Annotated in this window: 39 protein-coding genes, 1 tRNA gene and 1 pseudogene; 31 read left to right on the forward strand and 10 right to left on the reverse strand. The window is 66.9% G+C overall.

Annotated features, from left to right (window positions below; translation table 11 throughout):
* From AC1DJN_RS04400 to AC1DJN_RS04420, 5 genes are all read left to right on the forward strand, one after another.
* Positions 1-1,654: isoleucine--tRNA ligase (locus tag AC1DJN_RS04400; RefSeq protein ID WP_478038914.1), on the forward strand; the 1,654-nt coding region annotated here is incomplete at its 5' end.
* Positions 1,654-2,178 (forward strand): signal peptidase II, encoded by a 525-nt coding sequence (lspA, locus tag AC1DJN_RS04405; RefSeq protein ID WP_032975973.1) that lies wholly within the window; start codon positions 1,654-1,656, stop codon positions 2,176-2,178. The genes AC1DJN_RS04400 and lspA, both read left to right, overlap by 1 nt.
* Before the next feature lie 27 nt (positions 2,179-2,205).
* Complete coding sequence (gene ispH, locus AC1DJN_RS04410) at positions 2,206-3,156, forward strand: 4-hydroxy-3-methylbut-2-enyl diphosphate reductase (protein WP_032975974.1); 951 nt, start codon at positions 2,206-2,208, stop codon at positions 3,154-3,156.
* 257 nt (positions 3,157-3,413) lie between these two features.
* A complete protein-coding gene (locus tag AC1DJN_RS04415) occupies positions 3,414-5,297 on the forward strand; it encodes a M61 family metallopeptidase (RefSeq protein ID WP_478038915.1) in 1,884 nt (627 codons plus the stop codon).
* Positions 5,294-5,959 (forward strand): lysoplasmalogenase, encoded by a 666-nt coding sequence (locus AC1DJN_RS04420; RefSeq protein ID WP_442251339.1) that lies wholly within the window; start codon positions 5,294-5,296, stop codon positions 5,957-5,959. Before AC1DJN_RS04415 ends, AC1DJN_RS04420 begins: the two co-directional genes overlap by 4 nt.
* An 8-nt stretch (positions 5,960-5,967) precedes the next feature.
* On the opposite strand, the gene AC1DJN_RS04425 is transcribed toward AC1DJN_RS04420, so the two are convergent.
* The 5 genes from AC1DJN_RS04425 to AC1DJN_RS04445 form a co-directional block, all read right to left on the reverse strand.
* Positions 5,968-6,672 carry a hypothetical protein gene (locus AC1DJN_RS04425; RefSeq protein WP_478038916.1) on the reverse strand — a complete coding sequence of 235 codons (705 nt, stop codon included), beginning with the start codon at positions 6,670-6,672 and terminating at the stop codon, positions 5,968-5,970.
* Positions 6,669-7,637, reverse strand: coding sequence for a hypothetical protein (locus AC1DJN_RS04430; RefSeq protein ID WP_478038917.1), 969 nt, complete (start codon positions 7,635-7,637; stop codon positions 6,669-6,671). The genes AC1DJN_RS04425 and AC1DJN_RS04430 overlap by 4 nt, the downstream gene beginning before the upstream one ends.
* A gap of 45 nt (positions 7,638-7,682) precedes the next feature.
* On the reverse strand, positions 7,683-10,190 hold the full coding sequence (locus tag AC1DJN_RS04435) for a TonB-dependent receptor plug domain-containing protein (protein ID WP_478038927.1): 2,508 nt from the start codon (positions 10,188-10,190) through the stop codon (positions 7,683-7,685).
* 332 nt (positions 10,191-10,522) lie between these two features.
* Positions 10,523-11,491: a FecR family protein gene (locus tag AC1DJN_RS04440; RefSeq protein WP_032975982.1), complete on the reverse strand. Its 969-nt coding sequence runs from the start codon at positions 11,489-11,491 to the stop codon at positions 10,523-10,525.
* The gene (locus AC1DJN_RS04445; protein WP_478038918.1) at positions 11,488-11,988 is read right to left on the reverse strand and encodes an RNA polymerase sigma factor; all 501 of its coding nucleotides are present in this window, start codon (positions 11,986-11,988) and stop codon (positions 11,488-11,490) included. Before AC1DJN_RS04445 ends, AC1DJN_RS04440 begins: the two co-directional genes overlap by 4 nt.
* A gap of 267 nt (positions 11,989-12,255) precedes the next feature.
* Here AC1DJN_RS04445 and AC1DJN_RS04450 point away from each other — a divergent pair, with 267 nt between their 5' ends.
* The 7 genes from AC1DJN_RS04450 to AC1DJN_RS04480 all read left to right on the forward strand — a co-directional run bounded on the left by AC1DJN_RS04450 (position 12,256) and on the right by AC1DJN_RS04480 (position 21,398).
* Complete coding sequence (locus AC1DJN_RS04450; RefSeq protein WP_442251343.1) at positions 12,256-15,144, forward strand: autotransporter domain-containing protein; 2,889 nt, start codon at positions 12,256-12,258, stop codon at positions 15,142-15,144.
* A gap of 97 nt (positions 15,145-15,241) precedes the next feature.
* Positions 15,242-16,246: a 2-hydroxyacid dehydrogenase gene (locus AC1DJN_RS04455; RefSeq protein ID WP_442251344.1), complete on the forward strand. Its 1,005-nt coding sequence runs from the start codon at positions 15,242-15,244 to the stop codon at positions 16,244-16,246.
* An 84-nt stretch (positions 16,247-16,330) separates the two neighbouring features.
* A tRNA-Thr gene (locus tag AC1DJN_RS04460) sits at positions 16,331-16,406 on the forward strand.
* Positions 16,407-16,554: 148 nt separating this feature from the next.
* A complete protein-coding gene (locus AC1DJN_RS04465; protein WP_051584968.1) occupies positions 16,555-17,235 on the forward strand; it encodes a vWA domain-containing protein in 681 nt (226 codons plus the stop codon).
* A 2-nt stretch (positions 17,236-17,237) separates the two neighbouring features.
* Positions 17,238-17,993, forward strand: a complete 756-nt coding sequence (locus tag AC1DJN_RS04470) for a PP2C family serine/threonine-protein phosphatase (protein ID WP_309909943.1) — start codon at positions 17,238-17,240, stop codon at positions 17,991-17,993.
* A gap of 4 nt (positions 17,994-17,997) precedes the next feature.
* Entirely contained in the window at positions 17,998-19,383 is a 1,386-nt protein-coding gene (locus AC1DJN_RS04475; RefSeq protein WP_478038919.1) for a hypothetical protein, read from the forward strand.
* On the forward strand, positions 19,380-21,398 hold the full coding sequence (locus AC1DJN_RS04480) for an energy transducer TonB family protein (protein ID WP_442251346.1): 2,019 nt from the start codon (positions 19,380-19,382) through the stop codon (positions 21,396-21,398). Before AC1DJN_RS04475 ends, AC1DJN_RS04480 begins: the two co-directional genes overlap by 4 nt.
* A 23-nt stretch (positions 21,399-21,421) precedes the next feature.
* On the opposite strand, the gene AC1DJN_RS04485 is transcribed toward AC1DJN_RS04480, so the two are convergent.
* Together AC1DJN_RS04485 and AC1DJN_RS04490 are read right to left on the reverse strand one after the other, a co-directional pair.
* On the reverse strand, positions 21,422-22,054 hold the full coding sequence (locus tag AC1DJN_RS04485) for a GyrI-like domain-containing protein (RefSeq protein WP_032975988.1): 633 nt from the start codon (positions 22,052-22,054) through the stop codon (positions 21,422-21,424).
* A complete protein-coding gene (locus AC1DJN_RS04490; protein WP_032975989.1) occupies positions 22,051-22,479 on the reverse strand; it encodes a VOC family protein in 429 nt (142 codons plus the stop codon). Before AC1DJN_RS04490 ends, AC1DJN_RS04485 begins: the two co-directional genes overlap by 4 nt.
* A gap of 338 nt (positions 22,480-22,817) precedes the next feature.
* On the opposite strand from AC1DJN_RS04490, the gene cyoA reads away from it, so the two are divergent.
* The 4 genes from cyoA to cyoD are packed head-to-tail and all read left to right on the forward strand — an operon-like array spanning position 22,818 to position 26,837.
* Complete coding sequence (gene cyoA / locus AC1DJN_RS04495; RefSeq protein WP_025873834.1) at positions 22,818-23,861, forward strand: ubiquinol oxidase subunit II; 1,044 nt, start codon at positions 22,818-22,820, stop codon at positions 23,859-23,861.
* Positions 23,862-23,863: 2 nt separating this feature from the next.
* Positions 23,864-25,861 carry a cytochrome o ubiquinol oxidase subunit I gene (gene cyoB / locus AC1DJN_RS04500; protein WP_478038920.1) on the forward strand — a complete coding sequence of 666 codons (1,998 nt, stop codon included), beginning with the start codon at positions 23,864-23,866 and terminating at the stop codon, positions 25,859-25,861.
* On the forward strand, positions 25,858-26,496 hold the full coding sequence (cyoC, locus tag AC1DJN_RS04505; protein ID WP_025873832.1) for a cytochrome o ubiquinol oxidase subunit III: 639 nt from the start codon (positions 25,858-25,860) through the stop codon (positions 26,494-26,496). The genes cyoB and cyoC overlap by 4 nt, the downstream gene beginning before the upstream one ends.
* On the forward strand, positions 26,496-26,837 hold the full coding sequence (gene cyoD, locus AC1DJN_RS04510) for a cytochrome o ubiquinol oxidase subunit IV (protein ID WP_025873831.1): 342 nt from the start codon (positions 26,496-26,498) through the stop codon (positions 26,835-26,837). The genes cyoC and cyoD overlap by 1 nt, the downstream gene beginning before the upstream one ends.
* A gap of 322 nt (positions 26,838-27,159) precedes the next feature.
* Here the strand turns inward: cyoD and AC1DJN_RS04515 are convergent, their stop codons facing one another.
* Positions 27,160-29,217, reverse strand: coding sequence for a putative bifunctional diguanylate cyclase/phosphodiesterase (locus AC1DJN_RS04515; RefSeq protein ID WP_478038921.1), 2,058 nt, complete (start codon positions 29,215-29,217; stop codon positions 27,160-27,162).
* A 148-nt stretch (positions 29,218-29,365) separates the two neighbouring features.
* Between AC1DJN_RS04515 and radA the strand changes: the two genes are divergently transcribed.
* The 4 genes from radA (at position 29,366) to AC1DJN_RS04535 (ending at position 35,623) form a co-directional block, all read left to right on the forward strand.
* Positions 29,366-30,742: a DNA repair protein RadA gene (gene radA, locus AC1DJN_RS04520; protein WP_025873829.1), complete on the forward strand. Its 1,377-nt coding sequence runs from the start codon at positions 29,366-29,368 to the stop codon at positions 30,740-30,742.
* 133 nt (positions 30,743-30,875) lie between these two features.
* Positions 30,876-32,732, forward strand: coding sequence for an ATP-binding protein (locus tag AC1DJN_RS04525; RefSeq protein WP_478038922.1), 1,857 nt, complete (start codon positions 30,876-30,878; stop codon positions 32,730-32,732).
* A 51-nt stretch (positions 32,733-32,783) separates the two neighbouring features.
* Positions 32,784-35,090 carry a tetratricopeptide repeat protein gene (locus AC1DJN_RS04530; RefSeq protein ID WP_442251351.1) on the forward strand — a complete coding sequence of 769 codons (2,307 nt, stop codon included), beginning with the start codon at positions 32,784-32,786 and terminating at the stop codon, positions 35,088-35,090.
* A gap of 68 nt (positions 35,091-35,158) precedes the next feature.
* Entirely contained in the window at positions 35,159-35,623 is a 465-nt protein-coding gene (locus AC1DJN_RS04535; protein WP_032975994.1) for a YqhG/Tai3 family protein, read from the forward strand.
* A gap of 69 nt (positions 35,624-35,692) precedes the next feature.
* Here the strand turns inward: AC1DJN_RS04535 and AC1DJN_RS04540 are convergent, their stop codons facing one another.
* Complete coding sequence (locus tag AC1DJN_RS04540) at positions 35,693-36,487, reverse strand: cytochrome C assembly family protein (protein ID WP_025873825.1); 795 nt, start codon at positions 36,485-36,487, stop codon at positions 35,693-35,695.
* A 122-nt stretch (positions 36,488-36,609) separates the two neighbouring features.
* Between AC1DJN_RS04540 and ffh the strand changes: the two genes are divergently transcribed.
* The 11 genes from ffh to AC1DJN_RS04595 all read left to right on the forward strand — a co-directional run bounded on the left by ffh (position 36,610) and on the right by AC1DJN_RS04595 (position 44,116).
* A complete protein-coding gene (gene ffh / locus AC1DJN_RS04545; RefSeq protein WP_478038923.1) occupies positions 36,610-37,986 on the forward strand; it encodes a signal recognition particle protein in 1,377 nt (458 codons plus the stop codon).
* Between the two features lie 55 nt (positions 37,987-38,041).
* Positions 38,042-38,476, forward strand: a complete 435-nt coding sequence (locus AC1DJN_RS04550; protein ID WP_025873823.1) for a hypothetical protein — start codon at positions 38,042-38,044, stop codon at positions 38,474-38,476.
* Between the two features lie 88 nt (positions 38,477-38,564).
* Positions 38,565-39,641 carry an NAD(P)H-dependent flavin oxidoreductase gene (locus tag AC1DJN_RS04555; protein WP_478038924.1) on the forward strand — a complete coding sequence of 359 codons (1,077 nt, stop codon included), beginning with the start codon at positions 38,565-38,567 and terminating at the stop codon, positions 39,639-39,641.
* Positions 39,638-40,420 (forward strand): aminotransferase class IV family protein, encoded by a 783-nt coding sequence (locus AC1DJN_RS04560; RefSeq protein WP_442251354.1) that lies wholly within the window; start codon positions 39,638-39,640, stop codon positions 40,418-40,420. The genes AC1DJN_RS04555 and AC1DJN_RS04560 overlap by 4 nt, the downstream gene beginning before the upstream one ends.
* Before the next feature lie 148 nt (positions 40,421-40,568).
* A complete protein-coding gene (gene rpsP / locus AC1DJN_RS04565; RefSeq protein WP_478038925.1) occupies positions 40,569-40,829 on the forward strand; it encodes a 30S ribosomal protein S16 in 261 nt (86 codons plus the stop codon).
* Positions 40,830-40,874: 45 nt separating this feature from the next.
* A complete protein-coding gene (gene rimM, locus AC1DJN_RS04570; protein ID WP_025873820.1) occupies positions 40,875-41,387 on the forward strand; it encodes a ribosome maturation factor RimM in 513 nt (170 codons plus the stop codon).
* Between the two features lie 8 nt (positions 41,388-41,395).
* Positions 41,396-42,154 (forward strand): tRNA (guanosine(37)-N1)-methyltransferase TrmD, encoded by a 759-nt coding sequence (gene trmD, locus AC1DJN_RS04575; RefSeq protein WP_032976069.1) that lies wholly within the window; start codon positions 41,396-41,398, stop codon positions 42,152-42,154.
* A 151-nt stretch (positions 42,155-42,305) separates the two neighbouring features.
* Positions 42,306-42,707: a 50S ribosomal protein L19 gene (rplS, locus tag AC1DJN_RS04580; RefSeq protein WP_025873818.1), complete on the forward strand. Its 402-nt coding sequence runs from the start codon at positions 42,306-42,308 to the stop codon at positions 42,705-42,707.
* A gap of 81 nt (positions 42,708-42,788) precedes the next feature.
* The gene (locus AC1DJN_RS04585; protein ID WP_032976001.1) at positions 42,789-43,163 is read left to right on the forward strand and encodes a DUF6404 family protein; all 375 of its coding nucleotides are present in this window, start codon (positions 42,789-42,791) and stop codon (positions 43,161-43,163) included.
* A 76-nt stretch (positions 43,164-43,239) separates the two neighbouring features.
* On the forward strand, positions 43,240-43,674 hold the full coding sequence (locus AC1DJN_RS04590; RefSeq protein WP_032976003.1) for a DUF1801 domain-containing protein: 435 nt from the start codon (positions 43,240-43,242) through the stop codon (positions 43,672-43,674).
* Between the two features lie 34 nt (positions 43,675-43,708).
* The gene (locus AC1DJN_RS04595; RefSeq protein WP_478038926.1) at positions 43,709-44,116 is read left to right on the forward strand and encodes a DUF1801 domain-containing protein; all 408 of its coding nucleotides are present in this window, start codon (positions 43,709-43,711) and stop codon (positions 44,114-44,116) included.
* A gap of 28 nt (positions 44,117-44,144) precedes the next feature.
* Here the strand turns inward: AC1DJN_RS04595 and AC1DJN_RS04600 are convergent.
* Positions 44,145-45,160, reverse strand: a pseudogene (locus AC1DJN_RS04600) (MATE family efflux transporter); the annotation flags it as partial.

Here is a 45,160-nt window from a genome sequence, read left to right on the forward strand (position 1 = left end):
CCTGTGGAAGGCGCAGGAGGCGATCGTGCAGGTGCTGCGCGACAGCGGCGCGCTGCTGGCCTTCGTCGAGATCCGCCACAGCTACCCGCACTGCTGGCGGCACAAGACGCCGGTGGTGTTCCGCGCCACCCCGCAGTGGTTCATCTCGATGGACAAGGCCAACCTGCGCAGCGATGCGCTGGCCGCCATCGATACCGTCGGCTGGTTCCCGACGTGGGGCAAGGCGCGCATCCAGAGCATGGTCGACGGCCGCCCGGACTGGACCATCTCGCGCCAGCGCACGTGGGGCGTTCCGATTGCACTGTTCACCCATCGCCAGACCGGCGAGATCCACCCGCGTTCGGTGGAGCTGATGCAGCAGGTGGCCGACCGCGTGCAGGCTGAAGGCATCGACGTGTGGTATTCGCTGGACGCGGCCGAACTGCTGGGCGCTGAAGCGGCCGACTACGAGAAGGTCACCGACATCCTTGATGTCTGGTTCGACTCGGGCGTGACCCACGAAGCGGTGCTGGCTGCCCGTGGCTTCGGCAAGCCGGCCGACCTGTACCTGGAAGGTTCGGACCAGCATCGCGGCTGGTTCCAGTCCTCGCTGCTGACCGGCGTGGCCATCGACAAGCGCGCGCCGTACAAGCAGTGCCTCACCCACGGGTTCACCGTGGACGAGCACGGCCGCAAGATGTCCAAGTCGCTGGGCAACGGCATCGAGCCGCAGGAAATCATGAACAAGCTGGGCGCGGACATCCTGCGCCTGTGGATCGCCTCGGCCGACTACAGCAACGAGATGTCGCTGTCGCAGGAAATCCTCAAGCGCACCGCCGACGCCTACCGTCGCCTGCGCAACACCGCACGCTTCCTGCTGGGCAACCTGGACGGTTTCGATCCCGCCCAGCACCTGCGCCCGCTCGACGAGATGGTCGCGCTGGACCGCTGGATCGTGCATCGCGCCTGGGAACTGCAGGAGAAGATCAAGGCCGCGTATGACAACTACGACATGGCCGAGATCGTGCAGCTGCTGCTGAACTTCTGCAGCGTGGACCTGGGCTCGCTGTACCTGGACGTGACCAAGGACCGCCTGTACACGATGCCGACCGATTCGGATGGCCGTCGTTCGGCGCAGAGCGCGATGTACCACATCGCCGAAGCGTTCACCCGCTGGGTGGCGCCGATCCTGACCTTCACCGCCGATGAGCTGTGGGGGTATCTGCCGGGCGACCGTGCCGGCCACGTGCTGTTCACCACCTGGTACGAGGGACTGGCTCCGCTGCCGGCCGACGCACAGCTCAACGCGGCCGACTTCGACCAGCTGCTGGCCCTGCGCGAGCAGGTGGCCAAGGTGCTGGAGCCGATGCGCGCCAATGGTGCGATCGGCGCCGCTCTGGAAGCGGAGATCACCATCGCCGCCAGCGAAGAGCAGGCGACCCGCTGGCAGCCGCTGGCCGATGAACTGCGCTTCCTGTTCATCAGCGGTGACGTGCAGGTGCGTCCGGCGACCACCGACGAGGTGTTCGTCAGCGCGCAGCCGACGCAGAAAGCCAAGTGCGTGCGCTGCTGGCACCACCGTGCCGACGTCGGCAGCAATGCCGACCACCCGGAACTGTGCGGCCGCTGCGTGACCAACATCGCCGGTGCCGGCGAAGTGCGGAGCTGGTTCTGATGGCCGCCGCGCGCCCGCATCCCAATGCGCTGATCTGGCTGCTGCTGTCGGCAGTCATCATCGGCCTGGACCAGTGGTCGAAGGCCTGGGTGCTGTCGAGCCTGCCGGAGTTCCAGCCGGTGGTGGTCATCGACGGCTTCTGGAACTGGTACCGCACCTACAACACCGGGGCAGCGTTCAGCTTCCTGAGCGATGCCGGTGGCTGGCAGAAGCATTTCTTCACCGTGCTGGCGATCGCCATCAGCGGCCTGATGGCCTGGTGGCTGCGCGCGACCGCCCGTGGCAACTGGAAGGCCGCCGTGCCGTACGCGCTGATCATCGGCGGTGCGATCGGCAACGTGATCGACCGCCAGGTGCATGGTCACGTGGTCGATTTCATCCAGTGGTACGTCGGCGAGCATGTCTGGCCGTCGTTCAACATCGCCGATTCGGCCATCGTGGTGGGTGCCGTAGGCATCGCCCTGTTTGGCCTGTTCGACGGCAAGTCCGCCAAAAAGGCGGATAATGCCAACCCGAAACCGTAAGCCGGCCGCTGCCGGGAGACTGAACTGATGGATGTGCTGCTCGCCAACCCGCGTGGATTCTGTGCCGGTGTCGATCGTGCGATCGAGATCGTCAAGCGCGCGATCGAAACGCTGGGCGCGCCCATCTATGTCCGCCATGAAGTGGTGCACAACCGCTTCGTGGTCGACGACCTGAAGCAGCGCGGCGCGATCTTCGTCGAGGAGCTCGACGAAGTGCCGGACAACAACACCGTCATCTTCAGCGCCCATGGCGTTTCCCAGGCCGTGCGCCAGGAAGCCGAGCGGCGTGGCCTGAAAGTGTTCGACGCGACCTGTCCGCTGGTGACCAAGGTCCACTTCGAAGTCGCCCGCCACTGCCGTGCCGGCCGTGACGTCGTGCTGATCGGCCACGCCGGTCACCCGGAAGTGGAAGGCACCATGGGCCAGTGGAACCGCGAAGCGGGCACCGGCCAGATCTACCTGGTCGAGGACGTGGAGCAGGTGGCCACGTTGCAGATCAACCAGCCGGAAAACTTCGCCTACACCACCCAGACCACGCTGTCGGTGGATGACACGCGCGGCATCATCGATGCGCTGCGCGAGCGCTTCCCGGCGATGCAGGGGCCGAAGAACGACGACATCTGCTACGCCACGCAGAACCGCCAGGACGCCGTGCGCGACCTGGCCAAGCGCTGCGACCTGGTGCTGGTGGTCGGTTCGCCGAACAGCTCCAATTCCAACCGCCTGAGCGAGCTGGCCCGCCGTGAAGGCGTGGAGAGCTACCTGATCGACGGTGCACACGAGATCGACCCGGCCTGGGTGGTGGGCAAGCAACATATCGGCGTGACCGCTGGTGCTTCGGCACCGCAGGTGCTGGTCGATGGCGTGCTGGCGCGTCTGGCCGAGCTGGGCGCCAGCGGCGTGGGCGAGCTGGAAGGCGAGCCGGAATCGATGGTGTTCGCGCTGCCGAAGGAACTGCGCCTGCGCCTGGTCGACTGACCGGCAGCGCTGCCGGTGGGTGCGAACCCTGGTTCGCACTGTCGGCTGTACGTCATCCACGCATGGCGTGGATCTACCCGGTACTGCTCTGCTTTCCAGCAGATCCACGCCATGCGTGGATGCTGTCAGTCTTCGCCAACGCTCCGATGAGGCTTTGCCGCATCTGGTCGATGCGCCACTGACCATGACCTTCGGCCATGGGGCTCGGCACCTCACAGGCCTAGCATCGGGGAATCCTTCGCTGCTGGAAGTTGCCGATGAATACCCGTGCCCTGGTGATGTCCGTGCTGTTCGCGCTGGCGGCTACGCCCGCGCTGGCGCAGACTCAGCTACCGGGTGATGYCGCCGCCCCCGGCCTGCTGCGCATCGACGTCGATGCACGCGACCTGGCCCGGCGCATCTTCAAGGTGACCGCCACCGTGCCGGCCAAGCCCGGCCCGCTGACCCTGCTGTACCCGCAGTGGATTCCCGGCAACCATTCGCCCACCGGCCCGATCGACAAGCTGGCCGGCCTGCGTGTGACTGCCAACGGCAAGCCGCTGGCCTGGCAGCGTGACCAGTACAACGTCTATGCATTCAAGGTGAACGTGCCCGAGGGCGTGAGCGAGATCGTCGCCCACTTCGACTTCCTGTCCTCGCAGGGCGGCAGCCAGGGCCGGGTGGTGATGACCCCGGAAATGCTCAACCTGCAGTGGAACGCCAACTCGCTGTATCCGGCCGGCGTGGACGCGCGCAACCTGCAGGCGCAGGCCAGCGTGACCCTGCCCAAGGGCTGGGCCTACGCGACCGCACTGGAAACCGCACGCCGCGATGGCGACACCGTGGTGTTCAAGCCGATTTCCTATGACCACCTGGTCGATTCGCCRCTGTTTGCCGGTGAGCATCACCAGCGCATCGACCTCGACCCGGGCGCGAAGGCGCCGGTACATCTGAATGTGTTCGCCGACGATGCCAAATCGCTGAAGCCGACCGACGCGCAGCTGAAGGTGCACCGTGCGCTGGTGCAGCAGGCGGACAAGCTGTACGGCGCGCGCCACTACGACCACTACGAATTCCTGCTTGCCCTGACCGATCGCCTCGGCGGCATCGGTCTGGAGCACCATCGTTCCAGCGAGAACAGCGCCGACCCGGGCTACTTCACCGAGTGGGACAGCAACGCGTGGATGCGCGACCTGCTGCCGCATGAGTACACCCACTCGTGGAACGGCAAGTACCGTCGTGGTGCCGACCTGGCCACGGCCAACTTCAATACGCCGATGGGCGACAGCCTGTTGTGGGTGTACGAAGGGCAGACCCAGTTCTGGGGCCAGGTACTGGCCGCACGTTCGGGGCTGTGGTCCAGCGAGCAGGCGCGCGACATGCTGGCCAACGTGGCCGCCACCTATGATCGTGGTCGCCCGGGCCTGGCCTGGCGACCGCTGCAGGACACCACCAACGACCCGACCATCGCCCAGCGTCGCACCCTGCCGTACCGCAACTACCAGATGAGCGAGGACTACTACTCCGGCGGGCAGATGTTGTGGCTGGAGGTGGAGGGCAAGCTGCGTGGGCTGACCGGCAACCGGCGCAGCCTGGATGACTTCGCGCGTGCCTTCTTCGGCGTCGGCAACGGCGATTGGGACGTCAATCCCTACACCTTCGATGACGTAGTGGCGACCCTCAACGGCATCGCGCCGTACGACTGGGCGAGCTTCCTGCGCCAGCGCCTGGACGGGCACGGATCGCTGACCGGTGGCCTGGAACTGGCGGGCTGGAAGCTGGTCTACCGCGATGCGCCTAACGAGGCCTACAAGGCGCAGGAAAAGCGCGCGAAGGCAGCGCTGCTGGCCTACTCGCTGGGAGCGACGGTGCTCGACAGTGGCGTGGTCGGTGATGTGGTCTGGGACAGCCCGGCGTTCAATGCCGGCCTGGCACCGGGCATGAAGGTGATCGCCGTTGGTGGCCGCGAATACAGCAGCCAGCGCTTGAAGGATGCAGTAGCCACGGCGGCGAAGGACAAGGCGCCGGTCACGCTGCTGGTCAAGCAGTTCGACCGCATCGATACGATGAAGATCGACTACCACGGTGGCCTGCAGTATCCGGTGCTGGAGCGCATCGCCGGCCGCCCGGATCGCCTTGCAGAGCTGTGGAAGGCACGATGAAGTTGCGCACGCGCGATGGGTTGATCCTGGTGGTGGCCGTGCTGGCCATCATCGGCGCCTACCTGGACGGCGATGGGCGCTGGCTGCACTGGTTGGCCAAACCGGCGACCACACTGCTGATCGCCGCCATCGCCTGGCAGGCGCGGCCGCTGACGGATGCGTTCTACCGGCGTGCGGTGCTGGCCGGCATGCTGTTGTCCTGTGCAGGTGATATCGCGCTGATGCTGCCGATCGACGCGTTCGTGCCAGGCCTGGTGGCCTTCCTGCTGGCGCACCTGTGCTACATCGCCGCGTTCCGTGCCGGCCTGCGCGCGGGCCGCGGATTGCTCGCTGCCTTCGTGCTGCTTGCCGCATTCGCTTCGATCAACGTCACCGGCCTGTGGCCGCATCTACCGCTGCCGATGCGCGTTCCGGTGCTGGCCTATGTCGTGGTGCTGGCGCTGATGGCAGTGCTGGCACTGGCCCGCTACTGGAAGCGGCCACACGTCGACGCACTGGAAGCGGGCAGCGCGCGTTGGGCTGCCGCTGGCGCACTGCTGTTCGTGGCCAGTGATTCATTGCTGGCGTGGGATCGCTTCGGCGGTGGCCTGCCGATGGCCAGCCTGCTGGTGCTGTCCACCTACTACGCTGCGCAGTACGCCATCGCCCGCTCGGTGAGATAGCCCTTTTTCTACTGCAGGTTGCCCTTGGCGTCGTAGCGCAGGCGCACGGTCTGGCGGTCGCCGGCTACTTCATCCGGCAACCACGCCAGCTTGCCGCCCTTGCGGATGACCACATAGACATGGCCGACGTCGGCCGGCGAACGCATCAGGGCATTGCGCTGTTGCTGCAGGGCCTGCGTCACCCGTGGCACGGCATCGAAATCGATGTTGGCCAATGCAGTGCTGCTGCGGCGCAGGGTGATGGTCGGCGCGAACTGCTGCGGATTCACCGCATCGCCCTTGCGCCATTGTCCACGTTGGTAGTGATAACTATCCACGTGGCCCGGCTGCTGTGGAWCGACCAGGTCGATGTCGATGCGGCCGTCGTCATGGAAGTGGATGCTGTGGAAAACGACCAGGCGTTCGCCGGCCAGTCCGGGCATCGCCTCCAGCGCCTGCCGTGCCACCTGCAGGCGCTCGCTGTCGAGCAGCAGGTTCGGCCGCGCGCGCCTTGGCAGCGGCATCGGTTCGGGCGCCGCCCGTGGCGTTGCGATGGCCGCCGTTCGCAACGGTTGTTCCCATGGGTCTTGTTGCAACGCATCCGCAGGCACGGTCGATGCGGCGCCACGCAGGGTCGCGTTGACGGTCTGCAATGCGCCGCCTGCCGTGGCGGCACCGGCCAGGGCCAGCACCACCCCGGCGAACACCAGCGGCGTGGACACGGGCCGCTTCACGCGTGCTCCATGCGCACGCTGCGGCGATCATCCGGGTCGTAGAGGATGTCGACCTGCCCGCGTGGAATGTTGGCCAGTTCGAGCAGCGCAACGAAGCGGCGCACGCTGGCCTGCTGCACGTTGCCCTCGCGGTCGAGATATTCCAGCTTGAACTCGACCTGCGGTTGTTCGTTGACGTAGGTGCYGGTCTGGCGCACGTCGAGCACCTGCGCTTCGGCGCCGATACCACGGTACTTGAGCGCTTCGCCGCGCGCGTCGATCTGCAGTGTGCCGGCCAGCAGGCGCGCCAGCAGACGCAGGCCGATCAGGTAGCCGCACAGCACCAGCGGGCAGACCAGCAGCGGATGGCCGAAGCCCAGGAACGTCCAGCCCAGTCCATCGCTCTGCAGGCGATAGGCCATGACGTACGCGGCAGCGACCACGACAATGCCGATCAGGCCGCCGATGCCGCGGCGCCACAGGCTGGCGCGGTCCAGTTCCGGTTGCGATCCTGCCAGCATCAGGTTGGGCGCGGGGCCGGGTGTGGGGCTGAGCAGCACCTCGAGCTGGCTGCCCACGGTGAAGCGCTGCAGCTGTGGCTTGCTGTCGACCACGACCAGCGTTTCGGTGATCGGGGTGCCGGACAGATTGTCGAAGGCCAGCTGCAGCCGCCACTGCGCGAAGCCGCGCACCTGCACGCCGGTCTTTTCGGCCTGCTCGATGCGTGCGTTGCGGGGCGTGCCGTCGGCCAGGATGCCGCGCACACGTTGTAACGCACGGGGTGGCGCCAGCAGCAGGTAATGCAGGAAGGCGTACAGCAGCACCAGCCATAGCGTCAGCGACGTCGCCAGCAGGGCCAGTGCCAGCCAGGGCGCGCTGCGGTCGCCCGCTTCCAGCGGCCAGCTGGTGCCGAAGTAGAGCAGGCAGGGGAAGGGCAGCGCGAAGAACAGCATGAGCGCGCCCAGGAACCAGAGGTAGGCTTTCATGACTCGCCTTCGACGCCGTGGAACAGGCGGCGTAGGGTACTACGCTCAGCGGAATTGCAGGGTCAGCAGGAAGTAGCGCCCGAGTGGATCGTCCAGCCCGGGCATCTGCCCGCCGCTGCCGACCAGGTGGTTTACCGGCCGCGTATCAAGCAGGTTGTGCACGTCCAGTGCGGCAATCACGCGCGGGCTCAGCCGCCGCGCCAGATGCAGGTTCCAGCGCAGCTGCGCCGGGTTCATGCAACGGCCCTGGTCATGCTGCTCCTGCGCGCACGCTTCACCGGCCAGCCATGCGCGGGTGCGGCCGACGCGGTTGCCTCGCAGGGCGATGTCCCAGGACGGGTTCTGCCACTGTACGTTGAGGATGCCCGCGTTCGCCGGCGTGGCATGCCCGCGCAGGTCCACCGATTCGCCATGGCCGCGATCACGACGCAGCTCCTGCTGTTTCAACGCATCCAGCGAGAACAGCCACTGCCCGTTGCGACCGGTATCCACCCGGTACTCGCCACGCAGTACCCAGTTGCGCGAGGTGGTGCGGCCGATGTTGTCGAATGACAGGCGAAGATTACGCAGGCGGCCCTGCTCATCCAGTTCCCAGGTGCCGGGATTCCACAGTGCATCGCTGGGTTGCAGTGCGAGGATCTCGTTGCGCAGTTCGACGATGTTGTGGGTCAGTGACAGCGAGAACGCATCGTTGGGTGTCCAGCTGGCGGCCAGCGAGTGGCTGCGCGAGGTCTCGGCTTTCAGCCCGTCGTTCTCCGCCACCTCCACTTCCACCGCGCAGCCGCCATCGCGCAGCGGGCGCGCGCACGTCGGCAGGGACTCCGAGGCGGGCAGGCCATACAGGCCGAAGTAGCCCGGTGGCCGCCGGCGCTCGAAGATGCTGGGAGCGCGGTAGCCGCGGCCACTGGCAAGCAGGAACGACCAGTGCGGGCTGGGGCTCCAGCGCAGGCCGGCACGCGGCGAAAACGCAGTGTCACCGCCATCGCGGTCCAGTCGCGCGGCCACGTCCAGGCGCAGTGTCGGCGCCAACGGCAGGCCCACTTCGGCGTAAGCGGCGTTGCTCTGCCGCGACAGCCGGCGTTGCTCCATCGGCAGTCCCAGCGCCAGCTCGCCCTTGCCCAGCAGCGGATCGGGCAGCGAGGTCCAGCGCTCGCGGCGCAGATCGATACCGGTGGCCAGTTGTGCTGCACCGCCGGGCAGTGTCATCAGGGTGCGCTGCATGCCCCACCAGCCCTGCCACTGCTCGGTACGTCCGCGGTTGTGGATGGCCGGGAACAGCTCCTCTGCCAGCCCCGCCGGCAGGGTGGAAAATCCGGGCAGGAAGTCCAGCGTGCGTGCTGCTTCCAGCAGGCGTTCGCTGCGCACGGTGCCTTCGGTGCGCAGGTCCACTTGGCTGCGCTGCGCGCTGAGGCCAGCATCCCAACTGCGGCCGGCGCGCTCACGGCCCATGCCGAAACTGATGTCGCCTTCGGTGGCATGCACGCGCGGGCGCACTTCGCCGCCTTCCTGCAGGACCACGTTGAGGATCGCGCCACGGCTGAAATTGAGGGCGACGGCGGTCGGGCCCAGCTCGAAGCGCTGGCGGTTGTGGCTGGCGCGTGCTTCCACGTAGGCGTAGCGTCCGTCACCGCGCTCGTGGCGATAACGCAGGTAGCCGGACAGCGTTTCCGACGCCGGTTGCAGCGAGCGCGGGCGTGCGTTGTCGAACCAGCAGCCGTCGTCTTCGCTCTGCAATGGCGGATGGCACTGCGTGGCCGGGTAGTAATCACCGTTGGGCATGATCAGCCCGATCGGGTACAGCGAGGTTTCCGCATGCCAGTCGCGCTGGTCACCGGCCACATGCTGCAGGCGATGCAGATCGATGCCGGCGAACCAGCGGTCGCCGCCTTCGCGCACGCCGCCCGTGGCCGCCTGCAGCCGGTACTGATCGCCATCGCCACGGCTGCTGACACCCGATTGCAGCGTCGCTTCCGGTCCCTCGGCCTGGTCACGCAGAATGATGTTGACCACGCCGGACATCGCATCGGCGCCGTAGATGGCCGAAGCACYGCCACGCACCAGCTCGATGCGCTCGACGAAGCTGAGCGGAATGCCTCCCAGATCGGTCAGCCCGCCTTCTTCCAGCGACACCATCGGATAACGCGGCAGGCGCCGGCCGTTGACCAGGAACAGGGTTGCGCGCGGGCCCATGCCGTCCAGGCTGGTGGTGGCGGCCGCGCCGACCGGCAGGTACAGCGAGTCGCCGCTGCGCGAGGTGCTCAATGGCGGATGGCCGTTCATGCCGGGCAGGTGGCGCAACAGGTCGAACAACGTGCCGTAGCCGCTGCGCAGGATGTCCTCGCGATCGATCACCGTTACCGGCAGCGTGGTCTGCACGGAGGTGCGCGGCAAGCGGCTGCCGGTGACATGGATCGGCGCCAGTTCCACCTGCACCGGCTTGGCTGGCGCGGGCGGCGGTGGCCGCCGTACCGGCTGCGCGACCACTGCGGGTGGGGCAGCGTGCCGGCGGACCACGAATCCGCCGCTGGGGGTCTGCAGGATGTTCACCGGCATGCCGGCGACGAGCTGCTTGAGTGCGGCGGCCGGCGCCAGCGAGCCGGCGACGCCACCGGTGCGCAGGCCGGTCAGTTCACGTGCGTCGAACACCAGGGCAATGCCACTCTGGCGTGCCCATTGCTGCAGGGCCGGCGGCAGGGCGCCGGGAGCGATACGGTAGTCGACCTGTCTGACGGCTTCTGCTGACGCCGCCGTTGCCGCCACACCGGGCACCAGCACAACGCACAACAGGGCCTGCAGCAGACCCCAGCGCAGCACGTCCCACCGAAGCACCTCCCAACGAAGCACGTCCCAACGAAGCACACCAGGCGCCGGCATCGGCCGCCGCCTCAGTAGGTGCGGCGCAGTTCCAGCGCGCCATCCGAGCGCGGCTGGCCAGCAATGGACCACCCCAGTTCCAGGGCGGAAAGCAGTTCATGCGCGTCGCCTGCACGGAAGGTGCCGCTGACCGCGAGGTCGGCGATATCCGGGTCGGCGACCACCAGTGGCGTGCTGCCATAGCGGTTCATGCGCTCGACCACAGTGGCCAGGGGCGTGCCGTCGAACACCAGCTTGCCCTGCGGCCAAGCCTCGGCGGCGGCAGTCGAGGACAGCTGCGGGCCGGGTTGGATCTTGCCGGAGGCCAGGACCTGCAGCTGCTGGCCCGGCGAGAGCGTGTGCTGCGCGCTGCCACTGGTGACTTCCACCACGCCTTCCAGCAGCGCGACCTCGACCCGGCCGTCAGCCAGGCGTTCAACCTGGAAGGTGGTGCCGATATCGCGGATCGAGCTGCCGCCGGCCTGCACCCGCAGCGAGCGCGATGACGGTTCGACCTGCAGCTGGATGCGACCGTGTTCCAGCGCCAGTTCGCGCTTGCGCCAGCCGAAGCGTGCGGTCAGCGTGGTGCCTGCGTCGAGCGTGGCGATGCTGCCATCGGCCAGGGTGCGCTGCTGTGGCAGCAGGCCGGCGTTGGCGTAGGTCAGCGGTGTGGGATTGCCATCGGTGTACAGCATCCAGCCCAGGCCAACGGCCAGGCACACGCCTGCAGCGGCGGCGACACCGGGCAGCCAACGCCGCTGCGGCCGGCGTGCCGCACGCGCGGCGGCGGTGCGCAGCCACGGGTCGCTGGCCAGGCCGGCGCTGCGCTGGTGCAGCTTCTCGGCCTGCACCCACGCGCTGACATGTGCCGGATCCTCGGCCAACCAGTCCTCGAAGGACTGCCGTTCTTCGGCGCTGCAGTCGGGGGCGTCCAGCCGGGCTACCCAGGCGCTTGCGTGTTCAAAAAGCAACGTGTCATCCCTGTTGTCGTTGCGGATCATTCGGCATCTCCATCATTGTGGAGAGGATCGGGGCCCAGCTCCTTGCGCAGGCCCTGCAATGCACGGGCAATGTGTTTTTCCACGGTCTTGGCGGTGATGCCGCAATGCCGGGCGATCTGTGTATAGCTCATCCCGGTGATGYGGTTGAGCAGATACACCTCGCGGGCACGTTCGGGCAGCTTGAACAGTGCCTGGCGCAGCAGGGCGAGCATCTGCCCGGATTCTGCCTGACGCAGCGGATCAGGAGAAGCACTGGCGGCTTCTTCGTTGCCGTCGCGTTCGGTCAGCGACAGGTGGTTGCGCGATTGTGGCGAGCGCCCGCGGTCTGCCAGGCGGTTGCGGGCGATGCGGTACAGCAGCAGCCGCAGCTCCTCGGTGCCGTGCGCGCGGTAGCGGATCAGGCGCTCCATGCAGTCCTGGGCGATGTCCTCGGCATCCTCGGGGCCGACACCGCGGGCGCGCAGGAAAGCGCACAGCGGCGCGCGTTCCTCGCGCACGAATGCGATGAAGGCATCCGGAACCCCGGGCAGATCCGGCGCAGGACGGAGCAAAGGGGAGGGCGCGGACAGGGGAGGGCCTCGGACGACGATGACGGACGCGTCACCGAGTTTTACGCGACGGTGACCGGATGGGGAAGCCCACGTTTCTTCCGTATTTCCATTGTGAATGCATTCATGTTTTTTCTCGCCGTCGACTGGGGGCGTCGAGCCCGCTGCTGCGTTCTGCTTTCGACCCGCGTGGTGCGGGCGGAGAGAGAGAACGCAATGAAGCATTCGAAGTTGAGCATCGCCCTGGCAGGCCTGGTGGGTATCGCGACCCTGGGCCAGATGGATGACGTCATGGCAATGAATTATCACGTGCAGGGCGATCGCGTCGTGCTGAGTGGCGGTGTCACCGTCGCCGACGTCGTCGCGCTGCCGGCGCTGCTGGCCAAAGCGCAGGCCGAAGGCCGCCCGATCCGCGAAGTCGTGCTGCGCACCTCCAATGGTGGCGCGCTGATCGCGGGTGAGTGGCTGCAGGGCGTGATCCGCACCAACGGCCTGAATACCATCGTGTCCGGCCACTGCATCTCGTCCTGCTCGATCATGCAGTCCGGTGGCGTCGAACGTTACCTGGCCGGCGACCTGCCGCTGGTCGACTCGGTGCAGATCCACGCTGCCAGCAACAGTGGCAAGGTGATCTACACGCCGTCGCCGCGGATGACCGAGATCTACACCGGCAACTACGGCGGCGGCATGGATGCCGGCCTGCTGCACAAGGCCATGTACGAGGTGGTGCAGCCCAACGGCCTGCTGGTGTTCCGCGACCCGGCCCGGACCACCGGCGCTTCGGTCAGCTTCGATCCCGATGGCAGCGGCCGCAGGCTGGAGACCTTCCCCGGCCAGGACATCTACAGCAACAACATCATCACCGCCGCCGGTTACCGCGATCCGGGCGATACCCTGACGGTCACCGGTAATGTCAGCGGCGACATCAATCCAGGCTACCTGCGCACTGCGCGCCAGCTGCAGGCGTTCGTCGATGACGACTTCGCGCGCTGGAACGATACCGACTTCGCCACCACGTACATCAACTATGCGGTGAACATCTACAACCGCTCCAGCGCCGGCCCGAACGGCATCGGCCCGGCTTCGGTGCAGGATTACCTCAACGATCCGGGTACACAGCAGCTCCTTCTGGGCCAGCTGCGCCTGGATGAACTGGACGCTTCCACGCTGGGCAATTCGGCTGGCGTGATCCGCGTCGCCAAGGGCGGCACCTGGCGCACCGCCGAAACCACCGGCGCCGATTTCATGCTGGTGGAGAACGGCACCATCGCCCTGGAAGGCGGCGCGTTGCGCACGCCGGAGCTGCGCGTGCTGGCGGCCGGCATGGTGGTCGGCCACGGCGACATCGCCTCGGTTGCCACCGACTCGAGCGCACTGCTCAATGGCACCGGCCCGTCGTACCGCGAGGATGGCTTCAACCGCCTGCGCGTGTACGGCACCCTGATGCCGCGTGGTGGTGACCTGGTTACCCATGGCTACGTCAACATCATGCCGGGCGGCAAGGTGCTGTTCGACGTGACCGAGGCAGGCGGCGCCAACAGTGGCCGTCTGCGCGTGGGCGACTTCTACGACAGCGGCGCCAACGAGGGGGCGCTGGTCATCTCGCCGGGCGCCCACCTTGAACTGAACGTGGCGCAGGGCTTCTACGCCGGCAACTACCAGCGTGAGCTGGTGAGCGGCCCGATCTACCAGGGCGGTTTCACCGATGCGGTGCGCCTGGGTGACACCGGCTATACGGCCAGCATCACCGACGGCGAGGTGTTCCGGCCACGCCACAATTCGCTGCTGAGCTTCAACATCAACCAGACCGCCGAGGGCCTGTCGCTGACCGCCAACCCCGGCTTCGACCAGCTCGCGCAGCTTACCGGCAACAATGGCAACGATGGACTCGGTCGCGCGCTGGCTACTGCCGGCCAGCGCCAGGATGCCGGGCTGAAGCCGCTGCTGGGGGCGCTGCAGTTCGCTGACCGCGATGTGATCGCCCAGCAGGCCGGTGCACTGCGCGGTGATGGCCATGCCAGCCTGCGCCTGGCCGACAGCGCGCTGGTTGGCAGCATCGGCAGCGTGGTGCAGCAGCACCAGGCCGCACGGCGCAGCGGCAGCGGTGATGCCGGTGGTTTGGCCGCACAGGCCGCGCAGGCGGCGTCGGCGCAGCCGGGCATGGCCAATGGCAGCCTGTTCAACCAGTTGGCGATGCATCTGGTGGAGCCGGCGGGGACGGGCGGTGGCAGCACCAACTTCGGCGGCGAAGCGCCGCGCAGCCACGGCCTCTGGGGCCGGGGCTTCGGCAGCCATGGCCGCATCGATGGCGAGGGCGGCGTGGCCGGCCTGAGCCATACCGTCGGCGGCATCGTGCTCGGTGCCGATACGCAGCTGGCCGATGACCGGGTGACGCTGGGCGTCAGCGTTGCCGCCGCGGACATGTCGACCAAGGGCCGCGATGGTTCCGGTTTCAGCGGCGACGTGCGCGCGCTGGATGTGGGCGGCTACCTGGATGCCACCTACTCGCGTGGCTACCTGTCGGCCTCGGTGCGCTATACCGATCTGCGCCACGACACCCGCCGCAGCATCGATGGCATCGACGGCCTGCAGGGTCCGTTGCGTGCCAAGTACAACAACGATGCGATCTCGGCCCGGCTGGAGCACGGCTTCTCGTTCACCACCGCCAAGGGCGTAGTGATCCAGCCGCTGCTGCCGGTGGTCGATTACGCGCGCACCTCGGCCACCCGTTTCAATGAAGGGCAGGGTGCCGGCGCACTGGTGGGGCGTGGTGACAGCCTGGAAAGCATCCGCGTTGGTGCGGGCCTGCAGGTGTTCAAGACCTTCGAAGGCAACAACGGCGAGCGCATCACCCCGCGCGCGCGCGTTGTCTGGCAGAAGGAACTGGGCGACACCCAGGCCCGTTACAGCACCGGCTTCGCCGCGGCGCCGGACCTGGTGTTCGGTGCCAGCAGCCAGACCGTGGGCGAGCAGGTGCTGGCCTGGAACCTGGGTGTGACCAGCCGCGCCACCGATCGCCTGTCGGTGATGGTCGACTACGTGGGCGAGCGCCGCGACGGCCAGCTGCAGAACGGCGTGATGCTGGGCCTGGGCTATACGTTCTAAGGCAGTACCGGCACCGGCGGCCGTCGCGCCGCCGGTGCCATCCCCATCGGGGTGCGGGTGCGCTATGGTCGTGGCGGATTTCCGCGCAGACCTTGCCATGCAGATCGCCGTTTTCAGTGCCCGTCCCTACGACCGCCGCTTTCTCGAGGAAGCCAACCAGCGCGAGGGGGCAGGGCAGGATTTCCAGTTCGTGTACTTCGACGCGGCGCTGAACGTGCACACCGCCGCGCTGGCACAGGACTGCGCCACCGTCTGCGTGTTCGTCAACGACAGGCTCGATGCACCGGTGCTTCAGACCCTGCATGCACTGGGCGTACGCGCGGTGCTGCTGCGCTGTGCCGGCTTCAACAATGTGGACTTGGCCAGCGCGAATGCGCTCGGCCTGTTCGTCGCCCGCGTGCCGGCCTACTCGCCGGAAGCGGTGGCCGAGCACGCACTGGCGCTGGTGATGACCCTCAACCGGCACACGCATCGCGCCTACAACCGCGTGCGTGAGGGCAACTTCATGCTCGATGGCCTGCTCGGCCGCACCCTGCATGGCAAGACCGTGGGCATCGTCGGTACTGGCAAGATCGGGTTGGCCACCGCGCGCATCTTCCGCGGCATGGGCTGCACCGTGCTGGGGCACGATCCGTATCCCTCGCCGGCGTTCACCGGGATCGGCACAATGGTTGAACTGGACGAGCTGCTCTCGCGCTCGGACATTGTCTCGCTGCATTGCCCGTTGACCCCGGATACCCAGCACCTGATCGACGACGCCTCGCTGGCGCGGATGAAGCCCGGCGCGATGCTGGTCAACACCTCGCGTGGCGGCCTGGTCGATACCCAAGCGGTGATCCGCGCGCTGAAGTCGCGCCGGCTGGGCCACCTGGCCATCGACGTCTACGAGCAGGAAAGCGCGCTGTTCTTCCAGGACCTGTCCGGCGAGATCATCGACGATGAGGCGTTCCAGCGCCTGATGACCTTCCCCAACGTGCTGGTGACCGGCCACCAGGGCTTCTTCACCGTGGAGGCGCTGCAGGAGATCTCGGCGATCACGCTGGGCAACCTGGCCGATTTCGCGGCGGGGCGGGAGTGCGGCAACCGGGTAGCGGCGGGTTGAGGGGCCGGGCGGGTGGGCGTTTGACGGCAATCGTCACGACCGGATTGACCGCAGGGGCAGGGCGACCGTAAAATTGCCAGCTTCGCCGGAATAGCTCAGTTGGTAGAGCGGCGCATTCGTAATGCGTAGGTCGTAGGTTCGATTCCTATTTCCGGCACCAGTTTCAGCAAAAGCCCCGGCCTTGGTCGGGGCTTTTTGTTTGGGCGGCACGGTTCTCCGTCGGCCCTCGCCCCTGGGCCCTTCAGCTCTGCCTATAATCGGCCGCRCAGATCACCTGCACTGGTTCACCCGCACGGAGGCTTCCCATCATGTCCATTGCTGCAATCCCCGATGTTTCGCTGGTCGACAACAGTGAGCAGCGCACGCCGCTGATCCTGGTGCTGGACTGTTCCGGCAGCATGAGTGGTGGCCCCATCGAGCAGTTGAACGCGGGCCTGAAGCTGCTGGAGCAGGAGCTGAAAGCCGATGTGATCGCGGCCAAGCGTGTGCGCGTGCTGCTGGTCGAGTACGGCGGCATGGACAACGCGGCCATCAGCGGTGACTGGTGCGATGCGATGGATTTCACCGCGCCCACGTTGTCGGCCAATGGCACCACGCCGACCGGTGCGGCCGTGGAAGTGGCGCTGCAGGAGATTGAAGACGAGAAGGCGCGCTTCCGCCAGGCCGGTGTTGCCTACACCCGGCCGTGGCTGTTCCTGATGTCCGATGGCCAGCCCACGGACGCCTGGGAGGCGGTGGCCGAGCAGTGCCGCGAGGCCGAGCAGCAGAACAAGGTGGCGGTGTTCCCGATCGCTGTCGGCAATGCTGACATGAGCGTGCTGGGTCAGTTCAGCCGCAATGGCGAGCGCGGCGTGAAGCGCCTGCAGGGCCTGCAGTTCAAGGAACTGTTCCTGTGGCTGAGCGCGAGCATGCGGGTGGTCTCCAATTCGACGCCCGGTGGCCAGGTGCAATTGCCGGCCACCGACAGCTGGTCACAAGTGCCGGTCTGACCATGGCCTGGCGCGTGATGGCCGCATCGGCCACGGGACGGTCCCATCTGGACCGCGGGCAGCCCTGCCAGGACGCCTATGCGTCGGTGCAGGTGGGGCAGACATTGGTCGCGGTGGTCTGCGATGGCGCAGGCTCCGCATCGCACAGCGATGTGGGCGCCCGGCACGTTTCCAGCAGCGTGGCGGCGTCGGTTACCGGGTCCGCGCAGCTCGGCGCCGATCCACTGGCACTGCCGGTGGACACGCTGCGCAGCATCATCGAAACCGCTGTCGACGATGCGCGCGGGCAGCTGGCGATGCTTGCGCTGAGCCAGGGCCTGAAGCTATCCGACCATGCCTGCACGCTGGTAGGGGCGGTCGCTACGCGCGATGGCGGCTGGTTCTTCCATGTCGGCGATGGCGTGGCCGCGTGTGCGTTCAGCAATGAATCGCCCGATGCGGTATCGCTGCCTGCCAATGGCGAGTACGCCAACGAAACCTGGTTCGTGACCGGTGGCAACTGGCGCGAGCAGCTGCGGTTGACCCGCTTCGAAGGGGCCATCGATGCGCTGGTGCTGATGTCCGACGGCGTGCAGCCGTTTGCGATGTCGCGCGCGGGCGACAGCCTGTTCCAACCGTTCATCGCACCGGTGATCCGTTATCTGGCCGGCGTGGACGAGACCCACGGCAGCCAAGCGTTGCATGCGACGCTGGCCGACCCGCGCACCGATCAGATCACCGGCGACGACAAGACGTTGCTGGTCGCGCTGCCGGCCTGAGCACATGCCCGGGCGCAGCGGCGAAAAGGTCTACGACGCGCAGCGCAGGCCGCTCACCCTGGAGCGGCTGCTCAAGAGTGGCGGTGCGGGCAGCGTGTTCACCCTCAAGGAGCGGCCGCGCGAAGTGGCCAAGCTCTACCATACGGACAAGGACGCGCGCGTCTACGAGCGCAAGCTGCAGGCGATGCTGGAGCTGCAGCCGGACCTGCCGCCGATGGAAGGGCAGGGGGCCGACCAGGTACAGATTGCCTGGCCGATGACCCTGCTGCGGGATCGCAGTGGGCGTTTCATCGGCTTCACCATGCCGATCCTGGATCTGTCGGCCACCAGCGATCTGGAACATGTGCTGCAGGAGCGGCAGGCGCGCGCCGAGGGGCTGCCTACCGGATTGGGCGCGAAGATGACCCTGGCCGCCAACCTGGCGGTGATGCTGGCCGCGCTGCACCGGCGGCAGCACTATGTGGTCGACCTCAAGCCGCTGAACGTGCGGTTCTATCGCAGCACCTTGTTCATCGCGATGCTCGATTGCGATGGTTTCAGCATCCAGGGCAAGGGCGAGCGCTTTCCGGCCGGCCAGGTCACCACCGACTATCTGGCGTCCGAGTTCCAGCAGCCGGGGGTGAAGCCGGGCCAGGAGGAGGCGCAGGATCGATTCGCGCTGGCGGTGATGGTGTTCCAGCTGCTCAATTCCGGCCTGCATCCGTATGCGGGCCGGCCGCAGGGGGCGACGGTGCCCAGTGACCTGCCGGCACGCATCGCCGCCAACCTGTACCCCTACGCGCGTGGCAAGCCGCATCCGCGGATGCTGCCCTCGCCGGTCAGCGGCCATGAGATGTTTCCGCCGGCGYTGCGCGACATGTTTGATCGTGCGTTCTCGGYGCAGGCGCGGCGGAGGCCTTCGGCGCAGGAATGGGCCACGCTGCTGCTGGAATACGCACGGCGCAACGCCGGTCAGCTGGTGGCGTGCGGCAAGGATGCGGCCCACCAGCATTTTGTCGGCATGCCCTGTGCCGCCTGCGCCCGCGCCGAACTGCTGGCCGGCAGCRCACGCGCGGCGCAGACCCGCACGCGGCAGAAGCCGAACAAGGCCCGCAAGCAGCGTGCACGCACCGCCGCGCGCGTCGCCCAGGCGCAGCCGGTCGCCGCGCAGGCGTCGGCGGCCAGCGGCGTTCCCGGCGTGATGTCGCGGGTGACGATGGCGGTGATCGGCACGCTGCTGCTGGGCTGGGTGATGGGCTGGGGCATGCCGGCCTACCGCCGCTACAGCGCGCTGGTGGACCCGGGCATCTGGGATGGCGTGGGGCTGGCCGTGCAGATGGCCATGCTGGCGATCGCGATCCTGCTGTTCATCCTGTTCGTGCCGATGCTGATCATGAGCAAGCGCCCATGAAGCTGCTGGGAGTACTGGCCGTGCTGTTGCTGGCACTGATCGGGATGGCGCCGTTCTGGGGCGACCTCGGCGTGCTGGTCTACAGCTCGATCGGCTGGCTCGGACGAGTGCTGTCGAGCGGCGTGTTGAGTGATGGCAGGGCGGCGTTGCGTGCTGCGCTGCTGATCGGCGGAGCGGTGTCGGTGCTGTCATTCCTGCGCGTAGCGGTGCAGGACCGGGCCGTGGACTATCTGATCGCGTCGGTGATGTTCGGCTTCCTCTCTTTCGTCGTCTTCATCGTCACCGGCATTTCTGGGAATGGCGCTACGGGCGCAGGAAGCGGTCAACAGGGGCCGAGCTCGGTACTGATCGGCGAGGATCGCACTACGGTTCCGCGCTGGTACTCGCGCGGTCATTTCGAGCGGGAAATGCTCAACAAGGTGCACGAAACCGCGCGCACTGCTGCCCGTGGCGATCTGCCGCGTACGCAGGCGCTGATGCAGGAGCTGGATCTGTGGGCGCGCAATGGCCCCGTGCTGCGCGAAGACCGCACCGAGTACGAGCGCCTGCGCGCGGCGTACAACGAGACCATCGAGACCCTTGCCGCCCGGTCCGGCCGCCGCACGCAAAGGACGGCGGGGCTGGCCAGCGATGCGGGCGCGATGGTGGACCGGCTGACGGCAGAGGAAGCGCGCGAGCTGGAGCTGAAGCAGGTCGAGCTGCTGCAGCAGATGTGGAAGCTCTCGCCATCGAGCACCTCGGTTGCGATGCGCCTGCTGGCGACGGATCTGCAGGAGCTGGCGATCCGCTCACGGTGGTCGCCCCGCAAGCCGTTCGACCGTGAGGGCGACGCGGCACTGGAAGAGCGCCTGTGGCGCATCCACGGCACGCAGGAGGTGTTGTTTGCCTATGCACCGCTGGAGGAGCGTCTGTGGAATGCCTACGCTTCGACGATGGTCGACACGGACGAAGAGCTGGCGCTGGGCGCGCTGGTGATTGCCGGACTGATCGACCGCAGTGACAAGAACGCTTCGTCCGATCCCGCCCGGTTCGACGTGAACACGCTGCTGCTTGGCAGCGACGTGTTCATGCTCTCGACGCTGCTGGCCAGTGCGTCCGAAGACCGCATGGAGATCCTGACGGCGCGCGCGACACTGCTGCTGGGCGATGACGATCGGCAGGCGAAGGCAGGCAAAGGCAATGCGCCGGACGCCGCCGACACCGCCGCAGACCCCGCTGGCCCGGCGGTGTCGGAGCCTTCGCCGCCGGCGGTCCCGAAAGCGGACACCGCCAGGCAGGCGCAACGCGCGATGCCGCCAGCGGGGATGCTGGTCGATCGCAAGGGCCTGGCGTTGCGTACGTCACCCTCTCTGCCGCCGTCGTCGCCACCAGCAGAGTATGGGCAGGTGCTGGTCGACCTGCCCGCCGCCGGCTTCAAGGACCTGCGCCATGGCATCCCGCTGCGCGCACCTGTGGAGGCCGACACCATGGTGACCCTGCAGGTGGATGTCTGGCAGACCGGCGTGGTTACGGCGGTGCTGGTGGAAGGCAGCAGTGGCAGCGCCCAGCTGGATGAGGCCGCGCGCCGGGGCGCACGCACCTGGCTCAGCGCGTCGAAGGTGCCCACAGGCGGCGAGCGCAGGCAGGTGACGGTCGTGTTCAAAGCGCCTGTCGCCGCCACGCCGCCAGCGGTGACCGTGGACGCACCAGCGCCGACGGCCATGGACCCGCCGCCGCCGCAGCTGGACCCCGAGCAGGCGTTGGGCGCGCAGTTGGCGGCGATGACGCGCCGTCATCCCCCGCGTTATCCGCGTGGTGACGGGGAGACGGTGCTGGAAGGCAGCGTCGAGCTGCTGATCACCATGTCAGCCGAGGGGCGCGTGCTCGATGTGACCGTGGACCGCAGCAGCGGACATCCTGCGCTGGATCGCGCCGCCCGTGAGGCTGCACTGCAATGGCACGTCACCCCCCGGCGGCCGGTGACCACGGTCAAGCAGATAACCCTGCGTCTCCCGGTGCAGTTCCAGGGCGGCTGACGGATCAGCCCGGGACGCGGCCGTCACCGCGCCCGTACCGGTTGCCGCAGCACCGTTTTCAGGCGAGCAGGCTCTACCTTGCGTGGGTCGCCCAGGTAGATCTCATGATGCGGCCCGGCGAAGGTCAGCCCCTGTGCCGGCATGATCCGTTCATGCAGTTCGGCCAGTGTCGGGCCCTCGTCATCGTAGGCGCCTACATGCAGCGTCTGCAGGCACAGGCCTTCCTCGTAAAGCGCCAGGCGCAGGCTCTGCGGCGCGGTACCACGCTTGTCCGATGCCTTGGCAACCGCTTCGCTGAAACGCGGAACGTCGACGTCCAGCGGTGTGCGGATCATCATCGTCCAGCGCCACGCGTGCTTGCGCCGTGCCACGAAGCTGGACGGGTCGTCGGCCCACCACAGTCCCTCCAGCGGCGGCACCACGTAGTCCCGTCCTTCGGCCTTCATCGCGAACTTCAGTGCGTAGCTGACCGAGTACAGCCACTCCACCGCATCGCGATAGGCCGGCGCCTGGTTCGGATCACCCTGGCCATCGACCATCACGAAGGACATCGGCGGCACCTCGATCCGCACGAACGAGCCGACCGGTGGCCGGTACAGCGCCTTGTCCTGCGTCTTGAAGTCGATCTTCGCCGGCGTGGTGGCGGACCGGGTCATTGCGCGGCTCCGTTGGCAGGCCCCTTCAGCTCCACCGTGTTGCCGTCCGGATCCTTGAAGTACAACGACAATCCGTCGCCCTCGGCACCGAAGTTGACTTCGGCCGGCCCCGGTACCGGTACGCCGTGGGCGGCCAGGTGGGCGACCAGCGCGGCTTCGTCGAAGGGGTGCACGCGCAGGCACAGGTGGTCGACATTGCGCCCTTCGCTGCCCGGTCCGCTGCCGCCGTGGCGACCGAGCGTGCCGTCCAGGCTGATCAGGTCGATCATCGATGCACCCGCGCGCAGGTGCACCAGGCCCAGGTGCTCGCGCCGCCGCACCACCGCGCAGCCCAGCACCTGGCCATAGAAGGCTTCGCTGCGGGCCAGATCGCGCACCCTCAGCACCAGGTGGTCGATGCGTTCAACGCTGAAGGGTCTGTCCATGCCGGGTTCCTCGAAGAAAGGGGAGTCACAACTTGCTGAACCTGTTCAGTCGACTGTGCCGAACGAGGGGCCTCGTCGCCCTCGTGGCCGATGCTACGCTGCCGTCCCCGCGCGTTCTGCCTGCCGCAATGGCGCGGTGCGACAACGTGTCGCATCCAGATCCGGGCCTTTCCTGCGCCTGATCATTGTCAATGCCTTTCTTAAATGGTGGGTGACGGCCTAAAATTGAAAGGCTGACTCGACCCCACCTCACCTGCCTGTCTTCTGGACGGGTGGGCCCGGCTTTGGCCGGTGCGGGCAGGACGGGGAACGGCATTCCCTCGCAATTGGATCGACCGATGATTCCGTTGAAAACCCTTGGGCGCTGGTTGCGCCCGGGCCTGCTGCTCGCATTGCTGGTGATGCTCACCGGCTGCGATGCCGTGGCCATCCTCAGTCCGAAGGGCCAGATCGGCCAGGATGAAAAGACACTGCTGATCACGGCCACCGTGCTCATGCTGCTGGTCGTCATCCCGGTCATCATCATGACCCTGACCTTCGCGTGGAAGTATCGCGCCTCCAACACCAAGGCCCGCTACGAGCCGAAGTGGTCCCACTCGACGGCGATCGAGGTGGTGGTTTGGTCGATCCCCTGCATGATCGTGCTGGTCCTGGCGGTGCTGACCTGGCGGTCCTCGCACGCGCTGGATCCGTACAAGCCCCTGGAATCGGACGTCAAGCCGGTCACCATCCAGGCGATCTCGCTGGACTGGAAGTGGCTGTTCATCTATCCGGAAGAGAAGGTCGCGGTCGTCAACGAGATCAAGTTCCCGGTCAACACCCCGCTGAACTTCGAGATCACCTCCGATACGGTGATGAATGCGTTCTTCATCCCGCACCTGGGCAGCATGATCTATTCGATGGCGGCGATGGAGACCAAGCTCCACCTGATCGCCAACGAGACCGGTGAATTCCCGGGCATGTCCTCGCACTACAGCGGTGCAGGCTTCGCCAAGATGCATTTCACTGCCTACTCGGTCACCGATGCGCAGTACCGCCAGTGGCTGGACCAGGTCCGTGCCGGCGAGCAGAGCCTGGACAAGGCCTCGTTCAAGGCGCTGGGTGAAGCGAAGAATTCCGAGTGGTACCCGGTCACCTACTTCGGCAAGGTTGAAGACAACCTGTTCGACTGGGTCATCGCCAAGCACATGGGCGACAACAAGCACTACGGCATGAAGCATTCCCATGCGGGTGCGGCTGCTGCCGATGCGTCCAGCCATGAAGCGCACGAGGGGCACGCCCCGAGCGACGCGCATGATGCCAAGGAATCCGGGAAGAACCTGGATGCCACCGAAGAACACGAACACGCTGGCCATGAAGGCCACATGGGTTCGGGAGAATGAACATGTTGGGAAAACTCTCTCTTGAGTCGATCCCCCACGATCCAATCGTGCTGACCACTCTGGTCGGTGCGGTGCTGGGTGGCTTGGGCGTGATGGCCCTGATCACCAAGTTCAAGCTGTGGGGCTATCTGTGGAAGGAGTGGTTCACCTCGGTGGATCACAAGAAGATCGGCGTGATGTACATCATCGTCGCCTTCGTCATGCTGCTGCGCGGTTTCTCCGACGCGATCATGATGCGTACCCAGCAGGCCATCGCCGTTGGCGGTTCCGAGGGTTACCTGCCGCCGCACCACTACGACCAGATCTTCACCGCCCACGGCGTGATCATGATCTTCTTCGTGGCGATGCCGCTGATCACCGGCCTGATGAACCTGGCCGTGCCGCTGCAGATCGGTGCGCGCGACGTCGCGTTCCCGTTCGTCAACTCGCTCAGCTTCTGGCTGTTCGTGTCCGGTGCGGTGCTGATCATGCTGTCGCTGTGGATCGGTGAATTCGCCGCCACCGGCTGGCTGGCCTTCCCGCCACTGTCGGGCATCGAGTACAGCAACAATGTAGGTATGGACTACTACATATGGGGACTACAGGTGGCGGGTCTGGGTACCACGTTGAGTGGTATCAACTTCTTCATCACCATCCTCAAGATGCGCACCCCGAGCATGAAGCTCATGCAGATGCCGGTCTTCACCTGGACCGCTCTGGTGACCAACGTGCTGATCGTCGCCGCCTTCCCGGTGCTGACCATCACCCTGGTGCTGCTGACCCTGGACCGTTACCTGGGTACGCACTTCTTCACCAATGACGGTGGCGGCAACGCCATGCTGTACATCAACCTGATCTGGATCTGGGGCCACCCGGAAGTCTATATCCTGGTGCTGCCGGCCTTCGGCGTGTTCTCCGAGGTCATCGCGACCTTCTCGCGCAAGGCCCTGTTCGGCTACAAGGGCATGGTCTACGCCACCGCCTGCATCGGCGTGCTGTCGTTCATCGTGTGGCTGCACCACTTCTTCACCATGGGCTCGGGTGCCAACGTCAATGCCTTCTTCGGCATCACGACGATGATCATCTCCATCCCCACCGGCGTGAAGATCTTCAACTGGTTGTTCACCATGTTCCGCGGTCGCGTGCAGTTCACCACGCCCGTGCTGTGGACCATCGGCTTCATGGTCACCTTCACCATCGGCGGCATGACCGGCGTGATGCTGGCGATCCCGGCCATCGACTTCGTGCTGCACAACAGCCTGTTCCTGATCGCCCACTTCCACAACGTSATCATCGGCGGCGTGSTGTTCGGCATGYTSGCCGGCATCACCTACTGGTGGCCGAAGATGTTCGGCTTCCGCCTCAACGAGTTCTGGGGCAAGTGCGCGTTCTGGTGCTGGTTCATCGGCTTCTATGTGACCTTCATGCCGATGTACGTGCTGGGCTTCATGGGCATGACCCGTCGTCTGCAGAGCACCGTCAACCCGGCCTACGAGCCGTTCCTGCTGGTGGCCGCTGTGGGCGCCTTCATCGTGGGTGCCGGCATCCTGTGYCAGATCATCCAGGTGGCCGTGTCGATCCGCGACCGCAAGAAGACCGCCGACCTGACCGGCGACCCGTGGGATGCCCGTACGCTGGAGTGGGAAACCTCTTCGCCGCCGGCCTTCTACAACTTCGGCACCCTGCCGGAAGTCACCGAGCTGGACGATTTCTGGGAGCGCAAGCAGCGTGGTGAAGCCTGGCCGAAGCCGGCCAAGTACACCGACATCCACATGCCGCGCAACACCGGCACCGGCGTTGTCATCGRCGCCTTCAGCCTGGTGTTCGGCTTTGCGATGATCTGGCACATCTGGTGGCTGGCCATCATCGGCTTCGTCGGCATGATCGCCACGTTCATCTACCGCACCTTCGACCAGGACGTGGACTACTGGGTCCCGGCTGCCGAGGTGGAACGCATCGAGAACGAACACCGCAAGCACCTGGAAGCCCAGGGCCTGGTGAAGTCGGAGCTGAAGGCATGAGCACCAATACCTCGACCCTGAGCCACGGGCACGCCGCACACGCGGCGGCCCATGGCCATGACGACCACGAGCACCACGACACCGGCGGCAACACCGTCTTCGGTTTCTGGGTGTACCTGATGAGCGACTGCCTCATCTTCGCCTCGCTGTTTGCCACCTACGTGGTGCTGGCCGGCGGCACTGATGGCGGCCCCGGCGCGAAGGACCTGTTCGAGCTGCCGTTCGTGGCGTGGGAAACCGCGCTGCTGCTGACCTCGTCGCTGACTTTCGGCCTGGGCATGATCTCCATGCACCGCAAGCAGGTCGGCCAGATGTTCCTGTGGCTGGGCATCACCTGGCTGCTGGGCTTCGGCTTCATGTGCATGGAAGTCTATGAATTCCAGCACCTGATCCATCAGGGCTACGGTCCGGACCGCAGTGCGTTCCTGTCGGCGTTCTTCGCCCTGGTCGGTACCCACGGCCTGCACGTCAGCGCCGGCCTGCTGTGGCTGCTGGTGATGTTCGTGCAGCTGAAGAAGTACGGCCTGACCCCGACCAACAAGACCCGCATGGCGTGCCTGAGCCTGTTCTGGCACTTCCTGGACCTGATCTGGATCGGCGTGTTCTCCGTCGTCTACCTCAATGGAGCGCTGTAATGGCACATGACAACCATGCACACGACCACGCCGCCGGCGGCGAAAGCCACGGCACCGTGAAGTCGTACCTGATCGGCTTCGTGCTGGCGGTGGTGCTGACCGTCATCCCGTTCTACATGGTGATGTCGGGTGATTTCTCGCGCACCGTCAACGGTGTGGTAATCGCCATCACCGCGGTGCTGCAGATGCTGGTCCACCTGGTGTTCTTCCTGCACCTGGACCGCTCGTCGGAGAGCCGCTGGAACGTCAACGCTGCGGCCTTCACCGTGGTGGTGATCGGCATCATCGTGGTCGGTACCCTGTGGGTCATGCACAACATGAACGTGCACATGATGCACTGACGTCTTCGCGACATTGCCACGCAGAAAGGCCGCCCCCGGGCGGCCTTTCTGTTTGTTGCGCGATCGCGGGGAACGCATCCACGCATGGCGTGGATCTACCCGTCACCGCGAAGTCCCCGCACAGTAGATCCACGCCATGCGTGGATGCAGTTGCCGTTCAATGCATCCGGGGTATGCAGTAGATCCACGCCATGCGTGGATGCAGTTGCCGTTCAATGCACCCGGAGGATGCAGTAGATCCACGCCATGCGTGGATGCGGTTGCCGTTCAATGCACCCGGAGGATGCAGTAGATCCACGCCATGCGTGGATGCGGTTGCCTCTCAACCCACCTTGCGCAGGAATTCCTCGGCCTCCATCGGCCGCCCCAAGTGGTAACCCTGCAGCTGGTCGCAGCCCAGCTCGCTCAGGTAGTCGCGCTGGGCCTGGGTCTCCACGCCCTCGGCCACCACCTGCAGCTGCAGGGTACGGCCCAGCGCGATGATCGAGGACACGATGGCGGAATCTTCGTCATTGCGTTCAAGGTCATGCACGAACGCCCGGTCGATCTTCAGCTCGGTGGCCGGCATGCGCTTGAGGTACAGCAGGCTGGAATAGCCGGTACCGAAATCATCGATGGCGATGTGCACGCCCATCGCGGTCAGGTCGTTGAGGATCGCCAGGCTGGCCTCGACATCCTTCATCGCCGTGGTTTCGGTGATCTCCAGGGTCAGCCGCGCCGGGTCGATGCGGTGCCGCTGCAGGACTGAACGCACGCTCTCCAGCAGGGCCGGTGAGGCGAATTGCAGCGGCGACAGGTTCACCGCCATCGTCCAATGGCTGTGTCCGCCGTCATGCCAGGCCCGCAGCTGCGCGCACGCCTGGTCCAGCACCCAGTCGCCGATCGGCAGGATCAGGCCGCTGCGCTCGGCGATGGGAATGAACACGTCCGGCGCCAGCAGGCCCAGTTCCGGGTGCTGCCAGCGCAGCAGCGCCTCGGCGCCGGTGGCCGGTGCATCGGCCGCCGGGAATTTCGGCTGGTAGTGCAGCAGCAGCTCGTTGCGCGCGATCGCCTTGCGCAGGTCCTGCAGCAGCCGCAGCTGGCGGTTGGCACTGAGCTGCATCGAGGGAATGAAGAAGGTGTAGCCGTTGCGGCCGGTTTCCTTGGTGTGGTACATCGCCGCATYGGCATGTGCCATCAACTCGCGTTCGTCGCTGGCATCGTCCGGATACAGGGCAATGCCCAGGCTGGCGGTGACCTGCAGCTCGGCCGCGTCCAGCACGAACGGTTCACCTGCCGCGGCGATCACCCGCTCGGCGACCACCACCGCATCATCAGGCGTATCGATGGCCAGCACGATCACGAACTCGTCGCCGCCGAGGCGGGCGAGAGTGTCCTGCGGGCGCAGCTGCGCCCCCAGGCGCTGGGCCACCGCGACCAGCAGGCGGTCACCCAGCTGGTGGCCATAGGCATCGTTGACGGCCTTGAAGCCATCCAGGTCGCAGAACATCACCGCCACCGACTGCTGGCGGCGTTGCGCCTTCTCGATGGCCTGCTCGATGCGATCCTGCAGCAGCATGCGGTTCGGCAGCTGGGTCAGCGGGTCGTGCAGTGCGGCCTGGATCAGCTTGTTGTTGGCGTGTGCCAGGGAATCGGCCAGCAGGCCGGTGCGCACGCGCATCTGGCGGTCGAACAGCGAGGCCACCAGGGCGATGCCGAGCGTGGCCAGGGTGGTCACGATCACCAGCACTGCCAGCCAGCGGGGATCGATGCCGCCGCTGCCTATGGCGCCGCAGACGCTGCCTGGCGGGAAGCGCGCGGCGGCCATGCCGGTGTAGTGCATGCCGACGATGGCCAGGCCCATCACCAGCGACGCCAGCATCCGCAGGCGCACCGTGTTGCGCTGTTCCACGCGCAGCCGGAAGGCAATCCACAGCGCTGCACCGGCGGCAGCGATGGCCACTGCGATCGACGCGGCAAACCAGCCGGGGTGGTAATCGATACCGGGCTGCATGCGCATGGCGGCCATGCCCAGGTAGTGCATGGCGGCGATACCCAGTCCCATCAGCACCGCACCCGCGGCCAGCCGCTGCAACGGCAGGCTGGGGCGCGACACCAGCCACAGCGCATAGGCCGACGCGCCGATCGACACCGCCAGCGAATACAGGGTGATCGCCAGGTCGTAACCGACCGGAACCGGCAGCTTGAAGGCCAGCATCGCGATGAAGTGCATCGACCAGATGCCCAGGCCCATCGCGGCGGCACCGCCGGCCAGCCACCAGCGGGCGACCCGGCCCTCGGCCGTGGCCAGGCGGCCGGCCATATCCAGCGCGGTATACGATGCCAGCATGGCCACCAGCAACGAGATGGCGACCAGGCTCTGACTGTAACTACCAGTCATGTTGAATCCAGAGGAGGAGGGAGGGGCGCCCGCAAGGCGCACGCCCGCCACCGCTATCGGCACCGACGGGTGGGACTTGAGTGGTCGCAGCAGCTGCGACCCGGCTCGGCTATCCTGCCACGCTCGTTGCCCCTGCAGGAAATCTCCGATGGCCAAAGCCCGCACCGCGTATGTCTGCAATGAATGCGGCGCCGAATACAGCAAGTGGCAAGGCCAGTGCACCGAGTGCAATGCCTGGAACTCGCTGTCGGAAATCGTCCTTGAGAGCGCTGCGGCGGCCAAGGCGCCCGCCTCGCGCCGTGCCGGCTGGGCGGGCAAGATCGACCCGCCGAAGATCACCGCACTGAAGGACGTGGCGCAGACCGAACACAACCGGGTCAGCACCGGCATCGGTGAATTCGACCGCGTGCTCGGCGGCGGCCTGGTCGAGGGCGCGGTGGTGCTGGTCGGTGGTGATCCGGGCATCGGCAAATCCACCCTGCTGCTGCAGGCGGTGGCGAAGATGGCTGCGGTCCTGCCGGTGCTCTACGTCACCGGTGAGGAATCACTGGCCCAGGTCGCCGGCCGCGCGCATCGGCTGGAGCTGCCGCTGGAGGGCGTCAACGCGCTGGCCGAGACCGGTGTCGAATCCATCCTGCAGCACGCCACCAAGAGTGGGCCGCGGCTGATCGTGGCCGATTCGGTACAGACGCTCTGGACCGAGACGCTGACCGCCGCGCCCGGTTCGGTCAGCCAGGTGCGCGAGAGTGCCGCACGGCTGGTGCGTTTCGCCAAGGAAACCGGAACCGCCGTGTTCCTGGTCGGCCATGTGACCAAGGAAGGCGGCATCGCCGGCCCGCGCGTGCTGGAGCACATGGTCGATGCCGTGCTGTATTTCGAAGGCGAGAGCGGCAGCCGCTTCCGCCTGCTGCGCGCGTTCAAGAACCGCTTTGGTGCGGTCAACGAACTGGGCGTGTTCGCGATGGGCGACAAGGGCCTGAAGGAGGTCTCCAATCCGTCGGCGATCTTCCTTTCCGGTGCCAGCACGCACCAGCCGGGCAGCTGCGTGATGGTTACCCGCGAGGGCACCCGGCCRCTGCTGGTGGAAGTGCAGGCGCTGGTCGACGCCTCGCCGCTGTCCAATCCGCGCCGCGTGGCGGTGGGGCTGGAGCAGAACCGCCTGGCCATGCTGCTGGCGGTGCTGCATCGGCATGGCGGCGTGCTGGTTGGCGACCAGGACGTGTTCGTCAACGTGGTCGGCGGCATCCGCGTGCAGGAGACCGCCGCCGACCTGCCGGTGCTGCTGGCGGTGCTGTCCTCGCTGCAGGACCGTCCGCTGGCCGAGAAGACCATCGCGTTCGGCGAAGTCGGCCTGTCCGGTGAAATCCGGCCGGTGCCCAACGGCGAGGACCGCCTGCGGGAGGCGGCGACCCACGGTTTCAAGCGCGCCATCGTGCCCAAGGCCAATGCCCCCAAGGGCGGCTCGGTGAAGGGCATGGAAGTGATCGCGGTCGAACGCCTGTCCGAGGCCATCGACGCGGCGTGACCGGGGTCGGGTCCGTGCTCGGACCTGCAGATGCGGCCGACGGCACAGCAGCGGTCAGCCAGCCTGTGCTAGTTTTCCCGGCTCGACGAAGGCGCCCCCTGGCGCCTTTCCGTGGCAAGGAGTAATCGTTTACATGCAGGACCCGATGTTCAGCACCCCCGCCGCCGAAATCCGCCGCGCCGGGGTCGATCTCAATGGACTGATGACGGTGCTGGGCAAGCACCTGTATTCCACSCCGRTGGTGGCRCTGCGCGARCTKGTGCAGAACGCGCACGATTCGATCATCCGTCGCCGTATCGAGCAGCCCGGCATCCAGAGTGTGTCGCGCATCGACGTGCAGGTCGATGTCGCCGCCGGTGTGCTGCGCATCACCGATACCGGTGCCGGCCTGACCCGGCAGGAAATCCACGATTACCTGGCCACGGTCGGTGTCGGTTACACCCGGGGCCTGCGCCAGGACGGCGAGGACGATGAAGGCCTGATCGGCATGTTCGGCCTGGGTTTCCTGTCGGCCTTCGTACTGGCGCGCCGTGTCAGCGTGCGTACCACCTCCTACCAGGCGCCGCAGCTGGGCCACCTGTACGTGTCCAGCAACGCCGAGCAGTACACCGTCAGCGAAGTGCCGGCGCGCGCGATCGGCACCGAGGTCGAGCTGGAGCTGCATCCGGACTTCCTGCCGCTGGCCAACGAAGCGCGCCTGCACGAGGTGCTGGGCCGCTACTGCGCGCTGCTGTCCGAGCCGATCTTCATCGGTGCGGCGGCCGCCGCGATCAATCCCGAACCGCCGCCGTGGCGCGGGCAGGGTGACGTCGCCCTGCATCCGGTGCAGGCACGCCGCCAGGCGCAGCAGTTCGCGGCCCGGTTCGAACACGATTTCGAGCCCATCGTGACGATGCCGCTGCAGTCCGATGGCAGCAGCGACGCCGTCGGCATGCTCTGGGTGCAGGACGGTGCCACCTACGGCACCAGCGACAACCGCAACCTGTCGGTGTTCGTGCGCGGCATGCTGCTGGACGACGATGCGCGCGACCTGCTGCCGCCTTGGGCCGGTTTCATCGGCGGGGTGATCGAATCGTCGAAGCTGACCCCGACCGCCAGCCGCGAGGACCTGCAGCGCGATGACCACTATCGCGCCGTGCAGCACGCCCTGCTGGAAGCGCTGATCGATGGCCTGGCCGACGTCGCCCGGCAGCAGCCCGAAGCCTGGCGCCGCGTACTCAGCCGCCACAATGAAGCCCTGCTGGGCGCGGCGCTGTGCGATGAGCGCCTGTTCGACCTGCTGCTGGAACACGTGCGCGTGCCGACTTCGCAGGGTGACCTGCCGGCCAGCGCGTTGCCGGCGCGCGGCGCAGTGCATGTGATCCTCGACAACGGTGGTGGCTTCGAGGAAATGCTGTTCCGCGCGATGGGCGTGCCGGTCGCGCATGGTCATCGCTACGCGGTGGTGCCGTTCCTGCGGCGCTGGGCCCAGGCCAAGGGCCTGCGCCTGGTCGAACTCGGTACCGAGCAGGGCAACCGCGCACTGTTCCGCACCGACGACAGCCTTGACGATACGCAGTTGGCCTGGCTGCGCGAACACCTGGGCGATGGCGAACAGCTGCTGCCGGCGCGGTTCAGCCCCGAGGCGCTGCCGGTGGTGGTGGTGCCCGACCGCGAAGCCGAACTGAAACAGCGCCTGGAAGACGACGAGAACGACAAGCGCGTATCGATGGCGGCATTGCGGCTGGCGCGCCAGTTCACCGCGCGCATCGAGGCGCGTGCGCCGTCGCGGCTGTACCTCAACCTGGACAATCCAGCGGTGCAGGCGTTGCTGCAGGCCCAGCGCGAGGGCCACCCGCAGGCCGGGGCGGCCGCGCGCCTGCTGCGATCGCTGAAGATCATCGTGTCCGCACAGGGCCGGCCGCTGCAGCAGAGCGCGGCGACGCCGGGCCCCGATCTCAATGGTGCATTTACCGACATTGCCGGTGCCCTGCAGCAGATGCTGCGCTGAGCACCGCTACTCCCTCTCATCCAGCCTTCGCTAGACAGGAGCATTACCCCCATGGATATCTGGAACTGGGTCGAAAAACTGCAGGAAGACCTGCGCCAGGCAGGCCAGGCGCAGAACGCCCACCTGCTGACCCGCCTTGCCGATGAAGTCAGTGAACTGCAGGTCGACCGCGTCGATGCACTGCTGCCCGAAGCGCGCGCGCTGGGCAAGGCGTTGGACAACCCCTGGGTCGACGTCTATGTCGGCCATTGGGCGCTGCGCAACCGCGTCGGCAACCGCGTGGAAGGCGAAAGCGCGCTGGGCGAGTCGGTGGCGCTGTTCGAGCGCGCACACCGTGCCGATACCCTGGACTGCCCGCAGTCGATCTGCGTCACCCAGGATCTTGCCGCCTGCTACGGCAACATCGATGGTCCGGGCTGGGTGCCCGAACGCATCGAGGTCTGCGACGAGACGCTGGGCCGCATCGACCCGAGCTGGGCCTGCTTCCAGTGCCTGAGCTGCGAGAAGGCCGACGCGCTGCTGGACGACGGCCGCGGCCAGGACGCGCTGGATTACCTGCAGGTGCAGGCGGCGGCGATCCAGGCGCGCGGCAAGGAAGTGTTCGACAGCTTCCCTGAAATGCAGATCAAGATCCTGCTGGCCAGCGGCCGTGCGCAGGAAGCGCTGGCGCTGATCGAGAAGCGCGAAGCCGAAGTGGCCGCTGCGGGCGAATACGAGCCTGCCAACTGCACGGTGCCGCGCCGGCTGTCCAAGGCCTGGGCACTGGCCCAGCTGGGGCGCGATGAAGAGGCGCTGCAGCAGCTGGTGCCATGGAGCGAGCTGACGCCGAATCACTGGCGGTTGTGGGCCAATACGGCTTCGACACTGTGCAGCCGTGATGCCGCCCGCAACACCTGGGATCTGGGAACGCGCTTCAACACGATCATCGAGCACTTCGCCGCTGTCGGCGCGCATCGCCTGGTGATCGAGATCGCCGCGTTGAGCCTGGAGCTGGCCCTGCAGCGCGGTGCACGCTGGGTGGCGCAGCGCCAGCTGGGTCTGGCCCGCACCCATCTGGCGCAGCTGCGTCAGGACCGTGGCGCTGCCGCGCTGGTGGCCGGTCTGGCGGCACGCATCGAAGCGCTGCCGCAGATGGCGCCGCTGCCGGTGCCTGCCGCTGAACTGCTGGCGTGGCTGGAAGCGCAGGGCGAACAGAACCAGTCGCGCGATCCCGAGCGCGAAGCGCAGTGGCTGCTGCAGGCGCACGCCGAGCGGCCGGACGACGGCGCGCTGGCCGAGGTCGCCGCCTCGGCGCTGCACGCATGTGGCGCGAAGACGGAAGCGCAGGCGCTGCTGTGGGACTTCGTGCGCGGCCACGCGCAGGAAGACGGCGCGGCGGCCTACACGCTGATGCGTTGGCTGGCCGAGCAGGGCGATGATGATGGCCTGCGCAGGCTGGCCGCGACCTACCGCGACAGCGTGCCGGTGTTCGCGCACTGGTGCGAGGTGCAGCGTGCACGGCGCGCGTCCGACTGGCCTGCACTGGAACAGGCCGCGCAGGCATTGCTGGCGTTGTCGCCAGGCTCGAACGGCGCACGCGGGACGCTTGCCCGCATGTACATGGAGACCGGCCGCTTCAGCGAAGCACAGGCCTGCTATGCGCAGCTGGTGGAACTGCTGGAAGAGCCCAGTGCCGCGCATTGGGACCATATGAGTGCGGCCAGTGCGGCGCGCGACTGGGATGCGGTGCGCCGCTCGGCGGCAGCGATCGGCATGGAACTGTCCAGCCAGCAGGGCGTGGTCGAAGAGCCCTGGGGCTGGGTGATCATCCGCAGCGAAGAAGGCGGCGAGCCGATGGAGTACTACGCCCGCCGCAGCGGCCCGGTGACCGCGCGCATCGTCGAGAACGCACCGGCCAACCGCGCGCAGCAGGTGGGGGACTGGGTGGTGTTCGACGCCGGCCTGATACACCCCGCACCAGAGGACGAAGCGGAGCGCGAGCACTTCATACCGACCTATGCACAGGTGCATGTGCTGGAGCGGGGTGGTTTCGCGCGCAGCTGGCTGGTCGACGGCGCGCACCCGGGCGAGGAGGCATGGAACGCTTTCGTGGAGGCAGCCGAGGGACAGGGCTGGAAGGTGTGGTCGCACAGCCGTGCGGACTACACCGTGACCGATCCGGATGCGGAAGACGGGACGTTGCCGGGCCTGTTGTTCACCGTCGCCCAGCCGCAGGACCATGCGCCGCTGGCGCTGCACCGCTTCCTGCAGCAGGCCACGGCGGACTGGACACATCCACACTGCTGGCTGCGCCTGGCCGAGGCCTGCGACCAGGACCGCCAGCCGCATCTGGACGCGATCGAACGGTACGGGTTGTAATCCCTGCCGCGCTGCGCGTTCGCCGGGCATGGCCCGGCGCTACCCCTTCCACCGTCAAGGAACTGGATATGAGAAAGACAGGGACGTGGGTGATCATCGGCCTGCTGCTGGCCCCCACCGTGCAGGCCGCGCCGGCCTGCCAGCAACCGGCTGACGTGGCGCGGGCCTTCTTCGAAGCGACCACCGGCAAGGGCGACCTGCTGGAGCCGCCGCAGGCACTGGTCAGTGCGGCGTTTGCCAAGGCGCTGCATGGCGAGCGTGCCTGCCAGGTGCGCGAAGAGGGCATCTGCACGCTCGATTCCGATCCGTGGCTGGACGCGCAGGACGGGGAGATCGACAGCCCGGTGCGCTACAGCTGGAAGCAGGCCTCGGCCACGGCCGGCCAGGTCGAAATGCGCTATCCGGTCTGGGGCAAGGCCTACGTGACCCGCGTGCCGATGGTGCGCAAAGGGGAGGGCTGCTGGCAGGTCGACGACATCCTCACCAACAGTGGTCGCTCGGTGCGCAGGATCCTGGCCCAACCGCTGCCCTGAGCATCCGGGGCATCCACGCATGGCGTGGATCTACCGTGCTCCGATTGCCGGCCGCTGGCCGGCACGCCTCTAGCGCGAATGCCCGAACACCAGCTCGATCACGAACTGGCTGCCGAAGAACGCCAGCAGCAGCAACAGCATCGCCGTCAGCGTCCAATGCACTGCCTTGGTGCCGCGCCAGCCATAGCGGCGGCGGCCGATCAGCAGCACGCCGAACACGATCCACGACAGCACGCTCAGCACCGTCTTGTGCACCAGCTTCTGCGCCAGCAGGTCGTCGACGAACAGCACGCCGGTGACCAGGGTCAGGGTCAGCAGGGCGAAGCCGACGGTGATCACCCTGAACAGCAGCGATTCCAGATCGGCCATCGGCGGCAGCGCACGCAGCCACGGACGGAATTCACGGCGCCGCAGCGCACGCTCCTGCAGCCACAGCATGATCGCCAGCAGCGCGGCGATGCTCAGCGTGGCGTAGGCCAGCAGTGCCAGCCAGGCGTGGCTGGCCAAGCGCCAGCCCAGCACCTTGCTCGGTTCATGGCCGTAGCCGTGGTAGACCACCAGCAGCAGCGCGGCCAGCGGGAACACCACCACGCCCAGGGTGGACATGCGCCCGCGCGCGCCCACCAGCGAGGTCAGCCACGCCATTCCCAGGCCGACCAGCGACAACGCGGCGAAGAAGTGCATGTCGGGGCCGCCGGTCGTGCGCATCGCCACGAGCACGTGATAACCGCCATGCAGCAGCATCGCCGGCAGCGCAGGCCACAGCCAGGCGGGCGAGGTCACCCCGTCGTTGCGACCAAGGGCGCGCACCAGCAGGGCGCTGGCGGCCAGGTAGAGCAGGACGGCGATGAGAACGATTGTCATCGTTGAAGTTTCGCATACCCCCGCGGTGCTGGCGACGGGCGTGGCGTCGCAGTCCGGGGAGCGCGGTGGACCCGTTATACTGTGGGCCTTATTGTCCCCCGCTTTCAGACAGGTTGCGCCGCATGTTCGAGTCCCTGACCCAGCGCCTTTCCGGCACCATCGAGCGCCTGCGCGGCCGTGGCCGCCTGACCGAAGAAAACATCCGCGAGGCSACCCGYGAGGTCCGCATCGCSCTGCTSGAAGCCGACGTCGCSCTGCCGGTSGTGCAGGCCCTGATCGAACGCATCAAGGTGCGTGCGGTCGGCCAGGAAGTGCTGAAGTCGCTGACCCCGGGCCAGGCCCTGATCAAGGTCGTGCGCGACGAGCTGACCGCGGTGATGGGCGCCGAAGCCAGCGACCTGAACCTCAACGTTCCCGCGCCGGCCATCATCCTGATGGCGGGCCTGCAGGGCGCCGGCAAGACCACCACGGTCGGCAAGCTGGCCAAGCACCTGAAGGAAAAGCGCAAGAAGAAGGTGATGGTGGTCTCGGCCGACGTCTACCGTCCGGCGGCGATCGAGCAGCTGAASACGCTGGCCGACCAGGTGGGCGTGCTGTTCTTCCCGTCCAGCGCCGAGCAGAAGCCGGAGGCCATCGTCCGCGCCGCCATCGATGACGCGCGCAAGTCGTTCGTCGACGTGCTGCTGGTCGATACCGCCGGCCGCCTGGCCATCGACGAAGMGATGATGGSCGAGATCAAGGCSCTGCACGCYGCGRTCAAYCCGGYYGAAACSCTGTTCGTGGTCGATGCCATGACCGGCCAGGACGCSGCCAAYACSGCCAAGGCCTTCGGTGATGCGTTGCCGCTGACCGGCGTTGTCCTGACCAAGACCGACGGTGACGCCCGTGGCGGCGCCGCGCTGAGCGTGCGCTACATCACCGGCAAGCCGATCAAGTTCGTCGGTGTCAGCGAAAAGCCGGAAGGCCTGGACGTGTTCCACCCGGACCGTATCGCCAGCCGCATCCTCGACATGGGCGACGTGTTGTCGCTGGTCGAGCAGGTCGAGCAGCAGGTCGACAAGGACAAGGCGCAGAAGCTGGCCGAGAAGGTCGCCAAGGGCAAGAAGTTCGATCTGAACGACATGCGCGACCAGCTCGAGCAGATGCAGAACATGGGCGGTATCGGCGGCCTGATGGACAAGCTGCCGGGCCTGGGCCAGATTCCCGAGCACCTCAAGCAGCAGGTCAGCCAGGGCAAGGAAGTGCCGCGCATGATCGCCATCATCGGCTCGATGACCAAGAAGGAACGGCGCAACCCGAACCTGCTCAATGGCTCGCGTCGCGCCCGCATCGCCAAGGGCTCGGGCGTGACCCCGGCCGACGTCAACAAGCTCATGAAGCAGTACATGCAGATGGAAAAGATGATGAGCAAGATGGCCGGTGGCGGCATGAAGGGCATGATGCGCAGCATGAAGGGCATGATGGGCGCCATGGGCGGCCGTGGCATGCCGTTCCGCTGAGCGCGCGCTGTATCGAACGCTTGAACAACCCGCGGAATCAATCAAAGGAATGTGCATGAACAAGTCGATCGTGGTGATGGCGCTGGCCCTGGGCCTGGTTGCCTGCAAGGACGACACCTCCGTGTCGCAGAAGGCCGGTAGTGCCATCAGTGGTACCGCTGCCGATTTCGTCGCCGGGCTGGGCGAGGGCGTGGACAAGCGCATGAACGTGACGCTGCAGGCCGATCCGGGCCTGGCCGCGCAGGGCCTCACCGTCACCCTCGGCAAGAGCCGTGGCATGGGCTCCAAGGACGCGGCGGTGTACGTGGTGGCGGACAAGGCCTTCAAGGGCAAGCTGGTGGCGCGTGCGCTGGATGCCGAGGGCACCGAGATCGGTCGCGCCAGCGCCGAGGAAGAGTTCGCCGCTGATGACGCGCGCTACGTGACGTTCAAGTTCAACGAAGAAATGGACAGCCAGCTGGTCCGCACCTACGCGGTGTCTGCACGCTGAGCCAGGCGGGAGCGGATCGCCCGCGGCGACGCTCCCGTCCACAGTGTCTGGCGTATGCTGGCAGCGACTCCTCCCACAGGTGCGTCGCGTGAGCCTTTCGCCGATTCTCGAACGCGCCGACGATTTCTGTCGGCGTTTTTCATTGCAGCTGCCGATCCTGCTGGCACCGATGGCCGGTGCCTGTCCGGTTCCGCTTTCCGCCGCGCTGGCCAACGCCGGCAGCATGGGCGCGATGGGGGCCGTGTTGTCGCCGGCGGCGGATATCGGTCGCTGGATGCAGGACTTCCGTRCAGCGTCCAGCGGGCCGGCGCAGGTGAACCTGTGGTTGCCCGATCCCGCGCCGGTGCGCGATGTGGCCGCCGAGGCCGCCACGCGTGCGTTCCTGGGCCAGTGGGGGCCGGAGGTTGCGGCCAGCGCAGCGGATGCCACGCCTGYCGATTTCGAGGAGCAGTTCAGTGCGCTGCTGGCGGCACGGCCGGCGGTGGCCTCGACCATCATGGGCGTGCTGTCGCCGCGTCACGTGCAGCAGTTGAAGGATACGGGCATCGCCTGGATCGCCTGCGCTACGACGCTGGCCGAAGCGCGTGCTGCGCAGGACGCGGGTGCTGACGCGGTGGTCGCGCAGGGCGCCGAAGCCGGCGGCCATCGCGGCGCCTTCGATCCGATGCGTGCAGAGCAGCAGCTGGTCGGCCTGTTCGCACTGCTGCCGCGGCTGGCGGACAACCTGAGTATTCCGGTGATCGCTGCGGGCGGAATCGGCGACGGTCGCGGCATTGCTGCTGCCCTGATGCTCGGGGCCAGCGCCGTGCAGATCGGCACGGCCTTCCTGCGCACACCCGAAGCAGCGGTGGCGCCGGCATGGGCCGATGCGTTGGCCCGCAGCGAACCCGAAGACACCTGGCCGACGCGCGCGTTCAGTGGGCGCCTGGGCCGCGGCCTGGCGACTGCCTACGTGCGTGCAGCTGCTGCCGAGGGCGCACCCGCGCCGCGCCCGTACCCTGTGCAGCGTGGCCTGACTGGACCGATGCGCAAGCAGGCCACGCAGGAAAACCGGCTTGCTGCGATGCAGGCCTGGGCCGGGCAGTCGGCATGGATGGCACCGGCAGCGCCGGCCGCCGACGTGCTGCGTGGCATGTGGGAACAGGCACAGGCGCTGCTGCGATGACGGTGACCTGCAACGGCGCAACGGCGCGGGCCGAAGACCTGCTGCCGGCGCTGACCAACTACGGCCACTTCACCTCGTTGCAGGTGCGCGGCAACGCGGTGCAGGGGCTTGATCTGCATCTGCAGCGGCTGGCGCGGGCAACGCAGGAACTGTTCGGCAGCGGGCTCGATATCGCGCAGGTGCAGGTGTGGATGGCGCAGGCGCTGCAACAGGCCGGCCAGGTCGACGCATCGATGCGGGTCACCGTGTTCTCGCGCCGTTTCGATTTCCGCGCGCCTCTGGCAAGCGTGCCGGTGGATGTACTGGTTGCCGTCTCCGCGCCGGTCGCGTTGACCGCGCCGAAACGCGTACGCAGCGCGACATGGCAGCGAGAGCTGCCGCAGATCAAGCATGTCGGTACGTTTGGACTGTTCGCCCAGCGCCGTGCCGCGTTGGCAGCGGGTTTCGACGATGCGCTGTTCGTCACTGGCGACGGGCAGATCAGCGAGGGAACCACCTGGAACCTGGCCGTGCATGACGGCGAACACCTGATCTGGCCACAGGCGCCTGCGCTGCGGGGAACCGCTGAAGCGCTGCTGCAGGCGGGCTGGGTGGGCCCACAGGAGGGCCGGCCGTTGCGGCTGGATGAGCTGGCCGGCATGCAGGCCGCCTTCGCCTGCAACGCCAGTGGGGTGTGGGCGCTGGATGCCATCAATGGTCAGGCGCTGCCGGGTTCGCAGGCCCTGGCCGAACAGGGCAGGGCGGTGTTGGCCCGGGTGCCCTGGCAGTCGCTTTCCTGAATGGAACCGTTGGAGTCAGAACCCTTTTGCTCGGTAAAAGGGATCTGACCCCGGGGTAGACGCCCGGGGTTGGCTCGGCCGGACTCTGCCGCTATAATCGCCCGCTTACCGCGCCATCCTGGCGACTGGGCAATAGGAAAAAACCACCATGGTCAAGATTCGACTGACCCGCGGCGGCGCCAAGAAGCGTCCGTTCTACCACATCATCGTSACCGACGYSCGCAGCGCCCGCGACGGCCGCAACATCGAGCGCGTTGGCTTCTACAACCCGGTTGCACAGGGCGGCGAGAAGCGYATCGAGCTGGACCTGGCCCGCGTTGACCATTGGGTCAAGAACGGCGCCCAGCCGACCGAGAAAGTTCGCAACCTGATCAAGGAAGCGAGCAAGTCCCAGGCCGCTGCGGCCTGATCCTGACGGGCCGCACCCTGGTGCGGCCCATCTGATTGAACGCAGATGAAAGATAACGAGCGCCGCATCCTGCTTGGCAGGATTGTCGGCGCTTTTGGTGTGCGCGGCGAAATAAAGCTCGAGTCCTGGACCGAGCCGCGTTCCGCTATTTTCCGTTACCAACCGTGGATCCTGCGCAGCCCCAACGGGCAGGAATCGACGCTTGAAGGCGCCCGTGGCCGGGATACCGGCAAGCATCTGGTGGCCCGTTTCCCGGGCATCGAGGATCGCGACACGGTCGAGGCGATGCATGGCACCGAGGTCTTCGTGGCCCGAAGTGCGCTGCCGCCGCCGAATGCCGACGAGTATTACTGGGTCGATCTGGAAGGCCTGGATGTGAAGACCGTCGAAGGCGTTGCCCTCGGCCAGGTCTCGCACCTGTTCAGTACCGGCGCCAACGATGTGGTGGTCGTACGCGGTGATCGCGAGCGGATGATTCCGTTCGTCGTGCCGGAGTTCGTCAAATCCGTCGACTTCGAGGCCAATCTGGTCGTGGTCGACTGGGACCCCGAGTTCTGAGTGTGAGCATGCGTTTCGACGTCATCACCCTGTTCCCCGATTTCCTCGCCCAGTCCGCTGGGCTGGGCGTGGTCGGCCGTGCGCAGGAAAAGGGATTGTTCAGCCTGCATGGCTGGAATCCCCGTGACTACGCCGAGGGCAACTACCGCCGGGTGGACGATCGTCCGTTCGGCGGTGGCCCGGGCATGGTGATGCTGATCGAACCGCTGCAGGCCTGCCTGCAGGCGATCCGTGAGGCCGATCCGACGCCTGCGCGGGTGATCCATCTCAGCCCGCAGGGCGCGCCGTTGACCCAGGCCAAGGTGCGGGAACTGGCGGCATTGCCGCGCATGGTCCTGCTCTGCGGCCGCTATGAAGGCATCGACGAGCGTTTCCTGGCCGCCAATGTCGATGAGGAGATTTCCCTCGGCGACTATGTGCTGTCCGGCGGCGAGCTGGGGGCGGCGGTCATCATCGACGCGGTGGCCCGGCTGCAGGAAGGCGCCTTGAATGACGCCGAATCCGCGGCGCAGGACAGTTTCGAGGGCGACCTCGGCCTGCTCGACTGCCCGCATTACAGCCAGCCGGCCCAGCATCCGCTGGGGGACGTGCCGGACGTGCTGCGCTCGGGCAACCATGCCGCCATCGCCGCCTGGCGCCGGCAGCAGTCGTTGATCCGTACCGCACAGCGGCGCCCGGACCTGCTGGATGAACAGGCGCTGGGCAAGGCCGACCGCAAGCTGCTGGCCCTGGCCCGCCAGGTCCCGGCGGGAAAGGGCAAGGTCTAGCGCCAGCCCTGCTTTATCGGCTATCATGGCCAATTACGCCGGCCCCGGCCGGTGCGCAGTACCCAAAACAAACGTGCAGCACAGTCCGGTGACTGCATGAGCCCACGCTGTCGAATGACACGCCCACCCGAACAATGAATCGGTGTAACCCATGAGCAAGCTGAACAAGTCCATCGTCGCGGAATTCGAATCCGCCCAGATCACCCGCGAACTGCCGCAGTTCAGCCAGGGCGACACCATTGTCGTCAACGTGAAGGTGAAGGAAGGTACCCGCGAGCGCGTGCAGGCCTATGAAGGCGTTGTCATCGCGACCAAGAACGGCGGCCTGAACTCCTCGTTCACCGTGCGCAAGATCTCGCACGGCTACGGCGTCGAGCGCGTGTTCCAGACCCACAGCGCCATCATCGACTCGGTCGAAGTGAAGCGTCGTGGTAAGGTCCGCGCCGGCAAGCTGTACTACCTGCGTGGCCTGGAAGGCAAGGCTGCCCGCATCAAGGAAGATCTGGCTGCTGCTGCTGCCGCCAAGGCTGCCCGTCTGGCAACCAAGGGCTGATAAACAACTTCGGTTGTTGCCGCGACGGCCGCCTTCGGGCGGCCGTTTGCGTTTGTGCTGCCGCCTCGTTAGTTTCAGTGAATGGATGAGAGCGACCATCGATACCCGGCGGACATCCAGGTGGCGTTGCGCTTCCTGGACCGTTCCGGGGTGCCACGGAGGGAAGCGGCCCCCTTGCTGCACCGCATGCTGTGGCGGCTGGGTGTCGCGCTGCCGCCGCCGATACTGGCCGGTTTCCTGACCAATACGCTGCTGCAGGGCCTGCTGTTTGGCGTGTTCTGGACGGTACTGATGTGGCTGCTGTTGTGGCAGGGCAGGGCCCCGGCGCTGGAACTGCTGTTGCTTGCCGGGGTGGCGGCAGGCGTGATGTTCGGCCTGGTGATGGCCACCCTGATGTGGTTCCTGCGCGGGGCCCGCAAGCTGCCCACCTGGCGGCAGTTCCGCAGCAGCCTCTGAGACCATGGCGCAGTGCGCCGTGACCGCTGCCGGGCGGCGGCGTACGCTCGGGCCTTCGACCCTCATGGCCCCTGCGATGCCCGCCAAGCGACCTGCCAGCAGTGCCGCGCCGAAGCTGCTGTCCGGCGGTAACCCGCAGATCGCCAAGGGTGAGGGCGATGCGCCCGTGCAGGCTTATATCGCTGCCATGCCGGACTGGAAACGGGCCGTTGGTGAGCGTCTGGACGCCCTGATCGAACAGGCCGTGCCCGGCGTGCACAAGGCAGTGAAATGGAACTCGCCGATGTACGGCGTTGCTGCCGGCGAGGGCTGGTTCCTCAGCTTCCATTGCTTCGCCCGCTACATCAAGGTCGCATTCTTCCGCGGCGCGCTGTTGCAGCCTGTTCCGCCTGAACCGTCCAAGAGCGCCGACACGCGCTACCTGCACATCCTTGGGGACGAGCCGCTGGACGAGGCGCGGTTCCTCGACTGGGTGCGGCAGGCCAGCCAGCTGCCTGGCGAACGCATGTAATCCCCCAGGTTCTTTCCCCGAACGAGACCACGCGATGGCCACGCAGAAGTCCGATCCCGCAGATGCCGCTCTCCCCGCTGCCGCCCTGATTGACGCCCGCATCGCCGAGCTCCCTGATTGGCGCGGCGACATCCTCGCCCGCGTGCGCGCGCTGATCCACGAGGCGCTGCCGGACGTGGAGGAAACCTGGAAATGGCGCGGCACACCGGTGTGGGAACACAATGGCATCCTGTGCACCGGCGAAACCTACAAGCAGGCAGTGAAGCTGACCTTCGCCCACGGCGCMGCGTTGCCGGACCCGAAGCGCYTGTTCAAYGCCAGCCTGGAAGGCGGYACRCGCCGCGCGATCGACATCCACGAAGGCGGCATGCCCAACGCCGCGGCGCTGAAAGCACTGCTGCGCGCCGCCGCCAGGCACAACGCGRAAAAGAAAAAGCGGTAGTGCCGGCCGCGGGCCGGCCAACCCCTGGCATCGACACCAGCGAGCCGGCCGGGAAACTCCACCAGATCGCATCGGCACCCCAGTACGGCTGCAGGAATTCGGCGAACGGCACGCGCACGCCCCACAGCGACGCGGCCAGGATCAGCAGCGGTGGCAGCACCGCGCCGGTGGAGCGCACCACGCCGGAGATCACGAAGCTGACGCCGAAGAACAGGAATGAACCGATCACGATGTGGTTCAGGTGCCGCGCGATCTGCAGCGACTCGCTGCCCTGCGGAAGGAACAAGGCCAGCRAATACTGGTCCAGCAGCACCAGCGGCAGGATCAACGCGCCGGTCAGCAGGAAGTTGAACGCGATGCCCTGGCGTGCGGTACCGCGCACGCGATCCCAGCGCTGCGCACCGACATTCTGCGCGGCCATCGACGAACACGCCGCACCGATCGCCATCGCCGGCATCTGCACATAGTTCCACAGCTGCAGCGATGCACCGTAGGCTGCGCCGGTGTCAGTGCCGTACTGGTTGACCATGGTCATCAGCATGATCACCGACAGCGAGATCAGCACCATCTGCAGGCCCATCGGCACGCCCTTGACCACCAGCGCGCGCAGGATGGTCATGTCCAGCTTGAACAGGTGCATGTCGGCGCGGCCCAGCCACAGCGTGTGCCGCTTGTGCCGCATGTACAGCAGCAGGCCGGCCAGCGACAGCGTCTGCGACACCAGCGTGGCCCAGGCCGAGCCGGCGATGCCCAGTTCCGGGAACGGCCCCATGCCGAAGATCAGCACCGGGTTCAGGGCGATGTCCAGCACCACCGAGACCAGCAGGAAGCGGAAGGGCGTGCGCGAATCGCCGRCACCGCGCAGCGCCGCACTGAGGAAGGCGAAGGCGTACAGCGTTGGCATCGCCAGGAAGATGATGCGCAGGTAGGCCTCGGCCARCGGCAGCGAGGCGGCGGGCGTGCCCATCGCCGCCAGCAGCGGGTGGGCCAGGAACCAGCCGGCGATGGCGATGATCACCGACAGGCCAATGAAGAACGTGGCGC

It is taken from the genome of Stenotrophomonas sp. 05L414_2 (assembly GCF_056397905.1).

What these genes read in the sequence shown, in the direction of transcription:
- lspA (WP_032975973.1), top strand. Translation starts at nt 1,654, where the DNA reads ATGGCCGCCGCGCGCCCGCATCCCAATGCGCTGATCTGGCTGCTGCTG.
- ispH (WP_032975974.1), top strand. Translation starts at nt 2,206, where the DNA reads ATGGATGTGCTGCTCGCCAACCCGCGTGGATTCTGTGCCGGTGTCGAT.
- AC1DJN_RS04420 (WP_442251339.1), top strand. Translation starts at nt 5,294, where the DNA reads ATGAAGTTGCGCACGCGCGATGGGTTGATCCTGGTGGTGGCCGTGCTG.
- AC1DJN_RS04440 (WP_032975982.1), bottom strand. Translation starts at nt 11,491, where the DNA reads ATGATCCGCAACGACAACAGGGATGACACGTTGCTTTTTGAACACGCA.
- AC1DJN_RS04450 (WP_442251343.1), top strand. Translation starts at nt 12,256, where the DNA reads ATGAAGCATTCGAAGTTGAGCATCGCCCTGGCAGGCCTGGTGGGTATC.
- AC1DJN_RS04455 (WP_442251344.1), top strand. Translation starts at nt 15,242, where the DNA reads ATGCAGATCGCCGTTTTCAGTGCCCGTCCCTACGACCGCCGCTTTCTC.
- AC1DJN_RS04465 (WP_051584968.1), top strand. Translation starts at nt 16,555, where the DNA reads ATGTCCATTGCTGCAATCCCCGATGTTTCGCTGGTCGACAACAGTGAG.
- AC1DJN_RS04470 (WP_309909943.1), top strand. Translation starts at nt 17,238, where the DNA reads ATGGCCTGGCGCGTGATGGCCGCATCGGCCACGGGACGGTCCCATCTG.
- AC1DJN_RS04480 (WP_442251346.1), top strand. Translation starts at nt 19,380, where the DNA reads ATGAAGCTGCTGGGAGTACTGGCCGTGCTGTTGCTGGCACTGATCGGG.
- AC1DJN_RS04485 (WP_032975988.1), bottom strand. Translation starts at nt 22,054, where the DNA reads ATGACCCGGTCCGCCACCACGCCGGCGAAGATCGACTTCAAGACGCAG.
- AC1DJN_RS04490 (WP_032975989.1), bottom strand. Translation starts at nt 22,479, where the DNA reads ATGGACAGACCCTTCAGCGTTGAACGCATCGACCACCTGGTGCTGAGG.
- cyoA (WP_025873834.1), top strand. Translation starts at nt 22,818, where the DNA reads ATGATTCCGTTGAAAACCCTTGGGCGCTGGTTGCGCCCGGGCCTGCTG.
- cyoC (WP_025873832.1), top strand. Translation starts at nt 25,858, where the DNA reads ATGAGCACCAATACCTCGACCCTGAGCCACGGGCACGCCGCACACGCG.
- cyoD (WP_025873831.1), top strand. Translation starts at nt 26,496, where the DNA reads ATGGCACATGACAACCATGCACACGACCACGCCGCCGGCGGCGAAAGC.
- AC1DJN_RS04530 (WP_442251351.1), top strand. Translation starts at nt 32,784, where the DNA reads ATGGATATCTGGAACTGGGTCGAAAAACTGCAGGAAGACCTGCGCCAG.
- AC1DJN_RS04535 (WP_032975994.1), top strand. Translation starts at nt 35,159, where the DNA reads ATGAGAAAGACAGGGACGTGGGTGATCATCGGCCTGCTGCTGGCCCCC.
- AC1DJN_RS04540 (WP_025873825.1), bottom strand. Translation starts at nt 36,487, where the DNA reads ATGACAATCGTTCTCATCGCCGTCCTGCTCTACCTGGCCGCCAGCGCC.
- AC1DJN_RS04550 (WP_025873823.1), top strand. Translation starts at nt 38,042, where the DNA reads ATGAACAAGTCGATCGTGGTGATGGCGCTGGCCCTGGGCCTGGTTGCC.
- AC1DJN_RS04560 (WP_442251354.1), top strand. Translation starts at nt 39,638, where the DNA reads ATGACGGTGACCTGCAACGGCGCAACGGCGCGGGCCGAAGACCTGCTG.
- rimM (WP_025873820.1), top strand. Translation starts at nt 40,875, where the DNA reads ATGAAAGATAACGAGCGCCGCATCCTGCTTGGCAGGATTGTCGGCGCT.
- trmD (WP_032976069.1), top strand. Translation starts at nt 41,396, where the DNA reads ATGCGTTTCGACGTCATCACCCTGTTCCCCGATTTCCTCGCCCAGTCC.
- rplS (WP_025873818.1), top strand. Translation starts at nt 42,306, where the DNA reads ATGAGCAAGCTGAACAAGTCCATCGTCGCGGAATTCGAATCCGCCCAG.
- AC1DJN_RS04585 (WP_032976001.1), top strand. Translation starts at nt 42,789, where the DNA reads ATGGATGAGAGCGACCATCGATACCCGGCGGACATCCAGGTGGCGTTG.
- AC1DJN_RS04590 (WP_032976003.1), top strand. Translation starts at nt 43,240, where the DNA reads ATGCCCGCCAAGCGACCTGCCAGCAGTGCCGCGCCGAAGCTGCTGTCC.